Below are 55,150 nucleotides of genomic sequence, written 5' to 3'. Positions count from 1 at the left end.
TAGAAGCCGATGACGTGCAGCCGGACGAGCAGCAGCGCGAGGGCGTCGACGAGACGGGTCGCGGTCTCCGGGCGCAGCGTCTGCGAGTACAGCGCGCGGTACGGCAGCGAGAAGCGCAGGTGCCGCGTCACGAGCACGGGGTGCAGCTGCTCGCCGTCCGCGTCGACCCGACCGGTGATGACGGCGACGGGGTCGACGCACGGCACGTCCATGCGCTGCAGCGTGCGGAGCATCTCGTACTCGGAGCGCGCGATCTCCTCGCCGGTCTCCTTCACGGCGGCGACGTACCCACTCAGGTGCACGAAGCGCACCAGGTGCCGCGAGATGCCCTTCGGCAGGGCGACGATGGTCTCGTCCGGCCAGTCCGCCAGCGGCAGGTCCCACGGCAGGTCGAGCAGGCCGGGGTCGACGGTGGCTGCGGTGATGGACATCGAGTCGGGCACGGTGGATCCTTCGGTGTCGTGGGGGACAGCCGAGAGCCCGCGACCCGCCCTTGTGAGGCGGCGCGGGCTCTCGGGGAGTGCGCTTCGGTTACGCGCTGACGACGGCCTTGTCGTCCAGGCGCTCGCCCGACTCGGTGTCGAAGGCGTGCACGTGGCCCGACTTCGGCGTCACCACGATGGTGTCACCGATCGACGGGTGCGAACGGCCGTCCACGCGAGCGACGATGTCGACGCGCGTGCCCTTGACGTCGGCGTGACCGTAGAGGTAGCCGTCGGCGCCGAGTTCCTCGACCACGTCGACCGTGACCGGCAGGCCCTCGCCCGACTGCGCCACGACGACGTCCTCGGGGCGGATGCCCACAGTGATCTGGGCGGAACGCGCGTTGGAGAGCGTGTCGCGGTCGATCGCGTGGTTGAGCGTGCCGAACTTGATGCCGCCCTCGACGACGTCGGCCGGCAGCAGGTTCATCGCCGGCGAGCCGATGAAGCCCGCGACGAAGACGTTGTTCGGCTTCTCGTACAGGTCGCGCGGCGTGCCGACCTGCTGCAGGATGCCGTCCTTGAGCACCGCGATGCGGTCACCCATGGTCAGTGCCTCGGTCTGGTCGTGCGTGACGTAGACCGTGGTGACGCCGAGACGACGCTGGAGCGACGCGATCTGCGTACGGGTCTGGACGCGGAGCTTGGCGTCGAGGTTCGACAGCGGCTCGTCCATGAGGAACACCTGCGGCTGACGGACGATCGCACGGCCCATCGCGACGCGCTGACGCTGACCACCGGAGAGCGCCTTCGGCTTGCGGCCGAGGTAGTCCTCGAGGTCGAGGAGCTTCGCGGCTTCCTGCACGCGGGTGGCGCGCTCGTCCTTGCCGACACCGGCGATCTTGAGCGCGAAGCCCATGTTCTCGGCGACGGTCATGTGCGGGTACAGCGCGTAGTTCTGGAACACCATCGCGATGTCGCGGTCCTTCGGCGGGACGTCCGTGACGTCGCGGTCGCCGATGCGGATCTGACCGGAGTTGACCTCTTCGAGGCCGGCCAGCATGCGGAGCGAGGTGGACTTGCCACAACCCGAGGGGCCGACGAGGACGAGGAACTCGCCGTCGGCGACGTCCAGGTCGAGGGAGTCGACCGCGGGACGGTTGCCTCCGGGGTAGAGACGGGTTGCCTTGTCATAGGTGACGGACGCCATGAGCGTTCGGTCCTTTCTTCACCGGCAGGTACGTGCCGGACGATCCGAGTGAAGCGGTCAGCCCGCGAGGGCCCCGGATGGTCGTCGTCGACCATCGAGGTTCATACAACACGAGTTCTCGCGGGTGCGCCAGTGTTTTCCCCCTGGCCGGTCGGTTCCCAGAGCGTGGTTGGGTGGTTCCCAGAGCGGCCCACTACAATCGCCGGGTCCGTCCGCCGAGCGGGGGTAGGTCGTGCGGACGCCGATCAGGAGGACGACGCACCGATGACCAACCGCCCCGAGGGTGACGCCCGCGCCGCGCGGAACGAGCGCCGCGAAGCCGCCCGACAGCGAGCGCAGCGCCACAGGACACAGCAGAAGCGCCGCCAGCGCGGAACCCGGCTCGGACTCCAGATCGGACTCGGTGTCGTCCTGCTCGCAGCGGCCGCCGTCGTCACGCTCGTCCTGGTCGACTCCGTGAAGCCAGCAGGCCCCGGGCCCTCGACCATGTCGCAGGGCGGCATCACCCTCGGCGAGGGGCTCAAGCCCGTGACCGCGTCGAGCAGTGCGTCGCCGAGCGCCTCGGCGACCGCTGGTGCGGGCACGGTGCGCATCACGCTGTACGTCGACTACCTCTGCCCGACCTGCGGCGAGTTCGAACAGGCCAACGGCGACTACATCGAGAGCCTCGTCGACTCCGGCGCCGCCACCGTCGACATCCACCCGCTCGCGGTCCTGTCGAACCGGTCGCAGGGCACCAAGTACTCACTGCGCGCCGCGAACGCCGCGGCCTGCGTCGCCGAGCACTCGCCGGACCAGTTCTACGCGGTCAACAAGGCGCTCTACGCCGAGCAGCCGGAAGAAGGCACACCCGGGCTCACCGACGCGCAGCTCACCAAGGTCGTCACCGGGGTCTCCGGCCTGCAGGACCGCCGGGCCGTCACGAGCTGCATCGCCGACCAGGACTACAGCAAGTGGGTCGACGAGCAGACGACCGCGGTGTCCGGCGGCGACATCCCCGGGTCGACCCTGAGCGACTTCCCCGGCACGCCGCTGGTGCTCGTCAACGGGCAGCAGTACGAGCTCACGTCGCCGATCACGAACGACGACTTCCGCACCTTCGTGGTCACCGCGGCCGGTGCCACCGAGGCGACGCCCACCCCGACCCCCACGCCGAGCGCGACGCCGTCCCGCACGCGGAGCGCGACACCGACGCCCACGCCGACGAAGGGCTGATCGCTACAGCGACGAACCAGGGACGCTGAACGTGTCGCAGCTCGTCGCGCCCTGCTGGTGGCCGCGGACGAACCACTTCTGGCGCTGCTCACTCGAGCCGTGCGTGAACGAGTCCGGATCGACCCGGCCGCTCGAGCGCTCCTGGATGCTGTCGTCGCCCACGGCGCTCGCGGCGGACAGGGCATCGGCGATCTCGGACCGGCTGATCGGCTCGAAGAAGGTCTCGCCGTTCGCGTCCTCGGTGTTCGCCGCGTCGCCGACCCAGGCGCCGGCGTAGCAGTCGGCCTGCAGCTCGACGCGGACACTGCCGGACGAGGCCCCGGTGCCCGATCGGTCCGTGCTCGCGAAGGCACCCTGCAGCTGCTGGATGTGGTGGCCCCACTCGTGCGCGACGACGTACATCTGCGCGAGCGGCCCGCCCGACGACCCGTACTTCGACTGCAGGTCGTCGTAGAACGCGGTGTCGAGGTAGATCGCGCGGTCCGGCGGGCAGTAGAAGGGCCCGGTGGCGGCGGACGCCTGACCGCACGACGTGTCGGTCGAGCCGTCGAACAGGAAGAAGTCCGGCGCCGTGTACGAGATTCCGAGCTTCCGGGCCTCGGCCGTCCAGTAGCCGTCGAGTGACTCGGCTGCGCCCTCCATCCGGCACTCGACCTTGAGGTTGGCGTCTCGCCCGGTGCGGCACTCCGGCGCGGCGTCCACGGTCTCGCCCTGCTGCTGGATCTGCGTCGTGCCGCTGCCGCCGTCGACGAACCCGCTGAGGTCGAAGCCCGTGAACTGCGCGATCAGGAAGACGACGATCGCCGTGACGCCGACGGCGCCGCCGCCGACCGCGGCCGTCCGACCCCGGCGCTTCACCCTGCCGCCCTTGAGCTGCGAATCGTCGTTGAACGTCATGCCCCCGAATGTACGGCCCACGGGACTCGCACGCCGCACGCATGCCCCGCGCGTACCGTCTGGGACGTCGGCGACCCCGACACGTGTCGTACAACCGGAAGGAACCGCAACCATGGCCACTCCCATCAGCACCGTGATGAGCCCCGCCCGCTACGTGCAGGGCAAGGACGCGATCACCCGCGTCGGCGAGTTCGTCGCCCCCATCGGCAAGCGCCCCCTGATCGTCGCCGACGACGTCGTGTGGGGCATCGTCGAGGCCGCGGTGACGACGAGCTTCCAGGCGGCCGACCTGCGGGTCGAGCGGGTCGGCTTCGGTCGCTTCGCGACGCCGAAGGCGGTCGACGACCTCGTCGAGCAGATCCGGTCGACCGACGCGGACGTCATCGTCGGGCTCGGCGGCGGTTCGGCGATCGACGCGGCCAAGGCCTCCGGGCACCTGGCCGGCATCCGCTGGGCGAGTGTCCCGACGGCGGCGAGCACCGACGCCCCGACCTCGGCGCTCGCGGTGATCTACTCCGAGGAAGGGGAGTTCATCGAGTACCGGTTCTTCCCGCACAACCCCGACCTCGTCCTCATCGACACGAAGCTCGTCGCGAACGCTCCCGTCCAGTTCCTGGTCGCGGGCATCGGCGACGCCCTGGCCACCTGGGTCGAGGCCCGTGCCGCCAAGCGTGCGAACGCCGACACCATGGCCGGCGGGCTGCAGACCGAGACCGGCGTCGCGCTCGCCGAGCTGTCCTGGAAGCTGCTGCACGAGAACGCCCTGCAGGCCATCGAGGCCGTGAAGGCCAAGGTCGTCACGCCCGCGCTCGAGAAGGTCGTCGAGGCGAACACCCTGCTGTCGGGCCTCGGGTTCGAGTCCGGCGGACTGGCGGCAGCGCACGCGATCCACAACGGACTGACCGCCGCTCCGCAGGCGCACGGCTTGGCGCACGGGCAGAAGGTCAACATCGGCACGATCGCGCAGCTCGTGCTCGAGGGTGCACCGGCTGAGGAGATCGAGGACTTCGTCGTCTTCACCACGAAGGTCGGCCTGCCGAACACCCTGACCGAGATCGGCCTGACCGTCGACGACACGACGGAGCTCCGCGCCGTGGCCGAGGCCGCGACCGTCGAGGGCGAGACCATCCACAACATGCCGTTCCCGGTCACGCCGGAGCTCGTGGTGGACGCGCTCATCGCCGTCGAGGGCATCGCACGGAGCATCCGCGCCGAGCACGGACTGCCGGAGCCGGTCCTGTACCAGCACCACTGAGGGACGGCTGCGCTGACGGGTCGGGGTCAGGTGCGGACCAGCGGCTCCATCGTCGCCAGGTCCGCACCGATCCCGACGTCCACCAGCTCGATCCGTCCCGCGAGGGTGGCGGCAGGCCCCGTCAGCAACCCGGCCTTCACCCCGCCGAACGTGACCGTGACGTCGGCGTGCAGGACGTGGTCGTCCGCGATCCCGCCGGAGTCGACGTCGATGCCGCTCGGCACGTCGACGGCGACGACGAACGGTGCGCGCTGGTCGCGGGCGAGTTCACGGACGGCGTCGACGACCTCGCGGGCGGGGGAGCGGAGGGCCGCAGGCCCCCGCACCCCGATCCCGAGGATCGCGTCGAGCACCAGGTCGGCGTCGAGTGCCGCGTCCGTCACCACAGCCTCGGGTCCGGCCGGATCATCCAGGAGGCGCGCCCCGGCGTCCAGTGCCGCTGCCAGGCCCGCCTCGTGCACGCGTGAGCCGACGCGCAGGACCGCCACGTGCCTCCCGGCCGCCGCCAGCCGCGCACCCGCGAACAGGGCGTCACCGCCGTTGTCGCCGCTGCCCACCAGCAGGAGGACGGACCCCGGTCCGTCGCCCGGCCGGACGGCCGGATCGTCGAGCAGGTCGCCGACGATGCGGGCCAGCCCGTCGGCCGCTCGTTGCATGAGGGGCTCACCCGCGTCGAGGTGTGGCCGCTCTGCCGCCCGGATCTGGTCGCCGCCGTAGCCGTCCATGGCGACCACAGTGCCCCGGTACCCTGGAGGGGACATGTCACTCGTCCCCGAAGCGCCCCGTCCCCGCGTCGTGATGTCGCCCGACGGCCTCCGGCTCGCGACCTACGACTTCGGCGATCCCGACGCCCCCGCGGTCGTCGCGGTGCACGGGTTCGCTTCGGGTGCGGTGCTGAACTGGCACGCCTCGGGCTGGACCCGCGACCTCGTCCGCGCCGGGTACCGCGTGCTGGCGTTCGACCAGCGCGGGCACGGCGCGAGCGCGAAGCCGCGCGACCCCGGTGCGTACTCGATGGACCTGCTCGTGGCGGACGTCACCACCGTGATCGACACGTACCTGCTCGACGAGGTCGCGTTCCTCGGGTACTCGCTCGGTGCACGCGTCGGGTGGCACACCGCCGAACGGCTGCCGGACCGCATCACCCGCGCGGTGTTCGGCGGGATCCCCGACGCCGACCCGATGCGCCGCGTGCGGGTCGACCAGGCGAAGGCGTACCTGGCGGACGGCACACCGATCGAGGACCGCGTGACCAACGGCTACCTGACCATGGCGGGGAACGTCGAGGGGAACGACCTCGCGGCGCTCGTGGCGATGGTCGAGGGGATGCGGAACAGCATCGAGCCGACGCCCGACAACGCCCCCGCGCAGCCGATCCTGATGGCCGCCGGCAGCGAGGACGGCATCCGCGACAGTGCCGTGCGGTTGGCGCAGGCGGCCCCGGACGCGTCGTTCTTCGAGATCCCGGGGCGCAACCACTTCAACGCGCCGACGTCGCGGGCGTTCCGCGAAGCCGCGCTGGCGTTCCTGCGTTCCTGACCGCGGCGCGTTGTCCGCCCCGCGCTGAGGGGTACTCGTAGGTCCTCGCTGTCGCCGGACACCGCGCGTACCGTCCCCGCCATGGACTACAGACTCCTCGGCAACAGCGGGACATCGGTGTCGACGCTGACCCTCGGCACCATGACGTTCGGCAGCGAAGCCGACGAACCCACCTCCCACACCATCATCGACACGTTCGTCGCGGCCGGCGGCACCCTGATCGACACGGCCGACGTTTACTCGGGCAACGAGTCCGAGCGGATCATCGGCCGCTGGCTCGCGGCGCACCCCACCGAGGCGCAGCAGGTCGTCCTCGCCACCAAGGGCCGCTTCCCGCAGGGTGACGGACCGAACGACGTCGGCCTGTCGCGCCGGCACCTTCGGGTCGCCCTCGACGCCTCGCTCGAGCGCCTGGGCGTCGAGCACATCGACCTGTACCAGATGCACGCCTGGGACGCCCTGACGCCGATCGAGGAGACGCTCCGGTTCCTCGACGACGCGGTCTCCGCCGGCAAGATCGGGTCCTACGGGTTCTCGAACTACCTCGGCTACCAGATCACGAAGGCCGTGTACGAGGCGAAGGCGCACGGTTGGGCGCCGCCGGTCACCCTGCAGCCGCAGTACAACCTGCTCGTCCGCGACATCGAGCACGAGATCGTGCCCGCCAGCCTCGACGCCGGGATCGGCCTGCTGCCCTGGTCGCCCCTGGCCGGAGGCTGGCTGTCCGGCAAGTACCAGCGCGACGAAACGCCCACCGGCTCCACCCGCCTCGGCGAGAACCCGGCACGCGGCATGGAGGCCTGGGAAGCGCGGAACGGTGACGAGCGCACCTGGGCCGTCCTCGACGCGGTGTCCGCGGTCGCCGACGCGCACGGCGCATCGCGGTCGCAGGTCGCCCTCGCCTGGTTGCTCGCCCGGCCGGCGGTGACGAGTGTGATCCTCGGCGCCCGGACCGTGTCCCAGCTCGAGGACAACCTCGGTGCGGCCGACCTCGTGCTGACCGACGCGGAGCTCACGCAGCTCACCGACGCCAGCGCACCGCGCATCGACGACTACCCGTACGGCACCGCGGGCGTCGCACAGCGGGGGCGCAAGATCACCGGCGGGCGCTGAGGATCCGTGCACGTTCGTGCGGATTCGCGCTGATGTGGGGCCCGGGTGTGGACGCACGGTTCGGTGGGGTGTCATCCTCTTCGCACGACCGGCTGGTTACCGCGTCCAGCGCCCGGAACACTCCCTGATCCGTGTTCCACACGCGCCGATGCCCCGGGTGAGTGATCGCCCGGGGCATCGCTTCGTGCTCGGCAGTGCGTCGCGATCCCTGCCGCGCATCGTGTACGGCAGTATTCCAGCGTGCTGCTCTGTTTCGTCGACGAATCGTTCAAACCGGACCTCTACGGGTTCGGCGCCGTGATGGCGGATGCCTCGCAGACCCGTTGGCTCACGCAACGCATGCACGAGATCGTCGCCGCGCTCCAGGAGTACGGCGTCGAGCCGCAGACGGAGCTCCACGCCCATCCGATCTTCCACGGAAAGGGAGCATGGAGCGGGGTGCCTCCGCGCGTGCGCGTGAAGGTGTTCCTCGACGTCGTCGAAGCCGTTGTTGCCTCCGGCGCGACCGTGTTGCTCCGCGGCGCTCGGCCGGAGCAACTCCGCCGTTACCAGGACACGCGTGGGTTCCGCGATCGGCACACTCCGGAGCAGGTTGCGTTCCAGCACCTGCTGCAACGGGTGGACAGGAGGGCCGGCGACCTGGAGATGCATGCCCTGGTCATCGCGGACGAACGGTCGGATCGGGACCGTCATCGTGAGCGCTTCGCGGTGTACCAGGCCTACGGGACCCCGGGAACGTACATGCAAACCCGGCTTGAACGGCTTCTCGACACGGTGCACTTCGCGCCGAGCCACTACTCGAGGCTGCTGCAGGTCGCTGATCTCGTCGCGTTCGTCTGGGTGCGGTCCCAGACCGTCGACGAACGGGATCATCGTCAGGCGCGGGTCCTCTCTGCACTCGTCTCGGACATCGAGAGCTGCGCGTACAGCGCGGGGGTCTGGCCCTGACGAGTGCGGAGTGGGAGAAGCCCCGGACGCACGACAGCCCCGCTCGCGGCGGGGCTGAAGGCGGTGCGGGCGGCGAAGAGGTCGCGGCCTGCGAATCCAGTATATGGGGCCGGCAGCGGGACTTGAACCCGCAACCCCCGTATTACAAGTACGGTGCGCTACCAATTGCGCCATGCCGGCTGACGCCGCTCATCTTACCGGTGAGGGCGTCGGGGTCTCACTCGGCCGGCTTCTCCGAGAAGTTCAGCGAGATCGAGTTCATGCAGTACCGGTCGCCGGTGGGCGTGCCGAAGCCGTCGGGGAACACGTGGCCCAGGTGCGAACCGCAGTTCGCGCAACGGACCTCGGTGCGCACCATGCCGAGCGACTTGTCGTCGATCAGCTGCACGGCGTCGGGGTTCACCGACTCGTAGAACGACGGCCAGCCGCAGCCGGAGTCGAACTTCGTGCCGCTCTTGAACAGCTCTGCGTTGCAGGCCGCACAGGTGTAGACGCCGGCACGCTCCTCGTCGAGGAGTTCACCGGTCCACGGCCGTTCGGTCCCCGCCTGACGCAGGACGGCGTACTGGTCCGGGGAGAGGTCCTCGCGCCACTGGGCGTCGGACTTGTCGACGTTGTATGCCATTGTTTCCTCCTGCTTCCGGTCGGGTTCTTCCGGGCACTCCCGACCACTTCAGTAAACTCGCGACGATGTCCGAGCATTCCGTGCACCACGCCCGCTGGACCCGTCTGACGACGGACGAACTGTACGGCATCGTGGTGCTCCGGAACCGCGTCTTCGCACTCGAACAACGGGTGACGGCCGAGGACTTCGACGGCCGTGACCGCGAGCCCGAGACCGAGCACTGGTGGTTCGGTACGGACACCGAAGCGGTTGGGTACCTGCGCCTGATCCGACCGGCTGCGGACGAGGAGCACCCGGCGGATGCACCGCCGCCGTCCTGGGTGATCGGCCGGGTCGCGACGCACCCCGACCACCGTGGGCAGGGCATCGCTGGCCGGCTCGTCGCCGCAGTGCTCGCGGCCCACGGGCACGAACCCGTCGTCCTGCACGCCCAGGAGTACGTCGCTGCGCTCTACGAACGCCACGGCTTCGTCCGGTTCGGGACGCCCTACGACGAAGCCGGCATCCGGCACGTCGGCATGCACCGCCCGGGGCGCTGATGGACACCCTCAGCCGCTACGCCGCCTACGCCGACCGCATCGAGGCCGTGTCCCCGTCCTACGCCGCCTGGGCGCGGTCGCTCGACCCCGCGTTGGTCGCGCTCCTCGACGAGGTCGCCGAGCAGCAGCGGCAGCCGGAACTCTTCTTCGCGGTCGCGCGGCGGCTCGGCGCGGATCCGTCGGACCCCGGTGCGCTGCGCGCGATCGGTCGGGAGGCCCGCCCCGCCCTGGTCACGGCCCTCGCCTCCGCCACGGTGCAGGCCAACGACCCGCGGCGGCTCGGTCCCGTCGTCCCGCTGTTCGCGGCGCTCGCCGAGCGGGCCTCGCGGCCGCTCGGGTTGGTGGACGCAGGGGGCGCCGCCGGGCTCTGTTCGATCCCGGACCGGGTCACGCTCGACCACCGGACGTCGGAGTCCCGGGTGCCGGCGGATCGCGCCCCGGTGCTGTCGTCGCGCCCCGACTCCTCGGGGCGCGACGACCACGGCGGGGTGCGCACCGAGCTCGTCCGGATGCACACGGCGGTCGACGACCCGTCGATCCGGCTCGTCGTCGAGGCCTCGGGGACGGTGCCGGCTCCGGCCCGCGCGCCGATCCGCGTCGGTGCGAGGGTGCTGCTCGACCCGAACCCGATCGACCTCGCCGTACCGGGCGCGTTCGACCGTCTGGTCGAAGCGGTCCCACCAGAGGCCCTGGACCGGACCGCCCTGATGCGCGAGGCGGCGCGCGCGACGCTCGCCGTGCCTCCCGTGCGGATCCGGGGCACGCTGCCGGGCGACCTCGACCGCGCACTGGACGCCCTGCCGGACGACGTGGAGCCGGTCGTGCTGACCACCGGCACCCTGGTCTACGTGCCGGGTGCCGAGCGCCAGCGGTTCGTGGACCGCGTCCGCGAACGCGGCGTGCACTGGATCGCGCTCGAACGCACCGGGATCCTGCGCGGTGTGGCGGCGACGCTGCCCGACGACGTCGACGCGGCGGATCCGGACGCCTTCGCCACGGCCTCGATCGACGGCACCGCGGTCGCCGTCTCGGACCCGTTCGGCACGCGTGTGCGCTGGTTCCGCGACCCGAACCTGTGACCGGTGTTCGCGACAGTCCAGCGCCGTGCCAGGGTCCGGATGCTCTCCGCCCCTACGATGTGCGAGACCCGTTACCCGACCGTGATCGGAACCGCCGTGACCAGCCCCACCGACGAGCACCGTGCTGACGAGCGCCGCGCTGACCAGCACCGCGCTGACCAGCTCAGCGAGCTCGCGCAGCGTGTGCTGTCGTTCGAGCACGACCGGGCACGGCACGACCGCACGAAGGAAGCGGAGATCCGGGTCGAGTTCGAGATGTCGGCGGCGCGCTACTACCAGGTGCTGAACCGCGTGATCGACTCGCCCGCGGCACTCGCGTACGACCCGCAGCTCGTCACCAGGCTGCAGCGGCTCCGGCACGCGCGCACCAGCGCCCGGGCGACGCGCAGCTTCGTCGCGCCCGGTGCTGCTCCCGAAGGACGTGAAGAGGAACGATGAGCACCAGATTCCCCCGTGACCGGTTCGACGACGTCGCCGACGGCCCTCGGGTCGGCGCACACCGCGGTGCCCAGCGCCGCGGCCGTGGCTGGATCGCGTTCGCCTGGGCGGCACTCGCCACCGGTGTGCTCGTCGGCATCGGCGTGCTCGTCCTCGCGCTCCTGAACGGCAGCTACTCGTTCAGCGGCTCGGACTCGCCCTCGGCGTCGACGAGCTCGTCGGCCACGTCGAAGCCGTCCGCGTCCGCCACCTCGAAGCCCTCGGCATCGTCGTCGGCCGGGTCGGGTGCCGACTCCGGAGCCGCTGCCGCGACGCCGGCACAACAGGGCACGACCACCGTCGTCGTCCTGAACGGCACGACGACCACCGGTCTCGCCGCCCGCGCCAGCGCCACGCTGACCGGTGCCGGCTGGCAGGTCGCCTCGACCGGGGACGCCGGAACGACCGGGTCGACCTCGACCGTCGTGTACTACCAGCAGGCCGCACAGGCGGCGGTCGCGCAGGGCATCGCGAAGCAGCTCGGGGTCACCGCCGTGCAGCAGTCGGCAGCGTTCCCGAACGCCGACGTGAGCGTCGTGCTCGGGGCCGACTACACCGGCTGATCCGCATTCCGCGGGCGCTCCCCACCCGCATTTGTGACGGTCGTGTTTCGGGCACGTTGATTTCTGACGGAATCGACGTGAAACAACGTCACACCTCTTGCCTGATCGGCGCGCTTCGAGCAGAGTCCCTTGCAGACGGCGAACACGTCGTTCGCACGGCAGTACCAGGGAGCAAGAGATCATGGCCAACGGAACCGTGAAGTGGTTCAACGCTGAAAAGGGCTTCGGCTTCATCACCGTCGATGGAGGAGGCCAGGACGTGTTCGTGCACTACTCGGCCATCGACATGTCGGGTTACAAGGTCCTCGAGGAGGGCCAGGCAGTGGTGTTCGACGTCGGCACCGGGTCGAAGGGCCCGCAGGCGGAGGCAGTCCGACCGGCCTGAACGCACGACACTCATCGCGAACGCGCCGTCCCGTCAGGGGCGGCGCGTTCGTCGTGCGTGGCCCGCGCTGCATGACGTGCGTGGCGGGCGGTCCGCGGCAGTGGTCGGGGTGCGCTGTTGGCGGGGCGTGTCCTGGGAAGACGTGACGAGCCTCCCGATCGTGTTGCACTCGCACCGGTCGAGTGCCAGAATCGGCGTTGGCACTCGCTCACGTTGAGTGCCAGCACGACCCCACGACGTCCGGGAGGGACGAGAACTCACATGGCTAAGATCATTGCTTTCGACGAGGAGGCCCGCCGTGGCCTCGAGCGCGGCCTGAACCAGCTGGCCGACGCCGTGAAGGTGACGCTCGGCCCGCGCGGCCGCAACGTCGTCCTCGAGAAGAAGTGGGGCGCCCCCACGATCACGAACGACGGTGTCTCCATCGCCAAGGAGATCGAGCTCGACGACCCGTACGAGAAGATCGGTGCGGAGCTCGTCAAGGAGGTCGCCAAGAAGACCGACGACGTCGCCGGTGACGGTACGACCACCGCGACCGTCCTCGCCCAGGCACTCGTCCGCGAGGGCCTGCGCAACGTCGCAGCCGGCGCCGACCCCGTGTCGCTCAAGCGCGGCATCGAGAAGGCCGTCTCCGCCGTCTCCGACCAGCTCCTCGCCAACGCGAAGGACATCGAGACCAAGGACCAGATCGCCGCGACCGCGTCGATCTCGGCTGCAGACCCGACCATCGGCGCGCTCATCGCCGAGGCCATCGACAAGGTCGGCAAGGAAGGTGTCGTCACCGTCGAGGAGTCGAACACCTTCGGCACCGAGCTCGAGCTGACCGAGGGCATGCGCTTCGACAAGGGCTACCTGTCGCAGTACTTCGTCACCGACCCCGAGCGTCAGGAAGCCGTCTTCGAGGACGCCTACATCCTGATCGTCAACTCGAAGATCTCGAACATCAAGGACCTCCTGCCGGTCGTCGACAAGGTGATCCAGGCGGGCAAGCAGCTCCTGATCATCGCCGAGGACGTCGACGGCGAGGCCCTGGCCACGCTCGTCGTGAACAAGATCCGCGGCATCTTCAAGTCCGTCGCCGTCAAGGCCCCGGGCTTCGGTGACCGCCGCAAGGCCATGCTGCAGGACATCGCGATCCTGACCGGTGGCCAGGTCATCTCCGAAGAGGTCGGCCTCAAGCTCGAGAACGCGACGCTCGACCTGCTCGGTCGTGCCCGCAAGGTCGTCATCACCAAGGACGAGACCACGATCGTCGAGGGTGCCGGCGACGCCGAGCAGATCGCCGGCCGTGTCCGTCAGATCCGCGCCGAGATCGACGCGACCGACTCCGACTACGACCGCGAGAAGCTCCAGGAGCGCCTCGCGAAGCTCGCCGGTGGCGTCGCCGTCATCAAGGCGGGTGCCGCGACCGAGGTCGAGCTCAAGGAGCGCAAGCACCGCATCGAGGACGCCGTCCGCAACGCGAAGGCTGCCGTCGAAGAGGGCATCGTCGCCGGTGGTGGCGTCGCCCTCATCCAGGCCGGCAAGGTCGCGCTCGACGCACTCACCCTCGACGGTGACGAGGCGACCGGTGCGAACATCGTCCGCGTCGCCATCGACGCACCGCTCAAGCAGATCGCGCTGAACGCCGGTCTCGAGCCGGGTGTCGTGGCCGCCAAGGTCCGCGAGCTCGAAGCAGGTTGGGGCCTCAACGCCGCGACCGGCGAGTACGTCGACCTCATCGCCGCGGGCATCATCGACCCGGCCAAGGTCACGCGCTCGGCGCTGCAGAACGCTGCGTCGATCGCTGGTCTGTTCCTGACGACCGAGGTCGTCGTCGCCGACAAGCCCGAGCGTGCCGCGGCCGCTCCGGCCGGCGACCCGACGGGTGGCATGGACTTCTAAGCAGTCCTGTTCGAAGGGCCCCGCACGCTGCGCGTGCGGGGCCCTTCCGCGTGCGGGGGGGCGCCGCTCAGGTTCGCCGAGCGGTCACCAGACGTCGGCAGCGCGAGCGCGTACCGACAGCAGGCGACCGGTCGCCGACGTGCGAACGGGGTGTTCTGGCCGTTGGTGGGCACGCGTGCCGGCTCGGGCGGAGCCCAGTCCTGCACAGGAGGCCCGGCTCGCCTCCTCTTCCACAGTCCGGTCCGCCCGTGCCTCACGTCCCCCTCCCGCGCCTCAAGCTGGCCAGATGCCGACGCCGCGCCGCCTGCCCCGAGCCCTCGAAGTCCGCACCTTCACGGTGGCCGAGGCCGTGGGGAAGGGTGTGCATCCCGAGCGGCTCCGCCGGAGTGACCTCGTCGCGCCGGTCCGAGGTGTTCGCGCGCCGGCAGGGTCGGCGGACTTCCTCGAGGCCGTCGCGCAGGTGATGCGCCCTGATCAGTACTTCAGCCACACCACGGCCGCTCGGCTGTGGGGTGCGCCGCTTCCCGCGTCGATGCGGTCCGAGACGGCCGTCCACGTGACGACGGTTGAGAACGGGGTGCGGATGCGCCGTCCGAACGTCGTCGGGCACCGACGTGCAGAGCCCGAGGTGGTGGAGCACAGGGGCCACCGGGTCAGTGCCCCGTCCGCGATGTGGTTCGAGTGTGCTGCGAGTCTCGACGTCCCCGCGCTCGTTGCGGTCGGTGATCACCTGGTCGGCCGATCCGGATTGGCGACGATCGACGACCTCCGGGCGGCGGTGTTGCCGGGCAGCCGCTACGTCCGCCGGGCGCGGAGCGCGCTTGACCGGATCCGCGTGGGGGCAGAGTCCGCGATGGAGACCTGGCTCCGGCTCGCTGTCGAGGACGCAGGGTTCCCGGAGCCGGAACTCAACCTGGACGTGCACGACCCGAGCGGGCTGTTCCTTGGTCGCGTCGACCTCGTCTGGCCGGCGCTCCGGATCGGTCTCGAGTACGACGGCGACCACCACCGGGAGCGCGACGCGTTCCGTCACGACCAGCGACGCGACAACGGATTCGTGGTGAACGACTGGCTCATCATCCACGCGACGGCTGCCGACGCGGGGCGGCCAGCGGTGCTGTTGGAGCGGCTTCGCCAGGCCTTCGAGGCGCGGACGGTCACGATCCGTCTCCGCCGGACGTGAACTCCCGGCAGTCCGGCGCCACAGAGTGGTCGCAACGTGCTGTCGGGTGCACGTCGAGTGGTCAGGGCTCGTCGCACGGACAGTTGCGGGGCGACGGTTCGTGACCAGTCGGCAAGCGCCCGCGTCAGGCGGCGTAGTCGCGCGGCAGCAGCGGCAGCCAGACGCGGAAGGTCGCGCCGCCGCCCTCGGTGTCGAAGACCTCGACCGAGCCGTGGTGTGCCGCGACGATGCCCGACACGATCGCGAGCCCGAGGCCCGAACCACCGGTGTCCCGCGCACGCGAGGTGTCGGCACGCCAGAACCGCTGGAAGATCTTGTCGCGCAGCTGCGCCGGGATCCCCTCACCGTGGTCGATGACGTCGATGTGGGCCATGCCGCGGTCGTCGTCCACCCCGACGCCGATCTCGATCGGGTCGTCGTGCTCGGTGAACCGCATGGCGTTGCCCATCAGGTTCGTGACGATCTGGCGGATCTTGTTCTCCTCCGCCAGCACGATCGGGGGACGCTGGGGCATGACGACCGTCGGCAGCGGCGTCGTCTCGTCTGTGGGGGCGGCACCGGCCTCGATGTCCATCGCCCGGGTCCGCCGAGCACGCAGTCGCGCGATCGTCTGCCGCGAGAACGCGATGGGACCCGTGGTGTTCGCCGACGTGGGCGATGCCGGGGGGACCTCGCCCGTGTCGGACAAGGAGCCCGACGAGTCCGGCGACCCCGACGAGAGCGAGGACGACGACGCGGGCGGTCGCACGGCCTGCGGCACGCTCTCGCCCGTCATGGCGTCCTCGACCAGGACCTGGATCTCGCGGTCCGGGTTGGACGCCATGGTGTCGAGCGCCGAGTCACGGGCGATCGCGACGAGGTCGACCGGGCCGAGCTCGAGCGGCTTCGACTCGTCGATGCGGGCGAGCTGGAGCAGGTCCTGCACGAGCAGGCCCATCCGCTTCGCCTCTTTCTCGATGCGCTCCATCGCCTGGGCGACGTCCTCTTCCTTGCGCAGGGCGCCCATCCGGTACAGCTCGGCGTACCCGCGCAGGGACACCAGCGGGGTGCGGAGTTCGTGCGAGGCGTCGCCGACGAACCGGCGCATCTGGTCGATGGTGCGCTGGCGGTCCTCGAACGCGGTGTCGATGCGCTCGAGCATGACGTTGAGGGAGCGGTTCAGTCGCCCGACCTCGGTGTTCGGGGTGTCGGCCTCGAGGCGCTGGTTGAAGTCACCGGCGGCGAAGCGTGCGGCGGTGTCCTCGACGTCGCGCAACGGGTCGAACGTGGCGGTGACGAGCAGCCGTGTGAGCATGGCGCCGAGCAGGATCACGGAGATGCCGAAGCCCAGGAAGATGACGGTGAACCGGGCGATGGTCTGGTCGGTGTCGGCGCTCGACACCGCGACGAGCACGAAGCCCGTCTCGGTGGAGCCGCTCGTCTGGTTCTGCAGTGACGCCGGGATGACCTGGGCGCGCCACTCGTGGTTGTGCTGGCTGTCGTAGAGCGAGAAGCGCGCACCGTTCTGCGCCGCTGCGGAGAAGTCCAGTTCGCGGATGTCCGGGCGGCTCGATGCCTTCGTCTGGCAGATCTGGTCGCCGTCGGCGTCGTACGCGGCCACGTAGGCGCTCTGCGACAGCACGACCGACAGCTTGCAGTACTGCTCGCCGTCGCTGATGTTCTGGCCCTCGAGCTGCTCCGTGGTGCCCTTGACGTTGTTGTCGAGCTGCGCCATCAGGTACGTCGACAGGACGGTCATCGTGCCGAGTCCGGCCACGAGCAGGCCGAGCGCCACCAGGAGCACCGTGATCCCGGTGATCTTGGTGCGCAGGGAGATCCCGTCCCACCAGCGGCTCATTCGCGTGTGCATGCTGCCCCAACGATAGACAGCGGCCGCCCGGTGAAACCGGACGACCGCCGTGAAGAACGGAGGTGCTACGAGGCCTTGGACGCCTTGAGCATGTACCCGAAGCCGCGCTTGGTCTGGATGATCGGCTCGGCCGAGTACTGGTCGAGCTTGCGACGCAGGTACGAGATGTAGCTCTCGACGATGCCGGCGTCGCCGTTGAAGTCGTACTCCCAGACGTGGTCGAGGATCTGCGCCTTCGACAGCACGCGGTTCGGGTTGAGCATCAGGTAGCGGAGCAGCTTGAACTCGGTGGGGGAGAGCTCGATCTGCGCGTCGCCGATCGTGACCTCGTGCGTGTCCTGGTCCATGGTGAGCTCGCCAGCGCGGATGATCGCGTCTTCCTCGTCGTTCATGGTGCGACGGAGGATGGCCTTGATGCGGGCGACGATCTCGTCGAGCGAGAACGGCTTGGTGACGTAGTCGTCGCCGCCGACGGTGAGGCCGGTGATCTTGTCCTCGGTGTCGTCCTTCGCGGTGAGGAACAGGATCGGCGAGGTGTAGCCCGACGACCGCAGGCGCTTGGTGACGCCGAAGCCGTTCATGTCGGGGAGCATCACGTCGAGGATGATCAGGTCGGGTTCTTCCTCGAGCACGGCCGAGATCGCCTGTGCGCCGTTGCCGACGGCACGGACGGCGAACCCGGCGAAGCGCAACGAGGTCGTCAGGAGGTCGCGGATGTTCGGCTCGTCGTCGACGATCAGGATCTTGGGGCCATCGCTCATGGTCCTATCTTCTGACCGTTCCCTAATGGTTTCCTGAGAGCGGTGCGTACGTCAGCCCACGGGCGCCTGGACCTGATCGGCATCCAGGATCGTGTAGGAGTACCCCTGCTCCGCGAGGAAGCGCTGCCGGTTCTGCGCGAAGTCCTGGTCGACGGTGTCCCGTGCGACGAGCGTGTAGAACGACGCGGGCAGGCCGTCCTTGTTCGGGCGGAGCAGTCGACCGAGGCGCTGCGCTTCTTCTTGCCGTGACCCGAACGACCCGGAGACCTGGATCGCGACGGTGGCGTCGGGCAGGTCGATCGAGAAGTTCGCGACCTTCGACACGACCAGCACGTCCACCGCGCCGGCACGGAACGCGTCGTACAGCCGCTCGCGCTCGTCGACGGGCGTCGCACCCGTGATCTCGGCGGCGTCGAGGGACGAGGCCAGTGCGTCGAGCTGGTCGATGTACTGCCCGATCACCAGGATCTGCTCGCCCCGGTGCTTCTCGATGAGTTCGCGGACGACCGGGGTCTTCGCGGGTGAGGTGGCGGCGAGCCGGTAGCGTTCGTCGTCGCTGGAGGCCGCGTACTCCAGGCGTTCCTGGTGCGGCAGGTCGATGCGCACCTCGTAGCACTCGGCCGGGGAGATGTAGCCCTGGGCCTCGATCTCCTTCCACGGAGCGTCGTAGCGCTTCGGACCGATGAGCGAGAACACGTCGCCCTCGCGGCCGTCCTCGCGCACGAGCGTCGCGGTCAGGCCCAGGCGTCGGCGGGCCTGCAGGTCGGCGGTCAGCTTGAACACCGGGGCCGGCAGCAGGTGGACCTCGTCGTAGACGATGAGGCCCCAGTCGAGGGCGTCGAGCAGGGACAGGTGCGTGTACTCGCCCTTCCGACGGGCGGTCAGGATCTGGTAGGTCGCGATCGTGACCGGCCGGATCTCCTTGACGCTGCCCGAGTACTCGCCGATGTCCTCGGCCTGCAGGGTCGTGCGCTTGAGGAGCTCGCTGCGCCACTGCCGTGCGGACACGGTGTTCGTCACGAGGATGAGCGTGGTCGCCTTGACGGTCGCCATCGCCCCGGCACCGACCAGGGTCTTGCCGGCGCCACAGGGCAACACGACGACACCGGAGCCCTGCGCGAAGAACGTGTCGACGGCCTGCTCCTGGTACGGGCGCATGTGCCACTCGGCCGTGTCGAGGTCGATCGGGTGCGGCTGCCCCGGGGTGTAGCCCGCCAGGTCCTCGGCCGGCCAGCCGAGCTTCACGAGTTCCTGCTTGATCTGCCCGCGTGCCCACGGCTGCAGCTCGACCTCGGAAGGGGTCCGCATGTTGCCGAGCAGTGGCTTGATCCGCTTCGACCGGATGACCTCGGCCAGCACGGACGGGTCCTCGGCGGTCAGGAGCAGGACGGGCAGGCGCTCGAGTTCCTCGGCGGGGGAGTTCGCGATGACCGGGGCGTCGTCGCGTTCCTCACGCCGGATGACGAGTCGGCCGTAGCGGGACACCGTGTCGCGGATGTCCACGGTCACGCTCTGCGGCACCGGGAACTTCGCGAAGCGCTCGAGGGTGGCGATCATCGCCTCGGCGTCGTGTCCGGCGGCCCGTGCGTTCCACAGGCCGAGGCGGGTGATGCGGTAGGTGTGCACGTGCTCGGGGGCGCGTTCGAGTTCGGCGAAGGCCGCGAGCTCGTGGCGTGCGTCCTCGGCGTCGGGGTGTGCGACCTCGAGGAGCACGGTGCGGTCGCTCTGCACGATCAGCGGTCCGTTCATGACCTGCCAGCCTAGCCGTCGTCACCTGCGTTCGGGTGACCGTGCACCTCAGGCGTCGCTCTCGACCGCCACGACGAGCGACAGCGGCAACGTGCGCTCGACGTCGACGCTGGTGTCGCGCCCTCGGACGCGTCCGGCGGCGACCGAGGTCGGGATGATCGAGAACGGCCGTTCGGAGCCGTCCGGCATCCGCACCGTCAGCCGGATCGGCGTGCGTCCGCGCACGGCCAGGTCGATCTGCCGCCCGAGCCACTCCTGCTCGGGTTCCGCATCGCCGCGCTGGGTGGTCAGGCGGAGCCGTTCCACGAGTGCGTGCGCCGCCTGCTCCGGCGAGCGTCCGGTGGGGCTGCGCCGACCGGGAGGCCCGTGGTGCGTCTCGGGGCGGGCGCCGGTCGCGAGCACGGCCGGGTAGCGCTGGTCCTCGAGCGCGGTGTGCACGACGTGCGCTGGGTAGCGGGTGGTGAGCGTCGTCAGGTCGCTGCGCTCCCACGCCATCTGCCGGAGTTCGGCGTCGACACCGATCAGGTCGAGCTGGTCCGCGGTGCCGCGCACCACGGTGCCGACCCCGCCCTCGCCGCGGTCGACGACGATGCTGCCGTCGCGTCCGGCGACCTGGTCGACCAGGTAGGCGAGGGGCTGCGGGACGCCGGTTGACGACAGCCGGGTGAGCAGCGCCAGGACGTCGTCACGGGAGTGCCCGGCACGGAACGCCGTGCGCAGGGTGTCCTCGGAGATGCGGTAGCGGGCGGCCAGACCGGGTGCCTCGAGCACGGCGACCGTGCGCAGGGCGGCGTCGTCGACCGGGGCGAGGGGCCCGGGGGCGATCACCGTCAGGTCGTGCTGCAGGTACACCTGGCCGACGGTGCCGGGCAGGTCGTCCGCTGCAGGCCTGGCGTCACCGTCCAGCAGCGCGCGGCCGGTGCTCGTGACGATGCCGTCGACCGCGAGTCCGAGCGACGCGGCGGTGCCGGCCGCGTCGAGCAGCACGGCGTCGAGCCAGCGGGAGCCCGCCGGGTACGCCCAGCGGCCGAGTGCCACGAGGTCGCGCAGGTCGTCGTCGGCGAGTGCGAGGACCTCGTGCACCGCGGGGCCGAGGGTGTCCGCCCAGGTCGACACGAGGGTCGCCCAGCGGTCCGGCCAGTCGGCGACGAGCCAGTCCTGTCCGGCGTCGGTGACCGTCCACCGGCCGGAGCCCGGGTCGGCGAACCCGACCCGGTCGAGCAGTGCGAGGCGGCCGGGCACGACGTCGGCATCGGTGCCGATGCGCTCGGCCAGGGTCTTCGCGAGCGGCGTGCCGATGCCGCCCTTGACGAGTTCGCGGACGGTGCCGGCGTCCACCGCACGCAGCAGCTCGGCGAGCACGGTCATGCTCGAGAACGCCTGCTCCGCGCCGGTGGTGCGCGCGCGGTCTTGGCCGGCCACGTCGTCGGCGTGGGCGGCGCGGTCGGGGCGATCCGGGCCTCCCGTCGATCGCAGTGCCACGAGGTCGGGGTGGGCGGCCACGCGTGCGGCGACCGCGTCGTCGACGGCGCCGTCCTCGTCGGCCAGGCCGAGCGTGATCGCCGGACCGAGGCGGTCGGCGTCCCCGCCGTCGCGGAGCGCCAGGATCGTGGCGCGGGGCAGGTGCTCGACGGCGGCGTCGACGGCGTCGTCGGTGCGGAGCGCCTCGGCCAGGTCGAAGAAGTCGGTGATCCGTTGCGGACCGGTCTCGCCGAGGGCGGCCGGGGGCAGGCTCCGCGCAGCGACGAGTCGTTCGAGGGAGTCGTCCGGCAACGCCCGGAGTCGGGCGGCCAGGTCGGCGGTGGTCGTCATCGTCCGGTGCCAGCGTCCGGGGCGGACGTCAGCGAGCCGTCCGGTTCGCTCGTGCGCGGCGCGTCCAGGTGATGCCGAGGAGGGCGAAGACCAGGACCATGGCGATCGGGAAGCCGTAGAGCGGTATGGCCATGACCACCGGCCACGGCATCGTGCCCCGGGCGGCCGGAGCGGTGAGCCACATGATGATCATCGCGACGAAGCAGAGCAGGCCGAGGATGATGATCCCACCGATCATGAACGCCAGAGCGCGTTCGGTACGATTGAACGTCACCGGGGGTTCTGCGGAATCCTGCGGGTTCCCGGTTGATCGGGTCGGATTGGCCATCGACCCAGGATATCCGACGCACCACGGCCGTACCACGACCTCGAGGAGTCCACGCATGCCCACCGGCAAGGTCAAGTTCTACGACGACGACAAGGGCTTCGGCTTCATCACCGGAGACGACGGCGACCAGGTGTTCCTGCACGCGTCCTCGCTGCCCGAGGGCGTCGTGACCGTGAAGGCGGGATCCCGGCTCGAGTACGGCGTCGTGCAGGGGAAGAAGGGGTCGCAGGCACTGTCCGTGCGGCTCCTCGACCCGCAGCCGTCGTTGTCCCGGATGACCCGTCGCTCCGCAGACGACATGGCCGTGATCGTCGAGGACCTGGTGAAGGAACTCGACCGGATCAGCGGAGACCTCCGCCACGGCCGCTACCCGAAGAACGGCGATCGACTCGCCGCCATCCTGCGGCACGTCGCAGACCAGTTGGAGGCGTGACGCCATGACAGACAGCGACGCAGTACCTGTTGACGCAGCACCCGTTGACTTCACTGACCTGGCGCGGACCGCGCTGCTCGAGGTGACCCCCGAGTCGAGCATCGGCGCGCCCGTCGGCACCGTGGACGAGGGCGACGGCGTCGTCTCCGTCCTGTTCGCGAACCGCATGCCGGGCTACCCCGGCTGGCGCTGGACCGTCAGCGTCGCGAAGGTCGGCGACGAGGACCCCACCGTGCTCGAGGTCGAGCTGATGCCCGGCGACGGCTCGCTCGTGGCACCGGAGTGGGTGCCGTGGTCCGAGCGACTGGCCGAGTACCGGGCGGCGCAGGACCACGATTCGGACGAGGAATCCGACGACGAGGGCGACGACGACGAGTCGGACGACGACGACGACTTCGATGACGAGTCGGATGACGACTCGGACGACGACGAGGACGCCGACTACGACGACTCGGACGACGACGAAGCCGACGACGAGTCGGATGACGACGAGGACGACGAGGACTCCGAGTTCGAAGCGGACGAGGACGACCTCGACGAACCGGACGACGACGACATCGATGGTGTGGACGTCGACGCGCTCGCCGACACCGCTGATGCGGACGACGAGGACGTCGACGACGCCCCGCAGCCCCCTCGCCGTCGTCGCGCGCAGCGCGTGCAGCCCGTCGACCCGGACGCCGACCTCGACGGCGCCCAGCTCGATGCCGGTGAGGTCGACCCGGACTTCCACCGCTCCTGACACGCACCCGAACAACGACGAAGCACCACGGGATCCCGTGGTGCTTCGTCGTTTCCGTGGTGTTCGTCGCCGGCGCTGGCCCGCGCGACGGACGGGTCAGCGCAGGGCGTCGACCGTGAAGTCGATCGCCTGCACGAGCTTCGCGACGTCGTCCGGGTCGATCGCGGTGAACGTCGCGACGCGCAGCTGGTTGCGCCCGAGCTTCCGGTACGGCTCGGTGTCGACGATGCCGTTCGCGCGCAGGGTCGCGGCGACGGCCTTGGCGTCGATCGAGTCGTCGAGGTCGATCGTGGCGACGACCTGCGAGCGGGCTGCGGGGTCGGTCACGAACGGCGTCGCGTAGTCGACCGACTCGGCCCAGTCGTACAGCGTCGACGACGAGGTCTTGGTGCGGGTGTCCGCCCAGGCCAGGCCGCCCGACTCGTTGATCCACCGGACCTGGTCGTCGAGCAGCAGCAGCGTCGAGATCGCCGGGGTGTTCAGCGTCTGGTTCAGGCGCGAGTTGTCGACGGCGTTCTTGAGCGACAGGAACTCGGGGATGTACCGACCGCTCGCTGCGATGCGCTCGACGCGCTCGATCGCGGTGGGGGAGAACAGCGCGAGCCACAGGCCGCCGTCGGAGGCGAAGTTCTTCTGCGGGGCGAAGTAGTAGACGTCGGCGGCGTCCACGTCGAACGCGGCACCACCGGCGGCGCTCGTGGCGTCGACGACCGTCAGTGCTCCGGCGTCACCGGCGGCGCGGACGACCGGGGCCATGACGCCGGTCGAGGTCTCGTTGTGCGGGTAGGCGTAGACGTCGACGCCGTCGACGGGCTCGAGCGCGGCGAGCGATCCGCCGGGGGCCTCGACGACGTGCGGTGCCTCGAGCCACGGGGCGCCGGCGGCCTTGGCGAACTTCGACCCGAACTCGCCGAAGGACAGGTTCTCTGCGCGACGCTCGATGAGGCCGAACGCGGCGGCGTCCCAGAACGCGGTCGAGCCGCCGTTGCCGAGGACGACCTCGTAGCCCTCGGGGACCTGGAACAGGTCGGCGAGCCCGGAGCGGACGCTGCCGACCAGGTCCTTCACGGGCTTCTGGCGGTGGGACGTGCCGAGGATCGTGGCCCCGCGCGTCACGAGGGACTCGAGCTGCGCGCCGCGGATCTTGGACGGTCCGCAGCCGAAGCGGCCGTCGGTGGGGAGGAGTTCGGCGGGGATGACGATGTCTGCCATGCACCGATCCTACCGAGCGCGATCCCAGTGCTGGTGCGCCTGTACCGGCCGGACGGGGAGGCCTGGAGTGCTGTGGCCACGGCCCTCTTCTTGCCCCGTGCAAGTGTCGGTCGGAGTTCGTCGGTCCGAACAAGTAGGGTGGTGGCCGCTGGGCCCAGACATGAGAGGCGGACCGTGACCGATCTCGTCGACACCACGGAGATGTACCTTCGCACCATCCTCGACTTGGAGGAGGAGGCGATCGTTCCGCTGCGCGCTCGCATCTCGGAGCGCCTCGGCCACTCGGGCCCGACGGTCTCGCAGACCATCGCCCGCATGGAGCGCGACGGCCTGGTCGTCGTCTCCGGCGACCGCCACCTCGAGCTCACCGACGAAGGGCGCTCCCGGGCCACCCACGTCATGCGCAAGCACCGTCTGGCGGAGCGCCTGCTGGCCGACGTCATCGGACTCGACTGGGCGTTCGTCCACGACGAGGCCTGCCGGTGGGAACACGTCATGAGCGAGCAGGTCGAGGTCCGCCTGCTCGAGATGCTCGGCAACCCGACCGAGTCGCCCTACGGCAACCCGATCCCCGGCCTGGCCGAGATCGGCGGCCCCGCAGCCGCCGGGTTCCTCGACGGCGTGCAGAACATCGTCGCCGCGACCGAGGGCACCGACGCCGTCGCGACCGGTGTGATCCGTCGTCTGGGCGAGCCCGTGCAGTTCGAGCCCGAGCTCCTGCACCAGCTCCGCACGGCCGGCGTCATGCCCGGTCGTCTGGCGAGCGTGCAGCGCGCCGGGGCCTACGTCGCCGTCCGCGTCGAGGGTGAGGACTCGGGCATCGAGCTCCCCGTCGAGGTCGCGCAGCACGTGTACATCGAGCGGGAATGATTTCACGCCCCTGAACAGGGCTTCTTTACCGTTTCGTTACAAACGGCCCGTTTCATCTCGACAAGGTAACGACGGCCCCGTACACTCGTCGAGTCCCCGCGCTGCGCCTGAGCCGGAGACCCGTGGCAGGACGTCTCGAACCCGTCTCCTGCCTCGATCGGAAACGATGACGAACGGATGGGGTTGCACGTCGCCGGACACCCACGGCAGCGTGATGACGAGACGCCGGAGACCACACCCTTGACGCAGACCGGTTCCGCCGCGGACGACCAGACGCCCGCCAACCCGACGAACACCGAGAACGCCACCGACGCACCGCTCACCCGGCGGTCCGTCCGCCAGGCGGACACGCGCCCGACCCGCAAGGTCGTCCCGGTCCGCTCCGCCCCGCTCCCCGGTGGTCGTCGTGCCGCACAGGCCGCAGCCACCGCGACCGCAGCCAAGGCGAGCTCGTCGTCGCGCAAGCGCAAGTTCCTCGCCCCCATCGTCCTGACGGTCGCCGCCGGCATGTTCGGCACCGTGGCGGTCGCGCCGGCCTTCGCCGCGCAGACCTCCACCGGCACCGAGGCGGCGAACGCGCAGCGCCAGGTCCGTGCGACGGAGAGCCAGGAGTTCTCGGTGTCCGACGCCGTCGCACTGGCCGGCACGAGCCGCGACGGCTACGGCGCCACGTCGACCGCGACGCTCGACGCACGCGCAGCGGCCAAGCAGGCTGCAGCCGACCAGGCCGAAGCGACCGAGGCAGCCGCTGAGCAGGCCGAGCAGGCAGCATCGGCCACGCAGGCGGCGCGTGCCCAGACCGCCGAGCAGTACGCCTCGTACACCGGCCCGTCCGCCGCCGACTACGTGGCGAGCTCCAGCGCCGCGGACACCCCGTTCTCGCTGCCGGCCGTGGTCGCCACCGCCAAGCAGTACATCGGCACCCCGTACGTCTTCGGCGGCGCCGACCCGTCCGGCTTCGACTGCTCGGGCTACGTCATGTTCGTCTACGCCCAGTACGGCATCAACCTCGCGCACTCCGTGCCGCTGCAGGACCAGGCCGGCACCACGATCCCCGAGTCCGAGGCGCAGCCCGGCGACGTCGTCATCTTCAACAACGAGGCGCACGACGGCTTCTACATGGGCAACGGCATGATCATGGACGCCCCGAAGCCCGGTGGCTCCGTGTCGATCCGTCCGATCTGGACCAGCGACTACCACATCGTCCGCTTCGGCATCTGAGGCATCAGACCCGACCGCGGGGCATCGAACCCGTGAACATCGCCGAAACCGGCCCGCGCACCCTCGTGCCGGGCCGGTTTCTGACGTAGCCTGGCGCTGCACCGGTCCGCAAGGCCCCGAGCAGGGAGACCCCATGTCGTTGTTCCGCACGACCCGCACCATGGGTCGGCGCGCGCGCATCGACATACGGTCGACCACCGCCTGCGTGCACGAGCACGCCCCTGCATGACCAGAGCACTGCCCATCCGGGTGGTGCTCTTCGTGGTTCAGGGGACGTGTGCGCGAGCGACGGTCACCTGCGAAGGACCCCGGTCCGACGCACCCGCAGCGCCTGGAAGCCGTCCAGGCACGTCGGAAGGGAACCAATGCGCACTCTCGTCCTCAACGCCGGTTACGAGCCCCTCGCGGTGATCTCGTTCCGACGAGCCCTCGTGCTGGTCATGAACCAGAAGGCCTCCGTCGTCGCAGCCGACCTCGAACACCCGGTCACCGGATCGACCTCGAGCTTCGATCGGCCGTCCGTCATCATCCTCACCCGGTACGTGCGCATCCCGCACTCGAGACTCGTGCCGGTGTCGCGCCGCGGAGTCCTGCGCCGTGACGCCAACCGGTGCGCGTACTGCGACCGGCACGCGACGACGATCGACCACGTGCAGCCGAAGTCGCGCGGTGGGCAGGACTCGTGGGAGAACCTCGTGGCCTGCTGCCTGGCGTGCAACAACGAGAAGGGTGACCGCACCCCGCAGGAGATGGGGTGGCGGCTGCGCTTCCGCCCGAAGATCCCGCACGGTTCGTCGTGGGTCGTGCGCGGCATCGAGCGTCCGCAGGCCGAGTGGGACGAGTACCTCGTGGCCGCGTAGCGAGCCGTGTGCCCTCGTCCGTCGTCCCCCCTGACGCTACGCTCAGGTGAGGGCAGCTCAGTCGTAGCGCTCCGCCCGCTCACTCAGGACGAACGGACCCCGTCATGGACACTGCCCCTGCCCACCACAGTGCGATCGAGACCAACGGATGGCAGCGGTTCTGGAACCGCGGCGGCTGGTGGCGCGCCGTGCTGGCCGTCGTCCTCTACCTCGCCGTCTACGAGGGGCTCGGCTGGCTGAACGCCCACACGCTCGCCCGTGGCATCACCGCTGACGAGCTGTTCGCCACACCCCGTGGCGCCATCGTGGGCGTCGCCTTGCCGATCATCGTGATGGGGCTGTTGACCGTGGTCTTCGTCCGTACCCTCGGGTGGGGGCGCGAGGTCTTCGGGCGGCAGCCGCTGCCGGGGCGCGGGTGGATGTGGATCGCCGTGGTCCTGCTGCTCGTGCCGATCGTGATCCGGCTCATCGCGACGAACTGGTCGTCGTACTCGGTCTCCGTGGTCTTCGCGGTGCTGTTCCTCGGCCTGTGCATCGGGTTCGCCGAGGAGCTCATCGCCCGTGGCGTCGCCGTGAACCTCCTCCGACGTGGGCACCACACCGAGCGGACGGTCGCGCTGTTGTCGTCGCTGCTGTTCGGGCTGATGCACGCGTCGAACGCGATCGGCGGGGCGGCGTTGCCGACGGTCGCTGTGACCGTCGTATACACCTTCGGCATCGGCATGATGTTCTTCCTGTCGATGCGGGTCACCGGCAGCATCGTCCCCGCGATGCTCCTGCACGCCGCGACCGACCCCACCACGATCCTCGCCACGGGCGGCATCGACACCACCGCGGCGACCGCTGGCGATGCTGGCCTGATCGGCTTCGCCGGGATCTTCAACTTCGTCTACCCCGTGCTCGCGCTCTTGGTGCTCTTCTTCATCAAGGGTCGTGTCAGCGGTCGAGCCCCCGAGGCGCAGTCAGCCGGGGCAGCGGCGTGACCACCGACATCGGTCGACGCCGCGAGGTCCCGCGGCTGTTCTGGATCGCGCTCGTCGCCTGCGCGGTCTACGTGGTGATGGCCGCGGGGTTGGGGAACCTGCTCAGCGCCGCGGTTGACGGGGAGAACCACCCGATCGCCGACTGGCTCGCCGGTACCTGGATCCCGGTCGGCATCATGATCATCGTCGGGCTGTACTTCGCCCGTCGCTCCGGCTGGTGGAAGGACATCTGGCACGAGCATCCCGTTGCGGTCGGGCGTCCTCGGCGCTGGTGGTGGCTCGCCGCACCGTTGCTGTCTCTCGTCTCCACAGTGATCCTGTTCAGCCTCGTGCCGTGGTCCGAGGCCTCTGCCGGGATCATCGTCGTCGTCCTGATCGGGGCCCTCGGTGTCGGCGTCGGCGAGGAACTGTACTTCCGCGGGATCCTCGTCACCGCGCTCCGCGCGCACCACTCCGAGTTCGTCGTCCTCATCGTCTCCTCGGTCATGTTCGGCCTCGCGCACGTCGTGGGGTACCTGATCGGGGGCCTGCCGCTCGGCTTGATCCTGTTCCAGGTGGCGTTCATCAGCATGGACGGCGCCCTGTACTACGCCGCGCGCCGCGCAACCGGGCGGCTGTGGGTGCCGATGCTCCTGCACGGGCTCAACGACGCTGCGCTGTTCCTGCAGACCGCCGGGCGGAACCACGAGGGTGCCGAACCCCCGGCCACGACCGGGGTCATCGAGATCGTGCTGATCGCGTTGTCCGTCGCGATCGCGATCAGTGTCCTCCGCGAGACGCTCCGGGATCGCCGCGAACGCCGCGCGACCGCCGACACGAGGGAACCGCGCTGACGCGAAGCTCGCGCCGACGAGAAGTGTGCGCGCCCCGCGCGGGTCGTGCGCGGCGCTGAGCGAGCAGAAGGCGACGGGTGGAGGGTGGCGACCCGTCGTCTTGTGCTCACTCGATGACGGCCTGGAGGCACGTGGCGGGGCCGCCACGGGCCTCCAGGCCGTCAGGTGGGTGCGTTCAGAGCGCGCGCCCGGCGGCCCGGCAGGAGGAAGACCGCAACGATCCCGAAGGCGATGTAGACGAAGTTGAACAGCGACGCGAAGGTGACCAGCGCGGGCGATCCGCCGGTCACGACGGCGTGCGCATCGTTGATGCCGCCCGCCGCCATCAGGGTGGTGGGGTCGGTGAGGGCGTGCAGGAGCATCGGGACGATCAGCCACCGGCTCACCCGGAGCGCGAGGAACATCATCGCGCCGAAGCCCATCGCGTAGCCGACCGTCGCGAACACGAGCAGTGGGTTGCCCCCGCCGAGCAGGTTCTGCAAGTGGATCAACCCGAAGACGACCGACGACAGCACGTAGACCGCACGCTCGCTGTACCCGTGGTGTTCGAGCAGCTCGACCGTGAGACCGCGGGTGAGGAGTTCCTCGGCGAACCCGACGCAGAGGCCGAAGAACAGGATCGCGAGGACGAGTGCGGGGGTGAAGCGGGACCAGTCGGTGCCGGCGAGCTTCATCACCGGCGGGACGACGGTGATGACGACCGCGATCCACATCCACCGCGGGGCGCGTGCAGTGCGCCGGCGGAACAGGTGCGGCAACCAACCGAGTGAGCGCGCGAACAGCAGCAGGAGCAGGCCCATCAGGCCGATCGGCAGGATCGAGGCCAAGAGCACGCTCGCGGGGTCGCCGTACAGGTCGTCAAGGTCGATGAACGGCCGCACGAACAGGCCGATGAGCTGACTGATGCCGAGGTACACGAGCAGGTAGACGGCGGCGAGCAGGATCGATCGCCACCACCCGCCGCGTGCCCAGAAGCGTTGCCACGCGTTCGCGGTCGTCTGATCCGTCATGTGGTTCCCCTGTGGTGGTGTGTGGCGCCTGGCAGGTGGCAGACGGTCCCAGCCTGCCGTATCCCGGGTCCGCCTGCCGGGGTAGGGCACTCGATGCGTCAGCGTGTGCTGTATGGTCAGTGAATGCTGACCATAGCCCCGCGGCTCGACGTCATGCACCGGCTCGGCCGGGCGATGGCGGACAGGACGCGCTCCCGGATCCTGCTCGAGATGCTCGAAGCGCCGGTCTACCCGGGCCGGCTCGCGGCCGAGCTCGGGCTGACCCGGTCGAACGTCTCGAACCACCTCGCCTGCCTGCGCGGATGCGGCATCGTCGTCGCGGTGCCCGAGGGGCGCTCCACCCGGTACGAGATCGCCGACCCGCACCTCGGGGCCGCGATCCGCTCGCTCCTCGAGGTCGTGCTCGCCGTCGACGACGGCGAAGCGTGCACCGACGAGGACTGCGACGTCCCGCTCTGCTGCGGACCCGGCGCATGACCGACGCGACCGTCCGGGCGGTTCCTGATCGCCGACGGGTGCTGCAGCGACGGATCCGGTGGATCGTCGCCGCGACGATCACGTACAACGTCATCGAGGCGGTCATCGCGATCGCAGCCGGTTCGGTGGCGTCCTCGACCGCCCTGATCGGCTTCGGACTCGACTCCGTCGTCGAGGTCCTGTCCGCTGCTGCCGTCGCGTGGCAGTTCGCCGGGCCGGACCCCGAGGCGCGGGAGCGCGTCGCGCTCAAGGTCATCGCGGTGTCGTTCTTCGCCCTGGCGCTGTACGTCAGTGTCGACGCGGTGTTGACCCTGACCGGGGTGCGCGAGCCTGAGCACAGCACCGTCGGGATCGTGCTGGCGGCGGTCAGCCTGGCCGTGATGCCGTTCCTCAGCCTGCTCGAACGGCGGACCGGCAAGGAACTCGGTTCGGCGTCGGCGATCGCGGACTCCAAGCAGACCCTGGTGTGCAGCTACCTGTCCGCCGCGGTGCTGGTCGGGCTGCTCCTGAACACACTGTTCGGGTGGTCGTGGGCTGATCCGGTGGCTGGCCTGGTGGTCGTCGTGTTCGCGGTCTGCGAGGGGCTCGAGGCCTGGCGCGGCGACGCGTGCAAGCAGCCAGTCGCCGCCCTGACCGGCGAGCGCGCGGCCGACGCCTGCGACTGCTGCTGACGCGGGCTCGGGTGCGGTGACCGCCGCCCGGGTGTCGGTCCCGCTGAGTAGCGTCGCGGGCATGGGCGAGACACCGCAGATCGACGACGCGACCATCGAGGACCTCCGCGCGCGACTGCGGGCCACGCGCTGGCCGGACGCACCCGCCGGCGCCGGATGGTCGCTCGGGGCGGACGTCGACGAGCTCCGGTCGCTCATCGAGTACTGGGCCGACGGCTTCGACTTCGACGCGCACCGGGCGGCGCTCGCCGCACTGCCCAGCCGACGGCTGACGATCGACGGCACCGGGATCCACGTGCTGCACGCCCGAGCGGGCACGCCCGACGGGTTGCCGCTCCTGCTCGCGCACGGCTGGCCGGACTCCGGGTGGCGGTACCGCAAGGTCCTGCCGATGCTCGTCGAGGCCGGCTTCGACGTGATCGTGCCGGACATGCCCGGCTACGGGTTCTCCGACGCCCCGCCGCAGCCCATCGACGCCCGCGCAGTCGCCGGCATGTGGGCCGAGCTGATGACGGAGCTGGGATACGAGCGGTTCGCCGTCGCCGGCGGGGACATCGGCACCCACGTCGCCCGCTACCTCGCGCTCGACCACGCCGACCGGGTGGTCGCCGTGCACCGCATCGACGGCGGGCTGGCCTGGCCCGGCATCGACCTCGACACGTTGTCGCCGGAGGAACGCGGGTTCGTCGCGGCGACCGCCCGGTGGCGCGACGCCGAGGGTGCCTACGCGATGATGCACCGCACCAAGCCGCAGACCGTCGCGGTCGGCCTGAACGACTCACCCGCCGGGCTCGCAGCGTGGATCGTCGAGAAGCTGCGGTCGTGGAGCGACTGCGACGGTGACCTGTGGTCCGTCTACACGCCGGACGAGGTGCTCGCGCTCCTGACCGAGTACTGGGCCACCGGCACGATCGGCTCGGCGATGCGGATGTACCACGCAAACGCCGCGATCCCGGCCGACCAGCTCGCCCGCCGGGTCGAGGTACCTTCCGGGTTCTCGCTGTTCCCCGGCGACCTCGTGGAGCCGCCGCGCGCATGGCTCGAGCGGACGACGAACCTGGTGTCCTACCGGATGATGCCGCGCGGCGGGCACTTCGCGCCGTTCGAGCAACCGGCGCTGTACGTCGACGAGCTCACGACCTTCCTGGAGCCGTTCCGCCGCTAGAGTGGACGGGCCAGCCTCTGTAGCTCAATGGAAGAGCAGTTCCGTCCTAAGGAAACGGTTGGGGGTTCGAGTCCCTCCAGGGGCACCAGCAGGTCGAAGGGGTTCTCGTCCCTGCAGCGCTTTCCAGGGGCACCGACGATCACCCCGCGGCCGGCTGGACCGGCGGGTCCTCCGGCATGGGGTGCTCGTCCTGCCAGACGGCGTCGACGTCTCCGAACTCGCGCGGGTAGCACTGGGTGTCGAAGGTCTCCGAACCCTCCGAGGGTGTCGAGTAGAGGTACCACGGTCCGGTTCCCGTCGGTCGGCTCGTCCATGCGCCGTCGGCGTACCACGACAGCGGGACGGTGCCCATCGACTGACCGGCCTGCGCCAGGCAGGCCTGGAGCCGGTTGAACGCCGCGGTGTACTCGTCGAGCGTGACCTTCCCGTCGGCGGTCTCCGCCCGCTGCTGGGCGGACGGCCGTGCGATCGAGGCCGACTTCGCCCACGAGGCCCACACCGCGTACCGCGCCGAACCCTCGCCGGACACGGACACGGTGGCTCCTCCCGATCCCGGCGCCGGGTACATGCCCCAGCGGGAGCCGAGCACGGTCACCTGGTCCTTCGTGCTCGTGGGGGTGCAGGCGGCGGAGTCTACGGTCGTCCCGTCGACCCGGATCGTGAACGTCCCCGGCTCGAGGCACTCCCACGTGAGCGTCACGCGATCCGCGCCGTCGGGACGGGTGCCGAGGGGGAACGAGCCGTCGCCGCGGGTGACGGCGAACGCTGGCGTGCCGAGCAGTGTCGCGTGGTTCCCCTCCTCCACCTGGTAGCGCGTCGACGTGGCGAGGGCGGTCTCGAGCACGGCGTCCTGGTCGGTCGCGGGCAGGGCCGCCGCGGTGATCCCACCGGTCACGGCCGAACCGGCGAGGAAGGCCGCCGCGACCGTGATCACCGTGCCCCGCGTCGGTCGGCGGCGTCGACGGGCCGGTGGGCTGGCCGTGGCCGTCGCGTCGACGTCGGCGACGAGGGCGTCGCGCATCGCGGCGAGACGAGGGGAGATGTGGTCGTTCACAGTGTGCCTCCGAGGGGTTCCGCTGACGTCGAGTACTGCTGCTGGAGTCGTGCCTTCGCCCGGTGGAGCCGGGACTTCACGGTGCCCGGTGCGACCCCGAGGGCTGCGGCCGCTTCGCGTTCGCCGAGGCCTTCGAGCACGCAGAGCGTGAGGACCCGCTGGTCTGCGATCGGGAGCCCGCGCAATGCTGCGACCGCTTCGGCGTCGGTGAACGACTCTGCGGGGTCGGGAGCGGGGTCGTCGACCGGGAACCTCCCGAGGAAGAGCCGGTGACGGCGCGTGGCGCGGGTCAGGTTGTGCGCGGTGTTCGTCGCCGTGACGAGCAGCCAGGGCAGCAAGGAGTCGTCGACGAAGCGGACGCGTTCGCGCTTCCGCCAGGCCTCGAGGAACGCGATGGCCACGACGTCGTCGGCGTCGGCCGGCGTGGGGACGAGGCCGACGGCGTGCCGTCGCAGGCGTGGGGCGTGTCGGTCGAAGACGCGTCCGACCGCTCGGCCGTCTCCGGCGACGCCCAGCGCCCAGTCCGCTCGGTCCCCCGTGATCTGGTTCATGCCCTGTATTGTCCGGGCGCAGCGGATCGGTTCCCGGTTCGCGGGACGAGTTCTCCACAACCGTCGCGCTGGACGGTAGCGTGCCCCGGTCTCCCCGTACGATTGACCCCGTGTCCAAGGTCCTGAGCAGTCTCCCCGTCGGCGAACGAGTCGGCATCGCGTTCTCAGGGGGTCTCGACACCTCCTGCGCCGTTGCCTGGATGCGCGAGAAGGGGGCGATCCCCTGCACGTACACGGCCGACATCGGTCAGTACGACGAGCCGGACATCGACGCCGTCCCGAGCCGCGCCCACGAGTACGGTGCCGAGATCGCCCGCCTGGTCGACGCGAAGAGCGCCCTGGTGGAAGAGGGCCTCGTCGCCCTGCAGACCGGCGCCTTCCACATCCGTTCCGGCGGCAAGACGTACTTCAACACGACGCCCCTCGGTCGTGCGGTCACGGGCACGATGCTCGTCCGCGCGATGAAGGAAGACGGCGTCGACATCTGGGGCGACGGCTCCACCTACAAGGGCAACGACATCGAGCGGTTCTACCGCTACGGCCTGATGGCCAACCCGCGTCTGCGCGTCTACAAGCCGTGGCTGGACTCCGAGTTCGTCGAGGAGCTCGGCGGTCGCAAGGAGATGAGCGAGTGGCTCGTCGCCCGCGGCTTCCCGTACCGCGACTCCACCGAGAAGGCGTACTCGACCGACGCCAACATCTGGGGTGCAACGCACGAGGCGAAGAGCCTCGAAGAGCTCTCGAGCGGCCTGGACATCGTCGAGCCGATCATGGGCGTCGCCGCCTGGCGTGACGACGTCGAGGTCGCCACCGAGATCGTCAGCATCCGCTTCGAGGCCGGTCGCCCCGTCGCGATCAACGGCGAGGAGTACACGGACGCCGTCGCCCTGGTCTACGAGGCGAACGCGATCGGCGGCCGCCACGGCCTCGGCGCGTCCGACCAGATCGAGAACCGCATCATCGAGGCGAAGAGCCGCGGCATCTACGAGGCACCGGGCATGGCCCTGCTGCACATCGCCTACGAGCGGCTGCTCAACGCGATCCACAACGAGGACACGGTCGCGTCGTACCACAACGAGGGCCGCCGACTCGGGCGCCTGATGTACGAGGGCCGCTGGCTCGACCCGCAGTCGCTCATGCTCCGCGAGTCCCTGCAGCGCTGGGTCGCGTCGGCCGTCACCGGCGAGGTCACGCTGCGCCTGCGCCGCGGCGACGACTACACGATCCTCGACACCACGGGTCCGGCGCTGTCGTACCACCCTGACAAGCTCTCGATGGAGCGGGTCGGCGACGCCGCCTTCGGTCCGGACGACCGCATCGGTCAGCTGACGATGCGCAACCTCGACATCGCGGACTCCCGCTCACGGCTCGAGCAGTACGCGGCCGCCGGTCTCATCGGCGGTGCGACGGCCGAGCTCGTCGGCGAGCTCGAGGCGGGCGAGTCCGAGGAGATCCTCGGTGGCGCCGTCATCGCCTCGGACGCCGAGGATGCGCTCGGACGCCGGACGGACCTCGCTTCCGAGGGCGCAGCCTTCGACTCCGGCACTGACTGACGAGCGCAGCGCCACGGGACCGGTACCACGCGGCCGGTCACGCGCCGTGGACGCGCAAAGAGCATGACGGGAGGCGCGGTGCCAGCTGGCATCGCGCCTCCCGTGCGTCGTCCTGCCGCCGTCTCAGGCCGTGGCACCTCCGAGCAGCAGCTCCAGCTGCTCGACGACCAGGTCGGGCCGCGTGATGAACGGGTGGTGCCCGGTCGGCACGTCGACGCTCCGCGTCGCCCGCGCCGCGTGCGCGCGCTGCAGCCCCACGGTGGTGCTGCGGTCCTCGGTGCAGACGAGGTATGTCGAGTCGACGTCCTGCCACCCTGCTGTCGTCGTCGGTGTCACAAACGCCCCCGCCGACTGGGCGGTCACCCGGTCCCAGGCGGCCTGCTGGGTGCTCGTGTCGGCGTCCTGCAGGAAGCGGCTACCGAATGACCCAGCGTCGTACCCGGCGACGGCGAGGACACCGTCACCGGCCGGGCCGATCGACACGGGATCGGGCTCGTCGGCCATGATGCCGGCTTGCGCGGAGCCGATGTCGGGCAGGTACGAGGACACGTACAGCAGGTGAGCGACGGCGTCGTGCCGTCCGGCCTCGGCGATGACGGTGCCGCCGTAGGAGTGCCCGACGACGATCGCCCCGTCGCTGTCGTCGAGGGCGGCGCGCAGGGCGGCTGCGTCCTCGGCGAGCCCACCGTCGGGGTGACCCGCCGGGCCCTCGCCGCAGGACGGCAACGAGACCGCTCGGCTGCGGGTTCCGGTGCGACTGTGCAGCAGGTCAGCGGTGGGCTGCCACCACCAGGCACCGTCGCGGACCAGGGCGCCGTGGACGAACAGGATCTCCATGCCCCGACGCTACGGCGATCCGGGCGGCGGCGTGCGATCGGCCGAGAAGCGCACCGCGCTCGACGGCGTCGGACGCAACCCCTACCGTGGAGGAACTGGATCGGTCATCAGGGACCCGTCGTCACGATGCTCCTCACAGATGTGGGGTCTGGCACAGCGGGTCGATCCGGACGAATCCGAGATGCGCATCATCTCGACGAAGGGCTGGTCGTCATGACCGCCAGGATGCAGCACGATTGGCACCGCCACGGCCTCCGGTCGCCGGAGGACCTCGAAGCCCTCGTGGCCGAGCGCCTCGAAGGAACCGGTCACGCTTCCACCAGCACGGGTGACGCACGGCGCGAGCCGTCCTACGCCGACTTCCTCGGCGAGCAGATCTGATCCGTCCCGGTCCGCTGCTCTACGGCTTGTAGAGTCTGTGCATGCGGACAGGACGAACGACGGCAGCTTCCCTCGCGATCGTCGTCGGAGGGCTCCTGGCGCTCGTCGGGGTCCAGCCGGCCTCGGCGCACTCGGCGCTCACCGGCAGCACGCCCGCTGACGGCGCGGTCGTCACCGAACCGCTCGACCGGGTCGACCTGACGTTCAGCGAGGCACCGCTCGCCGGTCTCGACGCCGGACTGCGGATCCAGGTCACCGACGCCGACGGCACCGACGTGTCGACGGGCGAGGTGACCGTCTCCGGGATGACGATGGGCAAGGCCGTCGACCTCGAGAACGGCGCGTACACGGTGCTCTGGCGGTACGTGTCGCCGGACGGCCACCCGATCGACGGCTCGTACGGGTTCGAGTACCGGGCCGCGGTCGCGACACCGTCCACGACGACATCGCCGACGTCGGATGCCGCCACCCCCACTCCGACGTCGACCGCGACGGCCACCGGGGCATCCGACGGTGCGCCCGACTCGGCGCCGGGCATCGCCCCGGGAGTCTGGGTCGCGCTCGGCGCCGGCACGTTGCTCGCTGCCGGTGCCGTCGTCGTGCTCCTCCTGCGCCGCACCCGACGCACTTCGTGAGCAGGAATGGTCGGGTGACCGAGCGACACGCGACCATTCCTGCTCACCATGCGCCGCGCCTGCAACCCGGCCACGCGCCGGACGGGAGGCCCGCCATCCGGCCGCCACGGGCCTCCCGTCCGACGCTGGCCACGTTCACCCCCGCTTCGTGAGCAGAAGAGGTCGGGTCCTGGAACGGGACCCGACCTCTTCTGCTCACCATGCGAGCGCGCCGCGCGCCGCGCACCGCGCTACGCGGCGGCGGGCGCCTCCTCGAGCGCGGCATCCGCCCGCTCCTCGCTGCCGGCGGCCAGGCCGCGCGCGATCTTCCCGCGCGACGCCAGCCACAGCACCACCGCGGCGGCGAACACGATGACCTCGGTGACGGTCAGCGCCCAGATGATCCCGGCGAGGCCGAACCACAGGTTGCCGGCGATGACGATCGGGATGAACAGCACGCCCTGCGCGAGCGACAGCACCATCGCGGGCAGCACCATGCCGGTCGCCTGGAACAGCGAGGTGAGCAACCCCGTGAACCCGTTCACGATGGCGGCGACGAGCTGCGCCGTCAGGATCGTCAGGCCGATCGCGAGGACCGAGTGGTCGCCGGAGAAGATCGTGAACACCTGCTCGCGGAAGGTGAAGACCGCGCCGGAGAACACGAGGACGATCGCGCCGACCGTGAAGGCGGCTCCGCGCAGGGCGGCCCGGAGGCGTGCGGCGTCGCCCTTGCCGAACGCGTAGGCGAGCAGCGGCAGCACGCCGATCGTGACGCCCATCACCAGGAACTCCGGCACCTGCGCGATGCGGACCGCGACGCCCATGGCGGCGAGCGGGTCGTCGCCGTAGGCGGCGGCGAGGTTGTTGAGCACGAGCGTCGTGACGATCAGGAAGGCGGACTGCAGCAGTTCGCCGACGCCGATGCCGAAGACGGGCTTCAGGATGTCGGCACGGAGCGTGAACCACTTCGGCGCGAAGCTGACGTTCTCGCTGTTCCGCTGCAGCCAGGTCACCCAGTAGGCGATCGACACGACGTTCGCGAGTCCGACGGCCAGCGCTGCGCCGCCGACCCCCCAGTGCAGCACGAGGATGAAGAGCACGTCGAACACCAGGTTCCCGATGGTCGACAGGACCAGGCCGATCATCGCCTGGCGTGCGGCACCCTCGGAGCGGACGATCTGCTCGAGGGCGAACGACGAGGCGAGCACCGGGACGAACGCGAGCATCACGGCGACGTACTCGCTCGTGGCGGGGACGGCTGCTGCGTCGGCGCCGAGCACGGCGACCAGGGGGCGCAGGAAGACGAGCCCGACGACGGCGAGGACGGCGCCGGTGACGACGGCTCCCCACAGCGCGAACGAGGCGACGTGCTTGATGTCCTGCGCCTTGGCGGGGTCGTGCTCCGAGGCGCCGAGCAGGCGGGACATCAGGGCGCTGCCGCCGACGCCGAACACGCCGCCGACGGCCATCACGATGCCGAGCAGCGGGGTGCCGAAGGTGATCGCGGCGAGCAGTGACGTGTCGTGCTGCGAGCCGATGAAGCCGGCGTTGATGACGTTGTACAGGGCGCTGACGACCATCGCAGCGGCCATCGGCACACACAGGTGCACGAGGGCCCGGGCGATCGGGGCGGCGGAGAGGTACCAGCGGTTGGTGGCCGCGGCGGTGTTCTCGGGGGTGGTGGTGGTCATGACTGCCTCCTCGTGGGCAGGGCTGAGGGCGCGACGGGATGCCGTCGCGTGCGGGGGTGGGGCCGGGAGGCCCGGGGCGCGTCGAGCGCGCCGGTGACGTCGGTGCCGGGGCGGCGCTACCGCGTCGGCGGTGCTACCGCGTCGGCGGTGCTACCGGGTCCGCGGTGCTACCGCGTCGGCGGTGCGAGTTCCGCGGTCACCTTCTGCAGCAGGTGCCGCAGGGTGGCGCGTTCGTCCGTGTCGAGTGGTGCGAGCAGGGTGTCGTCGAGGGCGATCATCGCGTCGGTGAAGCCGGCGATGAGGTCGATGCCCGCCGGGGTGGCGTGCACCGTCTTCGTCCGACCGTTCGTGGCATCGGGTCGCCGTTCGACGAGGCCGCGCCGCTCGAGGCCCTGCAGGAGGCTCGAGACGCTGGCCGCGCTGGTCCGGGTGATCTCGGCGATGTCGCGTTGGATCGCCCCGGGGTTCTGCTGCAGGTACCCGAGCACGAAGCTCTGCTCGCGGGTGAGGTCCCGATCACGAACCCACTCGTCAGCCGCCTTGCGCTGTGCCCATCCGATCCACCGCATGAGTTCGAGCGGGGTGGTGAGATCCGGTGCCTGCATGATCAGAACTCTAACTGTTTGATCTCTAACTGTCAACGAGGGTCCGACCCGTGGTCCGGCCCCGGAACGGGGGTATGGCCTCGGGGTGTGGCGCTGGTAGCTTGCACAGGAAGACGGCCTCACCAGCCGTCGTCCTCGGTCCGGTGCCGGACCGTTCGGGTCTCCCGTCGAACCGCCGGGGGACGGATCAGCAGTGGCGGACCTCCGCCCGGGAAAGGGACCCATGACTCGCACTGCGCTCCGAGCGCGACGCCGCCGGCGTCCATGAACTCCGACGCGCGCCGGCGGGTACCGGCGTGCGTCTCCACGGGGCCGCGGCGTTCGGGTCGCCTCGGGCCCTCCGGTGCGGTGGCGGTTCGGACCGCCACCGCACCGGACATCCGCACCACCACGAGTCAGTGAGGACCACCGTGCACGATCACGACACCCACCCGCTCGACCGTCGAGTCGGCCCGCCGCACGTCGAGCGGTTCCGACTGACGCAGAGCGCCGAGACGCTCGGCGTCGTCTGCACCTGCGCGATCGGCGTCGACCACGACAACACGATCCGGCCGGTGCACGCAGAACCCGTCCGCTGAACGCTGTGCACTCCGGCGGGTGCAGCGGGATACTGGGGTGGTGCGTGAACTCCAAGCCGCCATCGCCGCGGACCTCAACGTCCAGCCGACCATCGAGCCGGAGCAGGAGATCGCCCGCCGTGTCGGGTTCCTCCGTGACTACCTGCTCACGACCGGCGCGAAGGGGTTCCTGCTCGCGATCAGCGGCGGCCAGGACTCCACGCTCGCCGGGCGCCTGACCCAGCTCGCGGTCGAGTCCCTCCGTGCCGAGGGCCACCCCGCCGAGTTCACGACCGTCCGCATGCCGTACCGCGTGCAGGCCGACGAGGACGACGCCCAGCTCGCCCTGCAGTTCATCGCAGCCGACCCGGGCATCACCGTCAACATCGAGCACGGCGTCGACGGCGTCATGATCGACACCGCTGCCTCGGGCGTCGAGCTGAGCGACTTCGTGAAGGGCAACGTCAAGGCCCGGATGCGCATGGTCGCCCAGTACGCCGTCGCTGGCCAGCGCGGGCTGCTCGTCGTCGGGACCGACCACGCGGCCGAGGCGGTCACCGGCTTCTTCACGAAGTACGGCGACGGCGGCGTCGACCTGACGCCGCTCACCGGCCTGTCGAAGAGCCAGGGGCGGCAGCTGCTCGAGCACCTCGGAGCGCCCGCCCGCCTGTACGAGAAGGCCCCCACCGCGGACCTGCTCGACGAGACGCCCGGCCAGACCGACGAAGCGAACCTCGGGCTGTCCTACGCCGAGATCGACGCCTACCTGCAGGGGCACGACGTGCCGCTCGAGGTCGCCGAAGCGATCGAGTCGCGGTACCGCGCGACCGAGCACAAGCGCCAGGTGCCGGCGACGCCGTTCGACGACTGGTGGCGTGCGGGCGCGTAGGCGCTGACGCGACCACAGACAGGAGGCGAGGTGCAGGTGATCCTGCACCGCGCCTCCTGTCCGTCCGCGCGGTCTCCTAGGATGGGAGCCGACGGAACAACAGATGCGGAATCCAGGCTGGCGCCTGGTCCGGAGGGGGAGTCATGGAAGTCCTGTTCGCGCTCGGAGCCATCCCGCTGATCATCGTGGGGATCATCGTCCTCGCCGTGATCGCACTGATCTACGCGAAGGTCGTGTACCGCAACGCCGGCGCCGACGAAGCGCTCATCATCACCGGCAAGCGCTCGCGCAAGGTCAAGAACGACGACGGCACCGAGACCGTCGAGTCCGGCATCAAGGTCGTGCTCGGCGCCGGCGTCCTCGTCCGACCGTTCTTCGAGAAGGTCGCGAAGCTCTCGCTCAGCTCCCGGGCGATCGACATCAACGTCAACGCGCAGGACTCCCGCGGCGTGACGATCGACGTCGAAGCGGTCGCGCTGGTCAAGGTCGGCGAGACCGACGCGTCGATCCGGGCGGCCGCGCAGCGGTTCCTCGGGCAGGAGAAGAAGATCGACGACTTCGCGCGCGAGGTCCTGTCGGGATCGCTCCGTGCGTCGATCGGTGCGACCGACGTGTCCACGATCATCCGCAACCGCGACCAGCTCACCGTCGCGGTGCTCGACGTGGCGAAGGAGGCCCTGCACAGCCAGGGGCTCGACGTCGACTCCTTCGAGATCAAGGGCATCTCGGACCGCAACGAGTACATCAGCGACCTCGGTCGTGCCGAGCGCGCCCGCGTCCGGCTCGAGGCGGAGAACGCCGAGGCGCAGGCCGACCGCGAAGCGCGAGAAGCCCGTGCCACCGCCGACCAGGCCATCGCCGAAGCCGAGAACACCCTGGCGATCCGACGTGCCGCACTGCAGCTCGACGCCGACCGGGCATCGGCCGAGGCCGCAGCCGCCGGTCCGCTCGCCCAGGCCCGTGCGGCGCAGGGCGTCGTCGAGCAGGAGCAGATCACCGCGCAGAAGCGTGCCGAGCTGCGCCGTGCCGAGCTCGAGTCCGAGGTCTCCGCCGTCGCCGAGGCGCAGGCGCGCAAGACCCGCGTCGACGCCGAAGCGGCCGCCGGTGCCCAGGTCGAGACGGCCCGCGCCCAGGCCGAGGCCCGTCGGATCTCCGCCGAAGCGATCGCCGCCGAGGCGAAGGCCGAGTCCGAGGCGCGCAAGCTCGCCGCCGACGCCTCCCGTGCCGAAGGTGAGGCAGCGGCCGACGCGATCCGCGCCAAGGGTCAGGCCGAGGCGGACGCCACGAAGGCCCAGGCCGACGCACTCGCACAGCACTCCGAGGCCGTCCTGCGCGTCAAGGCCATCGAGACCCTGCCGAGCATCGCCCGCGAGCTCGCGGCGCCGATGGGCAACATCGACAAGCTGACCGTGGTGTCCTCCGACGGTGCCGGCACCCTGTCGAAGAGCATCGTGAGCCAGTTCAGCGAGGTCGACGCCCTGCTCGGGACGACCGCCGGGTTCACCCTGAGCGACATCGTCAAGAGCTCGACGACGGGGCAGGCCGCCGCACGGGCCGTCGTTCGCGAGCAGTCCACCGGTGTCGTGGAGCCGACCGAGTAGTCCTCAGCGGTCCCCGGGGCGGGCGTGGCGAGGATCAGTCCTCGTCGCGCCCGTTCTCGTCGCGGCGCTCGCGCTGCTGGCCGCCGGCGTCCTCGCGCTGGTCGGCGAGCCGCTGCTGCCACACGACGCTGCGGGCCGCGCCCTCGAGGATGTCGTCGACGCTCCGTCCGGTCTGCGCCGCGAGCGCACCGCTGAGTCCGGCGGTGAGGGTCCCGCCGGCGGATGCCAGACGTTCGATCACCTGCTCCTGGCGTGGGGTCAGGGGCTCGTCGATCATCTCGTCGATGGTGTCGCGGATGTTCTGCTCGCTCGCGTCCAGTGCCGCCTCGTCACCGGAGTGCAGCGCTGCTGCCTCTCCGACGACGACGAGACCGAGGCGCGCGGCGTCGTCTTCGGGACGCGGAGTGCGGTGCTCATCAGTCATGCGGGGGACCGTACGCTCCGTGGCGCCGCGCTTGCTGGACAGACGGGGTACCCGACGCCTGTCGTCCGTCGTCAGTGCGGTGTGGTGTCCCACCGGCGGAGCAACCACTCCGCAGCGGTCAGGCCCTCGCGCCGTTGGAAGTCACGGATGGTGGGCATGTTCGGCGGTGCCGGCGGCAGCGCGTGCTCGAAGAACAGACCGGCGAGACCGGCGAGCACGGCGTCGACCGTGGCGGTAGGCACGGCGGCGAACACCGGGTGGGTGGCGAGGTGGTGCTCGACGTCGCTGTCCTCGCCGCGGACGAGTGTGTCGATCAGGTAGGTCAGCGGGTCGAGCCAGTGCGCGCCGATGCTCGCCCACGGCCAGTCCACGACCCAGACGACCCCGGAGCCGTCGACGAGCAGGTTGTCGGCACGGCAGTCGGCGTGCACGAGGTGCTCGCCGTCGACGAGGGTCGCTGCCCGGGCGGCGGTGCTGGCGAACGCGGGGCCGGCGGCGAGCACGTGCGCCGGCACGACCTCGGCGACCCGGTCGGCAAGGGTGGGGTCGCCGAGCATCCGGTCCCAGGCGCCGAACTCGTGGCGCAGGTCGTCGGTGATCCGGGGGAGCGTGCCGAGGTCGCCGGTCGCCGAGGGCAGGGTGTCCAGCGCATCGAGCACCGCCGCGGTGTCGCTGCCGTCGAGTGCTGCCCCGGGGTGCTTGCCCTCGATGTCGTCGAGGACCAGGACGACCCACTCGTCGCCGTCCACGGTGGCGTCGAAGGCGTCCAGCAGGGGTGGTGCCCGCACCGTCGACGGCAGCTGCGCCACCACGCGGGCTTCCCGGCGGTGCAGGGCGAAGGCATCGGCGTTCCGCGATCGCGAGACCGTCTTGACGAACGCCCGTCGCCCCGTCGCCGTGACCACGCGGTCGGCACTCCCCGGCGACCACCCGGCCGTCTGGGACTCAGTGGACGTCACCGCTCCGCCGAGGATCTGTTCCACCCGGTCGCGCAGGATCGCCGGCACGTCCGTCCACGCAGTTCGCCCCATGGCCGACGACGCTACCTGAGAAGCCGTTCACGAACGTGCACGGACGGCAAATTTGCGTTGGCGGCAAACGTGCCGATGATGTAAAGTTGCAGCGTCTGCAAGGTTGACCCGCCGTTCGACGGCCCGCCACACACGCTCCGGCGTCCCTTGCCCGCACGACGACCACCACGCACCCCTGAAGGACCCCCATGTCTACTGCCACCGCACCCGTCGAGGTGTCGCGCGGACGACACGACTCCCCGGCCAGCACGCCGGGCAAGCCGATCATGTCGCACCGTCAGATCCTGCTCGTCATCTACGGCCTCATGGCCGGCATGTTCCTGTCGTCGCTCGACCAGACGATCGTCGGCACCGCGATCCGCACCATCGGCGACGACCTGCACGGCCTCGACCAGCAGGCGTGGGTCACGACCGCGTACCTGATCGCGTCGACCATCACGACGCCGATCTACGGCAAGCTCTCCGACGTCTTCGGGCGCCGCCCGCTCTACATCTTCGGCATCGCGGTCTTCATCCTCGGCTCGCTGCTCTCGACGATGTCGACCTCGATGATCATGCTCGCCGCGTTCCGTGCCTTCCAGGGCATCGGTGCCGGTGCGCTGATGTCGCTGCCGCTCGCGATCATGGGTGACATCCTCGCCCCGCGTGAGCGTGCCAAGTACCAGGGCTACTTCCTCGCGGTCTTCGGCATCTCGTCCGTCATCGGGCCGCTCATCGGTGGCCTGTTCGCCGGCGCGAGCACGATCCTCGGTGTCACCGGCTGGCGCTGGGTCTTCCTGATCAACGTGCCGATCGGCGTCGCGGCGCTCCTGATGGTCATCGCCTTCCTGCACCTGCCGAAGTTCGGTGACGCCAAGGCGAAGCCGCGCATCGACTGGTGGGGTGCCACCTCGGTCATCGCGACGCTCGTCCCGCTCCTGCTCGTGGCCGAACAGGGCCGCACCTGGGGTTGGGGTTCGGCCGGCGCCATCGCCTGCTACGTGATCGGTGCGCTCGGGCTCGTCGCCTTCCTGGTGATCGAGACCCTGATGAAGGACGACGCGATCATCCCGCTCAAGCTCTTCCGCTCGGGCACCTTCTCGATGGCCACGATCCTCGGGTTCCTGGTCGGCTTCGCGATGTTCGGCGCCATGCTGACCATCCCGCTGTACCTGCAGATCGTCACGGGGCTCACCCCGACGGAGTCCGGCTTCGCGACCCTGCCGATGATCGGTGGTCTGATGATCGCCTCGATCGCCTCGGGGCAGATCGTCGCCCGCACCGGTCGCTACCGGATCTTCCCGGTGATCGGCACGGCCCTGGTCTCGGTCGGCTACGTCGTCCTGACGTTCATGACGATCGACAAGCCGCTCTGGTTCCTGATGATCGGCATGTTCCTGATCGGCCTCGGCCTCGGGCAGCTCATGCAGAGCATCACCCTCGCCTCGCAGAACTCCGTGCAGCCGCGGGACATGGGTGTGGCGACGTCGTCCGCCACGTTCTTCCGCCAGATCGGTGGAACGCTCGGTACGGCGGTGCTGCTCAGCATCCTGTTCTCGATCATGCCGGCGAACATCCTGCACGCCACCGCGGACCAGAAGAACCTGTCCGGTGCGCTCGACGCCGCTCTGAACCCGACCGTCGCCACGGCGAAGGCGAACGCGGGCGTCATGGAGCAGATCTGGAACCCGATCGTCAGCCCGGTGAAGTCGCAGGTGCAGTCCGGCCTCGACCAGGCCACCGCGCAGGTCACCGCTGCGACGACCGGCGCTCCGGAGGCCGTGCAGCAGCAGGCCCTCACCGCCGCAGCCGACAAGGCGCACGCCAGCGTGCAGGACGGCAAGCTCGTGGTCGACTGGTCCGACGCCTCGCAGCGCTCGTACTGGGTCGGTGAGCTCGCCCCCGAACTGTCGAAGCAGATCGACAAGGGAGCCGGCGACGGCAGCAGCTCGAGCAGCGAGACGAGCGACACGTCCTACCTCAACGGTGCGACCCCGGCGCTGACCAAGCCGTTCATGACCGGCTTCAACGCGTCGGCCGTGACCGTCTACTGGGTCGGCTTCGCCGTGATCCTGCTGGCGTTCATCCTCAGCTGGTTCTTCAAAGCGCCGCCGCTCCGCAAGAGCTCGGCCCTGCAGGAGCAGGCCGACCAGGCCGGCACCGCCGACGACCTCGAGGTGCAGGCCGTCAAGGCGGCCGACACGATGGGGTCGCCCACGGCGCCCGTCACCGGATCGATCCCCGTGCAGCGGGACCGCGCGTAGGACCGGCCACCGGGGCCTCTCGTCACCAGACGGGAGGCCCCGACCCGCACCAGGAGCAGCAGTGAGCACGATCGAATCGCACCCGGCAGGCGACAGTGGCCTGCGGGAACGCAAGAAGCAGCAGACCCGGCACGCGATCCACCAGGCCGCGATGGCGTTGGTCTCCGACCGGGGCCTGGCCGGCGTGACGGTCGAGGAGATCTGCGCCGACGCCGGCGTCTCGCCCCGTACCTTCTTCAACTACTTCCCGTCGAAGGGCGACGCGGCACTCGGGCTCCCCGAGAGCTCGGTGCCCGAACTGGCACGACAGGCGTTCCTGACCGCGGAGGGCCCGCTCGTGTCGGACCTCTGCGACCTCGTCGCCCGGACGGTGACACTGCCGGCGGACCGCCGTCGCATGAAGGACCTCGTGCAGGCGCGACCCGAGATGGTGCCCGCGATGCTGCAGTGGATGGCACGTGCCCGGCTCGCCGTGTTCACGGTCGCCGCCGAGCGCACCGACGTGGACTCCGCACGGACCGCGGTGACGCTCGTCATGGCGGCGCTCATCGAGTCGGCACACCGCTTCGCCGACGGCTCGCGCGACGAGCTGGCGGACCGCCTCCGCGGCGTGGTGGCCGAGATGGGCCGGCTCGCCTCCGCCTGAGACGCGACCACGGACGGGAGGCGCGGCGCGGGTCCGACCCGCACCGCGCCTCCCGTCCGTGGTCCGGTCGCAAGCCCCGCAGAAGCGACAGATGCGCGCGCTCCACTGTCGACAGTGCCGCGAGAGCGACAGATATCCGCGAACAGTTGGCGGGGATCTGTCGCTTTCGCGGATCGGCCACGCCGCCGCAATCCACGCCGACGCGACGCGCAGCCATCCGACGACTCGGCCCCGTTCGAGACCAGAACGTGACGAAGAGTTCTCTTGACGCGCGAGACATCCGATGTTTTGATTGCCTCGTTCGGTCGACGGAGACCGGACGGCAGGAGACACGAATGAGCCGCATCACCGGTCTGCACGTGCGCGACATCCGCTTCCCGACCTCTCGGGAGCACGACGGATCCGACGCCATGAACCCCGCGCCCGACTACTCCGCCGCGTACGTCGAGATCACGACCGACGCCCTGGACGGACACGTCGGCACCGGCTTCGTCTTCACGATCGGCCGCGGCAACGAGGTGCAGGAAGCCGCGATCGCCGCCCTGCGCGGGCACGTCGTCGGCGCCGACGCCGAAGCGGTCCTCGCCGACATGGGCGGCACCTGGCGCGCCATGGTCCACGACTCGCAGCTGCGCTGGCTCGGCCCGGAGAAGGGCGTCATGCACATGGCGATCGGCGCCGTGGTGAACGCGCTCTGGGACCTCCGGGCGAAGCGCGCGGGACAGCCGCTGTGGGCGCTGCTGGCGGACCTGAGCCCCGAGGAACTCGTCGACCTGGTGGACTTCCGGTACCTCACCGACGCGATCACCCCGGACGAGGCGCTCGAGCTGTTCCGGGCCGCCGAACCGCACCGTGCGACCCGTCGGGCTCGGCTCGAAGCGCAGGGCTACCAGGCGTACACGACGACCCCGGGCTGGCTCGGCTACGACGACGAGAAGCTCGCCCGGCTCTGCCGCGAGGCCGTCGACGAGGGCTTCGAGCAGATCAAGCTCAAGGTCGGCGGCGACCTCGACGAGGACGTCCGCCGGATGGGCATCGCCCGCGCCACGGTCGGCCCCGACATCCGGATCGCGGTCGACGCCAACCAGCGGTGGGACGTCGACGAGGCCGTCACCTGGATCGAACGGCTGAGCCCGTTCGGCCTCGCCTGGGTCGAGGAACCCACGAGCCCCGACGACGTCCTCGGGCACGCCGAGATCGCCCGACGCATCGCCCCGATCCCGGTCGCGACCGGCGAGCACATGGCCAACCGGGTGATCGCGAAGCAGCTCATCCAGGCCGGGTCGATGTCGGTGCTGCAGATCGACGCCACCCGGGTCGCGGGGGTCAACGAGAACCTCGCGATCCTGCTGCTCGCCGCGAAGCACGGCGTCCGGGTGTGCCCGCACGCCGGCGGGGTCGGCCTGTGCGAGGCGGTGCAGCACCTGTCGATGTTCGACGCCGTCGCGCTGACCGGCGACCTCGACACCCGCTGCATCGAGTTCGTCGACCACCTGCACGAGCACTTCGTGACCCCGGTGGACGTCCACGACGGCCGCTACTGGCCGCCGACCGCTCCGGGAGCCGGCACCGAGATGCTCGCCGACTCCCTCGACGCCTACGCGTTCCCGGACGGCCCGGCCTGGGCCGTCGTCGACACCGAGACGGTCCCCGACGCGGTCCGCGTCGCCTGATCCCACCACCCCACACACCCCATCACCACGACGAAGTGGAGACTCCGATGCAACGACGACGCATCATCACCGGGCTCGCGGCAGCAGCTGCCGCGGCCCTCGTGCTCACCGGCTGTTCCTCCGGCAGCAGTGCCGGTGGAAGCCAGTCGAAGGACGCCCTGACCTGGTCCATGTGGATCGCCGGGAAGGAGGACAAGGCCGCCTGGCAGAAGGTCGCCGACACCGTGAAGAGCGAGGACGACATCACCCTGACGATCCAGGGCGCGCCGTTCGAGAACTACTTCACGAAGCTCAGCACGCAGTTGAGTGCAGGCGGCGCCCAGTGCGTCGTGAGCATGCAGTCGCTCCGCACCGCGAACTACACGTCGTCGCTGCTGCCGCTCGACGACCTCGCGAAGCAGGACGGCACCGACCTGTCCGCGTTCGACAGCACCGCCCTCGACGGCATGAAGGTCGACGGGAAGCTCTACGGCCTGCCCTACGACACCGGGCCCATCATGATGTTCTACAACAAGGACGTCTTCACGAAGGCCGGCGTGGCCGAGCCGAAGCCGGGATGGACCGTCGACGACTTCGAGGCGGCGGGCGCCGCGCTCAAGGCGAAGGGCGTCACCATGTTCGGTTCGACGGTGGGCGACCTCAACCTCGAGTCGATGGTCTACGGCTACAACGGTGGCCGGGTGATCACGTCCGACGGCGAGCTCGACGCGTCGAACGCGAAGTTCGCGGACGGCCTCGACTGGCTCTCGACACTGGTGGAGAAGGGCTACGCGACGCAGGCGTCGTCGGACGCGTCGACGCCGGGCAACGACTTCGCCGCCGGCAAGGTCGCGATGTACACCGACGGTCCGTGGTCGCTCATCAGCCAGAAGGCCAAGGTGAAGTTCGACCTCGGGGTCACGACGCTCCCCGCGGGGACGTCCGGTCCGTCGACCTTCGCCGCCGGCTCCGGCTTCGGTGTCTCGAAGCAGTGCAAGTACCCGGAGCAGGCGTTCAAGGCCGTCCAGACGATGACCAGCGAGAAGGTCCTGACCTCGCTCGCCGAAGCGGGACGAGCCTTCCCCGGCCGTACCGCTGCCCAGTCGGCGTGGTACTCGAGCGCCGGCATCGACGGCGCCGAGGCCGCGCTCAAGGCAGGGCTCGCGAAGTCCTCGCCGCTCCTCGGGAACAAGCAGAGCGACCAGCTCTCCCAGCTGTTCACGCAGTACGCGCTGCAGGCGGTGAACGGGCAGACCTCCGGCAAGGAGACGATGTCCTCCATCGCCGGCCAGCTCGGCACGCAGTGACCAGCTGAACCAGTGATCGGACGGGAGGCCCGTTGCGGCCCCGCCACGGGCCTCCCGTCCGATCCATCCCCTGTTCAGGACCGCGCGAACGACGAGGAGGTCGTCGCATGACCACCATCCAGGACCCACCGGCCGAAGCGGCCGTCCCCGCGGTCGCGACCGCGATCGCGGTCGGAGCCGCCACCCCGCGGCGGAAGGACGGCGAGGACACGAGCGCACTCGGGCGCCGCTCCTGGTGGGGCGCCGCGTTCGCGGCACCGCACTCGATCGGACTCGTCGTCTTCACGGCGTTCCCGATCGTCGCCTCACTCGTCGTCAGCTTCATGAACTGGCCCATGCTCGGCGAGCGCAGCTGGGCCGGCATCGAGAACTACGCCCGGCTCTTCGCCGACCCGGTCTTCCGCACCGTCGCCCTCAACACGGCGCTGTTCGTGGTGCTCTACGTGCCGCTCAACCTCGTCGTGTCGCTCGGGCTCGCCGCATGGCTGACGCCGCGGATCGCCGGCCGGCACGTCTTCCGCGTCCTGTTCTTCATCCCGACCATCACGCCGATCGTCGCGAACGTCGTGGTGTGGCGGATGCTGTACCAGCCCGGGGGAGCGATCGACGCGTCACTGCAGTCCACCGTGGGCGTGCACGCGCCGAACTTCCTCGCCGACGAGCACTGGGCGATGCTCGCCATCGTCGCGATGAGCGTCTGGCAGGGCTTCGGCTACAACATGCTGATCTTCTCGGCGGCGCTCGACGCCGTGCCGGAGAACCAGATCGAGGCCTCGCAGCTCGACGGCGCGAACGCCTGGCAGACCTTCTGGGCCATCAAGTTCCCGCTCATCTCGCCGTCGGTGTTCTTCGCGACGATGATGACGCTGATCACCTCGTTCCAGGTGTTCGTGCAGCCGTTCGTCCTCACCAAGGGCGGGCCGGGCACCGCGACGGAGACCCTCGTGCAGTACATCTACAACACCGGTTTCCAGAACCAGCAGCTCGGTCTGGCCTCGGCCGGCGCCTGGGTGCTGTTCGTCATCATCCTCGGGATCACGGCCGTCCAGTTCCTCGGGCAGAAGCGGTGGGTGCACTATGAGTGAAGCGGTCCGCGGGCACGTCGGTGCCACCACGTCGAACCGGACGGTCAACCCCCGTGCCGTCGCCAGGACGAAGTCCGCGCCACGACCGGGGCGGGTCCGGCACGCGATCGGGTACGCCCTGCTCTGCCTCGTCACGCTCCTGTTCGTCTCGCCGCTCATCTACATGGTCGCGACGAGCCTCAAGCCCGCCGACCAGGTGTTCACCACCCCGCCGACGCTCTGGGGTCGCTCGCTCGCGTGGGACAACTACATGCAGGCGTTCACCTACCTGCCGTTCGCCCGCTTCATCCTCAACGGCGTCTTCGTCGCGGCGGTCGGGACGGCGATCAACGTCGCCGTGGCCGTGCTCTCCGGGTACGCGTTCTCACGGTTGCGCTGGCGCGGCCGGAACACGGTGTTCCTGCTGTTCCTCGTCACGCTGATGATCCCGCAGGACGTCCTCGTCATCCCGATGTACGTGATGATGCAGGGCTTCGGCTGGGTCGACACGTTCCAGGCGCTCATCATCCCGTGGGCGTTCACGGCCCTCGGCGCGTTCCTGGTCCGGCAGTTCTTCCTGACCGTGCCGCAGGAACTCGACGACGCCGCCCGGGTCGACGGGGCCGGCGCGATCCGGACCTTCTTCTCGGTGATGATGCCGCTCGCCCGACCGACCATGGCCGTCCTCGCGGTGTTCTCGTTCATCTCGTACTGGAACTCGTTCCTCTGGCCCCTCGTCATCGTCAACGACGTCGAGGCCCGGGGCACCATCCCACTCGGCCTGCAGCAGTTCTTCGGCCAGCAGGGCTCCGAGTGGAACCTCGTGATGGCGGCGTCGGTGATCTCGATGCTGCCCACCGTGATCTTGCTCGTCCTGCTGCAGAAGCACCTCGTCAAGGGCATCGTCACCAGCGGCCTCGGCGGCCGGTGACGCCCCTCCCCCCTCTGAAAGGAACACTGGCCTCATGACCATCACCGCACCTGCAGAGCCGCAGACCGCGACCGACGCGAGCGGCCTGCCCGCCTGGTTCACCCACGACCGGTTCGGCATGTTCATCCACTGGGGGCTGTACGCCCTGCCGGCACGGCACGAGTGGGTGAAGAACCGCGAACGGATCACCGACGCCGACTACCAGAAGTACTTCGACCACTTCGACCCCGACCTGTTCGACGCCGCCGACTGGGCCCGCCGTGCTCGCGAAGCCGGCATGAAGTACGTCGTGCTCACCACGAAGCACCACGAGGGCTTCTGCCTCTGGGACAGCAAGCTCACCGACTACAAGTCCACGAACACCCCGTTCGGCCGTGACATCGTGCGCGAGTTCGTCGACGCCGTCCGGGCCGAGGGACTGCGGGTCGGCTTCTACCACTCGCTCATCGACTGGCACCACCCGGACTTCACCGTCGACGGCGTGCACCCGAGGCGCGACGACTCGCCCGAGGAGATCGAGGCGTTCAACCAGGGCCGCGACATGTCGCGCTACCGGGAGTACCTGCACGGGCAGGTCGAGGAGCTGCTCACCGACTACGGGTAGGTCGACTACCTGTTCTACGACTTCTCGTACCGGGACAACGACCACGAGGACATCTGGGGCGGCAAGGGTCGCGACGACTGGGGATCCTCGGAGCTGCTCGAACTGACCAGACGGCTCCAGCCCGGCATCATCGTCAACGACCGGCTCGACCTGCCGGGCGACATCGTCACCCCGGAGCAGTACCAGCCGGACAAGCCGATGGAGGTCGACGGCGCCCAGGTGCCGTGGGAGGCCTGCCAGACGCTCAACGGATCGTGGGGCTACGACCGCGACAACGTGAACCTCAAGCCCGTCGACCTGCTCGTCCGCATGCTCGTCGACGGCGTCTCGAACAACGGGAACATGCTGCTCAACATCGGCCCCACCGGCCGTGGCGAGTTCGACGGGGTCTCGCGCCAGACCCTCGACGGCATCGGGACGTGGATGCACCAGCACGCCCGTTCCGTCTACGGCGCCGGACCGTCGTCGTTCGTCGCACCGCGCAACAGCGTGTACACGCAGAACGGCAACCGCCTGTACCTGCACCTGTTCGCGTGGCCGTTCGAGCACGTGCACCTGCCCGACCTGGCCGGACGCGTCGCCTACGCCCAGCTGCTCAACGACGCGTCGGAGCTGCACTTCCGCGAGATCCCGCCGGGGACCCGCGCGCAGAACACCGGGCTCGGCGGGCAGCCCGCGGGGACGCTGACGCTCACGCTGCCGATCGTGCGACCCGACGTCGCCGTGCCGGTGGTCGAACTGTTCCTGCGCGACTGATGCAGCGCATCCTTTCGAGGACCCGGCTGCGCAGCGGGACGGAGGCGGAGTACGAGCGCGCGCACGCCGCCGTCCCGCCCGCGCTCGTCGACCGACTCCGGGCGGCCGGGGTGTCGAACTGGAGCATCTGGCGCGACGGCCAGGACCTTGTCCACCTCATCGAGGTGTCCGACTACCGGGCGATGCGACGCTCACTGGCGGACGACCCGGTCAACGCCGAGTGGCAGGAGACCATCAACCCGCTGCTCGAAGCCGACGACGACTACTCGGGGAACGACGACGGGATCCCGCTCGTCTGGACGCTGGAAGGACAGGGATGACCGACCTCGACCGCGGTCCGTTCTGGTTCGGCGGCGCCGGCATCGGGAACCTGCTGCGCCCGGTGTCCGACGACGACGCCCGTGCCACGGTCGACGCGGCGTGGGACGCCGGCGTGCGCGGGTTCGACACCGCGCCGCACTACGGCCTCGGGCTGTCGGAGCGGCGGCTCGGGGCGGCGCTCGCCGACCGTCCGCGCGATTCGTTCCTGGTGTCGACGAAGGTCGGGCGGCTGCTCGTCCCCGGGCGTGGCGACGGGGACGACCTGGCCTCCGGCGGGTTCGCGGTGCCGAACGACACCGTGCGGCAGTGGGACCCCTCACCGACGGGCGTCCGGCGGTCGTTGGATGAGTCGCTCGGGCGGCTCGGACTCGACCACGTCGACGTCGCGTACCTGCACGACCCCGATGTCTACTCGCTCGAGGACGGCCTGACGCAGGCGCTGCCGACGCTCGCCGAGCTGCGGGACGAAGGCGTGGTCCGGGCCGTCGGCGTCGGGTCGAACTCGGTCGAGGCCCTCGACGCCGCGGTGTCCACCGGGCTGTGCGACGTGGTCATGCTCGCGGGCCGGTACACGCTCCTGGAGCAGCCCGCGGCGGAGCTCGTCGCACGGTGCGCCTCGCTCGGTGTCGCGGTCGTCGCGGTCGGGGTCTACAACTCGGGACTGCTCGGGCAGGACCGGCCGGACGCCACCGCGACGTACGACTACGCCACGGCACCGGCGGCACTCGTCGCGCGGGCGAACGCGATCGCCGACGTCTGCGAGCGGCACGGGGTCACGCTGCCCGAGGCGGCGCTGGCGTTCCCGCGGCGTGCGACTGCGGTGGCCGCGATCGCCCTCGGCGTGCAGTCCGCCGCGCAGGTGCGCTCGAACGTCGAGCGGGCTGCGGCCGTCGTTCCGGAGACCCTGTGGGACGACCTCCGCGCGGCCGGCCTGCTCACCGCCTGAGCCCCGCACAACCAAAGTCACCCCGAACCGCACGGATGCGCGGTTCGGGGTGACTTTGGTTGTGCAGCGAGTCGTGCCCGCCGAGACCTGCCTAGCGGGTCTTGGCGCTGCGACCCGAGAAGCGGATGTAGACGATCAGCACGATGATGGCGCCGATGATCGAACCGATGATGCCGGCCGGCTGGAAGAAGCCGTCCATCGGGTCGTGGCGGAAGATCAGGAACCCGAGGAACCCGCCCACGAACGAGCCGATGATGCCCAGCAGGATGGTCATGGGGATCGAGATGTTCTGCTTGCCGGGGACGACGAGCCGGGCGATGGCGCCGGCGATGAGTCCGACGATGATCAAGCTGATGATGAGACCGAGCACGGTTTCCTCCTCGTGGGTGCGGTTGCCGCGGCATGGTTGCCGGAGTCAGGGCCGACGACCGACACAACACCCACCCACCTGCACCCGTTCTCGGTTTCAGTCGAGGGAGCGCCGCAACCAGCGCTCGACGCCCTCGACGTGCGACACCACGAGTGCCTGCACGAGCTGCGGATCCCGGCGTCGGATGGCGTCCACGATGGCGGCGTGCTCGT

57 protein-coding genes, 2 tRNA genes and 1 pseudogene (2 of these 60 cut by a window edge) are annotated in these 55,150 nt (G+C 70.2%); 38 read left to right on the top strand and 22 right to left on the bottom strand.

Features of this window, described 5'->3' with window-relative positions; translation table 11 throughout:
* Together EDF23_RS13365 and ugpC are read right to left on the bottom strand one after the other, a co-directional pair.
* Positions 1-443 carry the 5' portion of a DUF4032 domain-containing protein gene (locus EDF23_RS13365; protein ID WP_123671506.1) on the bottom strand. 868 nt of this gene lie to the left of the window's left edge, so 443 of the gene's 1,311 nt are visible here — the first part of the coding sequence; its start codon is at positions 441-443; the stop codon falls past the left edge of the window.
* 88 nt (positions 444-531) lie between these two features.
* On the bottom strand, positions 532-1,632 hold the full coding sequence (gene ugpC, locus EDF23_RS13360) for a sn-glycerol-3-phosphate ABC transporter ATP-binding protein UgpC (protein ID WP_123293301.1): 1,101 nt from the start codon (positions 1,630-1,632) through the stop codon (positions 532-534).
* A gap of 264 nt (positions 1,633-1,896) precedes the next feature.
* Between ugpC and EDF23_RS13355 the strand changes: the two genes are divergently transcribed.
* Entirely contained in the window at positions 1,897-2,847 is a 951-nt protein-coding gene (locus tag EDF23_RS13355; RefSeq protein ID WP_123936858.1) for a thioredoxin domain-containing protein, read from the top strand.
* A gap of 3 nt (positions 2,848-2,850) precedes the next feature.
* Here EDF23_RS13355 and EDF23_RS13350 read toward each other — a convergent pair whose 3' ends face one another.
* Entirely contained in the window at positions 2,851-3,744 is an 894-nt protein-coding gene (locus tag EDF23_RS13350) for a neutral zinc metallopeptidase (RefSeq protein ID WP_131921919.1), read from the bottom strand.
* A gap of 112 nt (positions 3,745-3,856) precedes the next feature.
* On the opposite strand from EDF23_RS13350, the gene EDF23_RS13345 reads away from it, so the two are divergent.
* Positions 3,857-4,999 carry a glycerol dehydrogenase gene (locus EDF23_RS13345; RefSeq protein WP_131921918.1) on the top strand — a complete coding sequence of 381 codons (1,143 nt, stop codon included), beginning with the start codon at positions 3,857-3,859 and terminating at the stop codon, positions 4,997-4,999.
* Positions 5,000-5,025: 26 nt separating this feature from the next.
* Here the strand turns inward: EDF23_RS13345 and EDF23_RS13340 are convergent, their stop codons facing one another.
* Positions 5,026-5,724, bottom strand: a complete 699-nt coding sequence (locus EDF23_RS13340; protein ID WP_131921917.1) for an NAD(P)H-hydrate epimerase — start codon at positions 5,722-5,724, stop codon at positions 5,026-5,028.
* Positions 5,725-5,758: 34 nt separating this feature from the next.
* On the opposite strand from EDF23_RS13340, the gene EDF23_RS13335 reads away from it, so the two are divergent.
* The 3 genes from EDF23_RS13335 (at position 5,759) to EDF23_RS13325 (ending at position 8,599) form a co-directional block, all read left to right on the top strand.
* Entirely contained in the window at positions 5,759-6,538 is a 780-nt protein-coding gene (locus EDF23_RS13335) for an alpha/beta hydrolase (protein WP_131921916.1), read from the top strand.
* 81 nt (positions 6,539-6,619) lie between these two features.
* A complete protein-coding gene (locus EDF23_RS13330; RefSeq protein WP_131921915.1) occupies positions 6,620-7,651 on the top strand; it encodes an aldo/keto reductase in 1,032 nt (343 codons plus the stop codon).
* Between the two features lie 240 nt (positions 7,652-7,891).
* Positions 7,892-8,599 (top strand): DUF3800 domain-containing protein, encoded by a 708-nt coding sequence (locus tag EDF23_RS13325; protein ID WP_165901128.1) that lies wholly within the window; start codon positions 7,892-7,894, stop codon positions 8,597-8,599.
* A gap of 104 nt (positions 8,600-8,703) precedes the next feature.
* Here the strand turns inward: EDF23_RS13325 and EDF23_RS13320 are convergent.
* Positions 8,704-8,779 (bottom strand) — tRNA-Thr (locus EDF23_RS13320).
* Positions 8,780-8,816: 37 nt separating this feature from the next.
* Positions 8,817-9,224: a peptide-methionine (R)-S-oxide reductase MsrB gene (msrB, locus tag EDF23_RS13315; protein WP_131846058.1), complete on the bottom strand. Its 408-nt coding sequence runs from the start codon at positions 9,222-9,224 to the stop codon at positions 8,817-8,819.
* A gap of 65 nt (positions 9,225-9,289) precedes the next feature.
* Here msrB and EDF23_RS13310 point away from each other — a divergent pair, with 65 nt between their 5' ends.
* The 7 genes from EDF23_RS13310 to EDF23_RS13280 all read left to right on the top strand — a co-directional run bounded on the left by EDF23_RS13310 (position 9,290) and on the right by EDF23_RS13280 (position 15,334).
* Entirely contained in the window at positions 9,290-9,763 is a 474-nt protein-coding gene (locus EDF23_RS13310) for a GNAT family N-acetyltransferase (RefSeq protein WP_165901127.1), read from the top strand.
* Positions 9,763-10,842, top strand: a complete 1,080-nt coding sequence (locus EDF23_RS13305) for a DUF2332 family protein (RefSeq protein ID WP_131921913.1) — start codon at positions 9,763-9,765, stop codon at positions 10,840-10,842. The genes EDF23_RS13310 and EDF23_RS13305 overlap by 1 nt, the downstream gene beginning before the upstream one ends.
* 96 nt (positions 10,843-10,938) lie before the next feature.
* The gene (locus EDF23_RS13300; protein ID WP_243648920.1) at positions 10,939-11,280 is read left to right on the top strand and encodes a DUF3263 domain-containing protein; all 342 of its coding nucleotides are present in this window, start codon (positions 10,939-10,941) and stop codon (positions 11,278-11,280) included.
* The gene (locus EDF23_RS13295) at positions 11,277-11,882 is read left to right on the top strand and encodes a LytR C-terminal domain-containing protein (RefSeq protein WP_111085223.1); all 606 of its coding nucleotides are present in this window, start codon (positions 11,277-11,279) and stop codon (positions 11,880-11,882) included. Before EDF23_RS13300 ends, EDF23_RS13295 begins: the two co-directional genes overlap by 4 nt.
* A gap of 181 nt (positions 11,883-12,063) precedes the next feature.
* A complete protein-coding gene (locus tag EDF23_RS13290) occupies positions 12,064-12,267 on the top strand; it encodes a cold-shock protein (RefSeq protein WP_111085222.1) in 204 nt (67 codons plus the stop codon).
* 261 nt (positions 12,268-12,528) lie between these two features.
* Complete coding sequence (gene groL / locus EDF23_RS13285; RefSeq protein ID WP_131921912.1) at positions 12,529-14,151, top strand: chaperonin GroEL; 1,623 nt, start codon at positions 12,529-12,531, stop codon at positions 14,149-14,151.
* Between the two features lie 286 nt (positions 14,152-14,437).
* Entirely contained in the window at positions 14,438-15,334 is an 897-nt protein-coding gene (locus EDF23_RS13280) for a hypothetical protein (RefSeq protein WP_123936848.1), read from the top strand.
* 124 nt (positions 15,335-15,458) lie between these two features.
* Here the strand turns inward: EDF23_RS13280 and EDF23_RS13275 are convergent, their stop codons facing one another.
* The 5 genes from EDF23_RS13275 to EDF23_RS13255 form a co-directional block, all read right to left on the bottom strand.
* Entirely contained in the window at positions 15,459-17,183 is a 1,725-nt protein-coding gene (locus EDF23_RS13275) for a HAMP domain-containing sensor histidine kinase (RefSeq protein ID WP_131921911.1), read from the bottom strand.
* Between the two features lie 65 nt (positions 17,184-17,248).
* Positions 17,249-17,944 carry a response regulator transcription factor gene (locus tag EDF23_RS13270; protein ID WP_017888045.1) on the bottom strand — a complete coding sequence of 232 codons (696 nt, stop codon included), beginning with the start codon at positions 17,942-17,944 and terminating at the stop codon, positions 17,249-17,251.
* Between the two features lie 51 nt (positions 17,945-17,995).
* Positions 17,996-19,693 (bottom strand): DNA repair helicase XPB, encoded by a 1,698-nt coding sequence (locus tag EDF23_RS13265; RefSeq protein ID WP_131921910.1) that lies wholly within the window; start codon positions 19,691-19,693, stop codon positions 17,996-17,998.
* 48 nt (positions 19,694-19,741) lie between these two features.
* Complete coding sequence (locus EDF23_RS13260; RefSeq protein ID WP_131921909.1) at positions 19,742-21,505, bottom strand: helicase-associated domain-containing protein; 1,764 nt, start codon at positions 21,503-21,505, stop codon at positions 19,742-19,744.
* A 28-nt stretch (positions 21,506-21,533) separates the two neighbouring features.
* Positions 21,534-21,779 carry a multidrug ABC transporter ATPase gene (locus EDF23_RS13255; RefSeq protein ID WP_111085216.1) on the bottom strand — a complete coding sequence of 82 codons (246 nt, stop codon included), beginning with the start codon at positions 21,777-21,779 and terminating at the stop codon, positions 21,534-21,536.
* Positions 21,780-21,888: 109 nt separating this feature from the next.
* Between EDF23_RS13255 and EDF23_RS13250 the strand changes: the two genes are divergently transcribed.
* Both EDF23_RS13250 and EDF23_RS13245 read left to right on the top strand, forming a co-directional pair.
* The gene (locus EDF23_RS13250) at positions 21,889-22,266 is read left to right on the top strand and encodes a cold shock domain-containing protein (protein ID WP_131846066.1); all 378 of its coding nucleotides are present in this window, start codon (positions 21,889-21,891) and stop codon (positions 22,264-22,266) included.
* Positions 22,267-22,270: 4 nt separating this feature from the next.
* Entirely contained in the window at positions 22,271-23,008 is a 738-nt protein-coding gene (locus EDF23_RS13245) for a DUF3027 domain-containing protein (protein ID WP_131921908.1), read from the top strand.
* Positions 23,009-23,104: 96 nt separating this feature from the next.
* Here the strand turns inward: EDF23_RS13245 and serC are convergent, their stop codons facing one another.
* Positions 23,105-24,220, bottom strand: a complete 1,116-nt coding sequence (gene serC / locus EDF23_RS13240; protein WP_131921907.1) for a phosphoserine transaminase — start codon at positions 24,218-24,220, stop codon at positions 23,105-23,107.
* A gap of 174 nt (positions 24,221-24,394) precedes the next feature.
* On the opposite strand from serC, the gene EDF23_RS13235 reads away from it, so the two are divergent.
* The 5 genes from EDF23_RS13235 (at position 24,395) to EDF23_RS13215 (ending at position 28,987) form a co-directional block, all read left to right on the top strand.
* Positions 24,395-25,090, top strand: coding sequence for a metal-dependent transcriptional regulator (locus EDF23_RS13235; RefSeq protein ID WP_131846069.1), 696 nt, complete (start codon positions 24,395-24,397; stop codon positions 25,088-25,090).
* A gap of 177 nt (positions 25,091-25,267) precedes the next feature.
* The gene (locus EDF23_RS19745) at positions 25,268-26,311 is read left to right on the top strand and encodes a C40 family peptidase (RefSeq protein WP_131846070.1); all 1,044 of its coding nucleotides are present in this window, start codon (positions 25,268-25,270) and stop codon (positions 26,309-26,311) included.
* 365 nt (positions 26,312-26,676) lie between these two features.
* On the top strand, positions 26,677-27,171 hold the full coding sequence (locus tag EDF23_RS13225; protein ID WP_111085210.1) for an HNH endonuclease: 495 nt from the start codon (positions 26,677-26,679) through the stop codon (positions 27,169-27,171).
* 104 nt (positions 27,172-27,275) lie between these two features.
* A complete protein-coding gene (locus tag EDF23_RS13220; protein WP_131921906.1) occupies positions 27,276-28,154 on the top strand; it encodes a CPBP family intramembrane glutamic endopeptidase in 879 nt (292 codons plus the stop codon).
* Complete coding sequence (locus EDF23_RS13215; RefSeq protein WP_131921905.1) at positions 28,151-28,987, top strand: type II CAAX endopeptidase family protein; 837 nt, start codon at positions 28,151-28,153, stop codon at positions 28,985-28,987. The genes EDF23_RS13220 and EDF23_RS13215 overlap by 4 nt, the downstream gene beginning before the upstream one ends.
* Before the next feature lie 161 nt (positions 28,988-29,148).
* Here EDF23_RS13215 and EDF23_RS13210 read toward each other — a convergent pair whose 3' ends face one another.
* The gene (locus tag EDF23_RS13210; RefSeq protein ID WP_131921904.1) at positions 29,149-29,997 is read right to left on the bottom strand and encodes a CPBP family intramembrane glutamic endopeptidase; all 849 of its coding nucleotides are present in this window, start codon (positions 29,995-29,997) and stop codon (positions 29,149-29,151) included.
* A 123-nt stretch (positions 29,998-30,120) separates the two neighbouring features.
* Here EDF23_RS13210 and EDF23_RS13205 point away from each other — a divergent pair, with 123 nt between their 5' ends.
* The 4 genes from EDF23_RS13205 (at position 30,121) to EDF23_RS13190 (ending at position 32,398) form a co-directional block, all read left to right on the top strand.
* Positions 30,121-30,474: a metalloregulator ArsR/SmtB family transcription factor gene (locus EDF23_RS13205; RefSeq protein WP_123293319.1), complete on the top strand. Its 354-nt coding sequence runs from the start codon at positions 30,121-30,123 to the stop codon at positions 30,472-30,474.
* Entirely contained in the window at positions 30,471-31,145 is a 675-nt protein-coding gene (locus EDF23_RS13200) for a cation transporter (protein ID WP_131921903.1), read from the top strand. The genes EDF23_RS13205 and EDF23_RS13200 overlap by 4 nt, the downstream gene beginning before the upstream one ends.
* Positions 31,146-31,206: 61 nt before the next feature.
* Positions 31,207-32,310, top strand: a complete 1,104-nt coding sequence (locus tag EDF23_RS13195) for an epoxide hydrolase family protein (protein WP_131921902.1) — start codon at positions 31,207-31,209, stop codon at positions 32,308-32,310.
* Positions 32,311-32,323: 13 nt separating this feature from the next.
* Positions 32,324-32,398, top strand: a tRNA-Arg gene (locus EDF23_RS13190).
* 51 nt (positions 32,399-32,449) lie between these two features.
* Here the strand turns inward: EDF23_RS13190 and EDF23_RS13185 are convergent.
* Positions 32,450-33,364 carry a hypothetical protein gene (locus EDF23_RS13185; RefSeq protein WP_131921901.1) on the bottom strand — a complete coding sequence of 305 codons (915 nt, stop codon included), beginning with the start codon at positions 33,362-33,364 and terminating at the stop codon, positions 32,450-32,452.
* Entirely contained in the window at positions 33,361-33,915 is a 555-nt protein-coding gene (locus EDF23_RS13180; RefSeq protein WP_131921900.1) for a sigma-70 family RNA polymerase sigma factor, read from the bottom strand. Before EDF23_RS13180 ends, EDF23_RS13185 begins: the two co-directional genes overlap by 4 nt.
* A gap of 110 nt (positions 33,916-34,025) precedes the next feature.
* Here EDF23_RS13180 and argG point away from each other — a divergent pair, with 110 nt between their 5' ends.
* Entirely contained in the window at positions 34,026-35,468 is a 1,443-nt protein-coding gene (gene argG / locus EDF23_RS13175; RefSeq protein ID WP_123936837.1) for an argininosuccinate synthase, read from the top strand.
* A gap of 123 nt (positions 35,469-35,591) precedes the next feature.
* Here the strand turns inward: argG and EDF23_RS13170 are convergent, their stop codons facing one another.
* Positions 35,592-36,305 (bottom strand): alpha/beta hydrolase, encoded by a 714-nt coding sequence (locus tag EDF23_RS13170; protein ID WP_131921899.1) that lies wholly within the window; start codon positions 36,303-36,305, stop codon positions 35,592-35,594.
* 213 nt (positions 36,306-36,518) lie between these two features.
* Between EDF23_RS13170 and EDF23_RS19275 the strand changes: the two genes are divergently transcribed.
* Positions 36,519-36,686 (top strand): hypothetical protein, encoded by a 168-nt coding sequence (locus EDF23_RS19275; RefSeq protein WP_159570266.1) that lies wholly within the window; start codon positions 36,519-36,521, stop codon positions 36,684-36,686.
* 41 nt (positions 36,687-36,727) lie between these two features.
* Positions 36,728-37,321, top strand: a complete 594-nt coding sequence (locus tag EDF23_RS13165; protein WP_131921898.1) for a copper resistance CopC family protein — start codon at positions 36,728-36,730, stop codon at positions 37,319-37,321.
* Positions 37,322-37,551: 230 nt separating this feature from the next.
* Here EDF23_RS13165 and EDF23_RS13160 read toward each other — a convergent pair whose 3' ends face one another.
* Both EDF23_RS13160 and EDF23_RS13155 read right to left on the bottom strand, forming a co-directional pair.
* On the bottom strand, positions 37,552-38,991 hold the full coding sequence (locus tag EDF23_RS13160; protein ID WP_131921897.1) for an MATE family efflux transporter: 1,440 nt from the start codon (positions 38,989-38,991) through the stop codon (positions 37,552-37,554).
* A 167-nt stretch (positions 38,992-39,158) separates the two neighbouring features.
* Positions 39,159-39,596, bottom strand: coding sequence for a MarR family transcriptional regulator (locus EDF23_RS13155; RefSeq protein ID WP_131921896.1), 438 nt, complete (start codon positions 39,594-39,596; stop codon positions 39,159-39,161).
* A 410-nt stretch (positions 39,597-40,006) separates the two neighbouring features.
* Between EDF23_RS13155 and EDF23_RS19270 the strand changes: the two genes are divergently transcribed.
* The 3 genes from EDF23_RS19270 to EDF23_RS13145 all read left to right on the top strand — a co-directional run bounded on the left by EDF23_RS19270 (position 40,007) and on the right by EDF23_RS13145 (position 42,643).
* A complete protein-coding gene (locus EDF23_RS19270; RefSeq protein ID WP_159570252.1) occupies positions 40,007-40,174 on the top strand; it encodes a hypothetical protein in 168 nt (55 codons plus the stop codon).
* 40 nt (positions 40,175-40,214) lie between these two features.
* A complete protein-coding gene (nadE, locus tag EDF23_RS13150; RefSeq protein WP_131921895.1) occupies positions 40,215-41,042 on the top strand; it encodes an ammonia-dependent NAD(+) synthetase in 828 nt (275 codons plus the stop codon).
* Between the two features lie 143 nt (positions 41,043-41,185).
* Positions 41,186-42,643 (top strand): SPFH domain-containing protein, encoded by a 1,458-nt coding sequence (locus EDF23_RS13145; RefSeq protein ID WP_131921894.1) that lies wholly within the window; start codon positions 41,186-41,188, stop codon positions 42,641-42,643.
* A gap of 34 nt (positions 42,644-42,677) precedes the next feature.
* Here the strand turns inward: EDF23_RS13145 and EDF23_RS13140 are convergent, their stop codons facing one another.
* A complete protein-coding gene (locus EDF23_RS13140; RefSeq protein ID WP_123293330.1) occupies positions 42,678-43,067 on the bottom strand; it encodes a hypothetical protein in 390 nt (129 codons plus the stop codon).
* Positions 43,068-43,138: 71 nt separating this feature from the next.
* Positions 43,139-44,098 (bottom strand): phosphotransferase, encoded by a 960-nt coding sequence (locus tag EDF23_RS13135; RefSeq protein WP_131921893.1) that lies wholly within the window; start codon positions 44,096-44,098, stop codon positions 43,139-43,141.
* Between the two features lie 188 nt (positions 44,099-44,286).
* Between EDF23_RS13135 and EDF23_RS13130 the strand changes: the two genes are divergently transcribed.
* The 9 genes and pseudogenes from EDF23_RS13130 (at position 44,287) to EDF23_RS13090 (ending at position 54,568) form a co-directional block, all read left to right on the top strand.
* Positions 44,287-46,341 carry an MDR family MFS transporter gene (locus EDF23_RS13130; protein WP_131921892.1) on the top strand — a complete coding sequence of 685 codons (2,055 nt, stop codon included), beginning with the start codon at positions 44,287-44,289 and terminating at the stop codon, positions 46,339-46,341.
* Positions 46,342-46,402: 61 nt separating this feature from the next.
* A complete protein-coding gene (locus tag EDF23_RS13125; protein ID WP_243648919.1) occupies positions 46,403-46,987 on the top strand; it encodes a TetR family transcriptional regulator in 585 nt (194 codons plus the stop codon).
* A 335-nt stretch (positions 46,988-47,322) separates the two neighbouring features.
* Complete coding sequence (locus EDF23_RS13120) at positions 47,323-48,660, top strand: enolase C-terminal domain-like protein (RefSeq protein WP_131921891.1); 1,338 nt, start codon at positions 47,323-47,325, stop codon at positions 48,658-48,660.
* Positions 48,661-48,707: 47 nt separating this feature from the next.
* Positions 48,708-49,946, top strand: coding sequence for a sugar ABC transporter substrate-binding protein (locus tag EDF23_RS13115; RefSeq protein ID WP_235035775.1), 1,239 nt, complete (start codon positions 48,708-48,710; stop codon positions 49,944-49,946).
* 107 nt (positions 49,947-50,053) lie between these two features.
* Complete coding sequence (locus EDF23_RS13110; RefSeq protein ID WP_123936828.1) at positions 50,054-51,031, top strand: sugar ABC transporter permease; 978 nt, start codon at positions 50,054-50,056, stop codon at positions 51,029-51,031.
* A complete protein-coding gene (locus EDF23_RS13105) occupies positions 51,024-51,941 on the top strand; it encodes a carbohydrate ABC transporter permease (RefSeq protein WP_131921890.1) in 918 nt (305 codons plus the stop codon). The genes EDF23_RS13110 and EDF23_RS13105 overlap by 8 nt, the downstream gene beginning before the upstream one ends.
* Positions 51,942-51,975: 34 nt before the next feature.
* A pseudogene (locus EDF23_RS13100) lies at positions 51,976-53,301 on the top strand (alpha-L-fucosidase).
* Positions 53,301-53,621 (top strand): L-rhamnose mutarotase, encoded by a 321-nt coding sequence (locus EDF23_RS13095; RefSeq protein ID WP_131921889.1) that lies wholly within the window; start codon positions 53,301-53,303, stop codon positions 53,619-53,621. Before EDF23_RS13100 ends, EDF23_RS13095 begins: the two are co-directional and overlap by 1 nt.
* A complete protein-coding gene (locus tag EDF23_RS13090) occupies positions 53,618-54,568 on the top strand; it encodes an aldo/keto reductase (RefSeq protein WP_131921888.1) in 951 nt (316 codons plus the stop codon). The genes EDF23_RS13095 and EDF23_RS13090 overlap by 4 nt, the downstream gene beginning before the upstream one ends.
* A 91-nt stretch (positions 54,569-54,659) precedes the next feature.
* On the opposite strand, the gene EDF23_RS13085 is transcribed toward EDF23_RS13090, so the two are convergent.
* Both EDF23_RS13085 and EDF23_RS13080 read right to left on the bottom strand, forming a co-directional pair.
* The gene (locus tag EDF23_RS13085) at positions 54,660-54,938 is read right to left on the bottom strand and encodes a GlsB/YeaQ/YmgE family stress response membrane protein (RefSeq protein ID WP_131921887.1); all 279 of its coding nucleotides are present in this window, start codon (positions 54,936-54,938) and stop codon (positions 54,660-54,662) included.
* Positions 54,939-55,034: 96 nt separating this feature from the next.
* A protein-coding gene (locus tag EDF23_RS13080; RefSeq protein WP_111086323.1) for a FadR/GntR family transcriptional regulator crosses the window boundary here: on the bottom strand, positions 55,035-55,150 show its 3' portion. 562 nt of this gene lie beyond the right edge of the window; only the last 116 of its 678 coding nucleotides appear in the window; the start codon falls outside the window, past its right edge — the gene reads right to left on this strand; it ends in the stop codon at positions 55,035-55,037.

The sequence above is a fragment of the Curtobacterium sp. PhB128 genome, assembly GCF_004340725.1.
Classification (GTDB): Bacteria; Actinomycetota; Actinomycetes; order Actinomycetales; family Microbacteriaceae; genus Curtobacterium.
Note: the sequence above shows the minus strand (reverse complement) of the source record. Positions and strands in the feature narration are given on the sequence as shown.

Excerpts from the sequence above, each read along its gene's own strand:
- EDF23_RS13095 (WP_131921889.1), top strand. The coding sequence starts at position 53,301 with ATGCAGCGCATCCTTTCGAGGACCCGGCTGCGCAGCGGGACGGAGGCG.
- EDF23_RS13270 (WP_017888045.1), bottom strand. The coding sequence starts at position 17,944 with ATGAGCGATGGCCCCAAGATCCTGATCGTCGACGACGAGCCGAACATC.
- EDF23_RS13220 (WP_131921906.1), top strand. The coding sequence starts at position 27,276 with ATGGACACTGCCCCTGCCCACCACAGTGCGATCGAGACCAACGGATGG.
- EDF23_RS13110 (WP_123936828.1), top strand. The coding sequence starts at position 50,054 with ATGACCACCATCCAGGACCCACCGGCCGAAGCGGCCGTCCCCGCGGTC.
- EDF23_RS13135 (WP_131921893.1), bottom strand. The coding sequence starts at position 44,098 with ATGGGGCGAACTGCGTGGACGGACGTGCCGGCGATCCTGCGCGACCGG.
- EDF23_RS13115 (WP_235035775.1), top strand. The coding sequence starts at position 48,708 with ATGCAACGACGACGCATCATCACCGGGCTCGCGGCAGCAGCTGCCGCG.
- EDF23_RS13265 (WP_131921910.1), bottom strand. The coding sequence starts at position 19,693 with ATGAACGGACCGCTGATCGTGCAGAGCGACCGCACCGTGCTCCTCGAG.
- EDF23_RS13200 (WP_131921903.1), top strand. The coding sequence starts at position 30,471 with ATGACCGACGCGACCGTCCGGGCGGTTCCTGATCGCCGACGGGTGCTG.
- EDF23_RS13210 (WP_131921904.1), bottom strand. The coding sequence starts at position 29,997 with ATGACGGATCAGACGACCGCGAACGCGTGGCAACGCTTCTGGGCACGC.
- EDF23_RS13225 (WP_111085210.1), top strand. The coding sequence starts at position 26,677 with ATGCGCACTCTCGTCCTCAACGCCGGTTACGAGCCCCTCGCGGTGATC.
- EDF23_RS19745 (WP_131846070.1), top strand. The coding sequence starts at position 25,268 with ATGGGGTTGCACGTCGCCGGACACCCACGGCAGCGTGATGACGAGACG.
- EDF23_RS13140 (WP_123293330.1), bottom strand. The coding sequence starts at position 43,067 with ATGACTGATGAGCACCGCACTCCGCGTCCCGAAGACGACGCCGCGCGC.
- EDF23_RS13130 (WP_131921892.1), top strand. The coding sequence starts at position 44,287 with ATGTCTACTGCCACCGCACCCGTCGAGGTGTCGCGCGGACGACACGAC.
- EDF23_RS13350 (WP_131921919.1), bottom strand. The coding sequence starts at position 3,744 with ATGACGTTCAACGACGATTCGCAGCTCAAGGGCGGCAGGGTGAAGCGC.
- EDF23_RS13245 (WP_131921908.1), top strand. The coding sequence starts at position 22,271 with ATGACAGACAGCGACGCAGTACCTGTTGACGCAGCACCCGTTGACTTC.
- EDF23_RS13330 (WP_131921915.1), top strand. The coding sequence starts at position 6,620 with ATGGACTACAGACTCCTCGGCAACAGCGGGACATCGGTGTCGACGCTG.
- EDF23_RS13345 (WP_131921918.1), top strand. The coding sequence starts at position 3,857 with ATGGCCACTCCCATCAGCACCGTGATGAGCCCCGCCCGCTACGTGCAG.
- EDF23_RS13280 (WP_123936848.1), top strand. The coding sequence starts at position 14,438 with ATGCCGACGCCGCGCCGCCTGCCCCGAGCCCTCGAAGTCCGCACCTTC.
- EDF23_RS13340 (WP_131921917.1), bottom strand. The coding sequence starts at position 5,724 with ATGGACGGCTACGGCGGCGACCAGATCCGGGCGGCAGAGCGGCCACAC.
- ugpC (WP_123293301.1), bottom strand. The coding sequence starts at position 1,632 with ATGGCGTCCGTCACCTATGACAAGGCAACCCGTCTCTACCCCGGAGGC.
- EDF23_RS13120 (WP_131921891.1), top strand. The coding sequence starts at position 47,323 with ATGAGCCGCATCACCGGTCTGCACGTGCGCGACATCCGCTTCCCGACC.
- EDF23_RS13305 (WP_131921913.1), top strand. The coding sequence starts at position 9,763 with ATGGACACCCTCAGCCGCTACGCCGCCTACGCCGACCGCATCGAGGCC.
- EDF23_RS13205 (WP_123293319.1), top strand. The coding sequence starts at position 30,121 with ATGCTGACCATAGCCCCGCGGCTCGACGTCATGCACCGGCTCGGCCGG.
- EDF23_RS13180 (WP_131921900.1), bottom strand. The coding sequence starts at position 33,915 with ATGAACCAGATCACGGGGGACCGAGCGGACTGGGCGCTGGGCGTCGCC.
- EDF23_RS13165 (WP_131921898.1), top strand. The coding sequence starts at position 36,728 with ATGCGGACAGGACGAACGACGGCAGCTTCCCTCGCGATCGTCGTCGGA.
- EDF23_RS13090 (WP_131921888.1), top strand. The coding sequence starts at position 53,618 with ATGACCGACCTCGACCGCGGTCCGTTCTGGTTCGGCGGCGCCGGCATC.
- EDF23_RS13275 (WP_131921911.1), bottom strand. The coding sequence starts at position 17,183 with ATGCACACGCGAATGAGCCGCTGGTGGGACGGGATCTCCCTGCGCACC.
- EDF23_RS13355 (WP_123936858.1), top strand. The coding sequence starts at position 1,897 with ATGACCAACCGCCCCGAGGGTGACGCCCGCGCCGCGCGGAACGAGCGC.
- EDF23_RS13310 (WP_165901127.1), top strand. The coding sequence starts at position 9,290 with ATGTCCGAGCATTCCGTGCACCACGCCCGCTGGACCCGTCTGACGACG.
- EDF23_RS13160 (WP_131921897.1), bottom strand. The coding sequence starts at position 38,991 with ATGACCACCACCACCCCCGAGAACACCGCCGCGGCCACCAACCGCTGG.
- EDF23_RS13195 (WP_131921902.1), top strand. The coding sequence starts at position 31,207 with ATGGGCGAGACACCGCAGATCGACGACGCGACCATCGAGGACCTCCGC.
- serC (WP_131921907.1), bottom strand. The coding sequence starts at position 24,220 with ATGGCAGACATCGTCATCCCCGCCGAACTCCTCCCCACCGACGGCCGC.
- EDF23_RS13335 (WP_131921916.1), top strand. The coding sequence starts at position 5,759 with ATGTCACTCGTCCCCGAAGCGCCCCGTCCCCGCGTCGTGATGTCGCCC.
- groL (WP_131921912.1), top strand. The coding sequence starts at position 12,529 with ATGGCTAAGATCATTGCTTTCGACGAGGAGGCCCGCCGTGGCCTCGAG.
- EDF23_RS13290 (WP_111085222.1), top strand. The coding sequence starts at position 12,064 with ATGGCCAACGGAACCGTGAAGTGGTTCAACGCTGAAAAGGGCTTCGGC.
- EDF23_RS13145 (WP_131921894.1), top strand. The coding sequence starts at position 41,186 with ATGGAAGTCCTGTTCGCGCTCGGAGCCATCCCGCTGATCATCGTGGGG.
- EDF23_RS13250 (WP_131846066.1), top strand. The coding sequence starts at position 21,889 with ATGCCCACCGGCAAGGTCAAGTTCTACGACGACGACAAGGGCTTCGGC.
- msrB (WP_131846058.1), bottom strand. The coding sequence starts at position 9,224 with ATGGCATACAACGTCGACAAGTCCGACGCCCAGTGGCGCGAGGACCTC.
- EDF23_RS13105 (WP_131921890.1), top strand. The coding sequence starts at position 51,024 with ATGAGTGAAGCGGTCCGCGGGCACGTCGGTGCCACCACGTCGAACCGG.
- EDF23_RS13170 (WP_131921899.1), bottom strand. The coding sequence starts at position 36,305 with ATGGAGATCCTGTTCGTCCACGGCGCCCTGGTCCGCGACGGTGCCTGG.
- EDF23_RS13295 (WP_111085223.1), top strand. The coding sequence starts at position 11,277 with ATGAGCACCAGATTCCCCCGTGACCGGTTCGACGACGTCGCCGACGGC.
- EDF23_RS19275 (WP_159570266.1), top strand. The coding sequence starts at position 36,519 with ATGACCGCCAGGATGCAGCACGATTGGCACCGCCACGGCCTCCGGTCG.
- EDF23_RS13260 (WP_131921909.1), bottom strand. The coding sequence starts at position 21,505 with ATGACGACCACCGCCGACCTGGCCGCCCGACTCCGGGCGTTGCCGGAC.
- EDF23_RS13155 (WP_131921896.1), bottom strand. The coding sequence starts at position 39,596 with ATGCAGGCACCGGATCTCACCACCCCGCTCGAACTCATGCGGTGGATC.